The 44619-nt window shown below is 65.4% G+C and carries 52 protein-coding genes (1 of these 52 cut by a window edge); 15 read left to right on the plus strand and 37 right to left on the minus strand.

Features of this window, described 5'->3' with window-relative positions; all coding sequences use genetic code 11:
- The 3 genes from infB to truB form a co-directional block, all read left to right on the plus strand.
- Positions 1–230: the final stretch of a translation initiation factor IF-2 gene (gene infB, locus F2P46_RS23955; protein WP_166894923.1), read on the plus strand. It extends 2608 nt beyond the left edge of the window; 230 of the gene's 2838 nt are visible here — the last part of the coding sequence; its start codon lies off the left edge, out of view; its stop codon occupies positions 228–230.
- A 256-nt stretch (positions 231–486) separates the two neighbouring features.
- Positions 487–924, plus strand: a complete 438-nt coding sequence (rbfA, locus tag F2P46_RS23960; RefSeq protein WP_166894924.1) for a 30S ribosome-binding factor RbfA — start codon at positions 487–489, stop codon at positions 922–924.
- 6 nt (positions 925–930) lie between these two features.
- Positions 931–1857 (plus strand): tRNA pseudouridine(55) synthase TruB, encoded by a 927-nt coding sequence (gene truB, locus F2P46_RS23965; RefSeq protein WP_166894926.1) that lies wholly within the window; start codon positions 931–933, stop codon positions 1855–1857.
- 51 nt (positions 1858–1908) lie between these two features.
- Here truB and F2P46_RS23970 read toward each other — a convergent pair whose 3' ends face one another.
- On the minus strand, positions 1909–2649 hold the full coding sequence (locus F2P46_RS23970) for a hypothetical protein (protein ID WP_166894928.1): 741 nt from the start codon (positions 2647–2649) through the stop codon (positions 1909–1911).
- Positions 2650–2717: 68 nt separating this feature from the next.
- Here F2P46_RS23970 and F2P46_RS23975 point away from each other — a divergent pair, with 68 nt between their 5' ends.
- Complete coding sequence (locus tag F2P46_RS23975) at positions 2718–3224, plus strand: metal-dependent hydrolase (protein ID WP_166894930.1); 507 nt, start codon at positions 2718–2720, stop codon at positions 3222–3224.
- Here F2P46_RS23975 and F2P46_RS23980 read toward each other — a convergent pair.
- Genes F2P46_RS23980 through F2P46_RS23990 form a run of 3 tightly spaced genes read right to left on the minus strand, consistent with a single transcriptional unit; the run spans position 3215 to position 5947 of the window.
- The gene (locus tag F2P46_RS23980; protein ID WP_166894932.1) at positions 3215–4000 is read right to left on the minus strand and encodes a MipA/OmpV family protein; all 786 of its coding nucleotides are present in this window, start codon (positions 3998–4000) and stop codon (positions 3215–3217) included. The two genes, F2P46_RS23975 and F2P46_RS23980, sit on opposite strands and share 10 nt — an antisense overlap.
- Before the next feature lie 22 nt (positions 4001–4022).
- Positions 4023–4664 (minus strand): response regulator transcription factor, encoded by a 642-nt coding sequence (locus tag F2P46_RS23985; protein ID WP_166894934.1) that lies wholly within the window; start codon positions 4662–4664, stop codon positions 4023–4025.
- Positions 4661–5947 carry a histidine kinase gene (locus tag F2P46_RS23990; protein ID WP_166894936.1) on the minus strand — a complete coding sequence of 429 codons (1287 nt, stop codon included), beginning with the start codon at positions 5945–5947 and terminating at the stop codon, positions 4661–4663. The genes F2P46_RS23985 and F2P46_RS23990 overlap by 4 nt, the downstream gene beginning before the upstream one ends.
- A 165-nt stretch (positions 5948–6112) precedes the next feature.
- Between F2P46_RS23990 and F2P46_RS23995 the strand changes: the two genes are divergently transcribed.
- Positions 6113–6859 (plus strand): hypothetical protein, encoded by a 747-nt coding sequence (locus tag F2P46_RS23995; RefSeq protein ID WP_166894938.1) that lies wholly within the window; start codon positions 6113–6115, stop codon positions 6857–6859.
- Positions 6860–6871: 12 nt separating this feature from the next.
- On the opposite strand, the gene F2P46_RS24000 is transcribed toward F2P46_RS23995, so the two are convergent.
- On the minus strand, positions 6872–7942 hold the full coding sequence (locus F2P46_RS24000; RefSeq protein ID WP_166894940.1) for a suppressor of fused domain protein: 1071 nt from the start codon (positions 7940–7942) through the stop codon (positions 6872–6874).
- 274 nt (positions 7943–8216) lie between these two features.
- Here F2P46_RS24000 and typA point away from each other — a divergent pair, with 274 nt between their 5' ends.
- Entirely contained in the window at positions 8217–10052 is a 1836-nt protein-coding gene (gene typA, locus F2P46_RS24005; RefSeq protein ID WP_166894942.1) for a translational GTPase TypA, read from the plus strand.
- 150 nt (positions 10053–10202) lie between these two features.
- Positions 10203–11132: a prolipoprotein diacylglyceryl transferase gene (locus tag F2P46_RS24010; protein WP_166894944.1), complete on the plus strand. Its 930-nt coding sequence runs from the start codon at positions 10203–10205 to the stop codon at positions 11130–11132.
- Positions 11133–11274: 142 nt separating this feature from the next.
- Here the strand turns inward: F2P46_RS24010 and F2P46_RS24015 are convergent, their stop codons facing one another.
- The 13 genes from F2P46_RS24015 to flgB all read right to left on the minus strand — a co-directional run bounded on the left by F2P46_RS24015 (position 11275) and on the right by flgB (position 21970).
- Positions 11275–11583, minus strand: a complete 309-nt coding sequence (locus F2P46_RS24015; protein ID WP_166894946.1) for a hypothetical protein — start codon at positions 11581–11583, stop codon at positions 11275–11277.
- 466 nt (positions 11584–12049) lie between these two features.
- Positions 12050–13069, minus strand: a complete 1020-nt coding sequence (locus F2P46_RS24020) for a hypothetical protein (RefSeq protein WP_166894948.1) — start codon at positions 13067–13069, stop codon at positions 12050–12052.
- A 4-nt stretch (positions 13070–13073) separates the two neighbouring features.
- The gene (gene flgL, locus F2P46_RS24025) at positions 13074–13985 is read right to left on the minus strand and encodes a flagellar hook-associated protein FlgL (RefSeq protein ID WP_166894950.1); all 912 of its coding nucleotides are present in this window, start codon (positions 13983–13985) and stop codon (positions 13074–13076) included.
- A gap of 10 nt (positions 13986–13995) precedes the next feature.
- Complete coding sequence (gene flgK, locus F2P46_RS24030) at positions 13996–15366, minus strand: flagellar hook-associated protein FlgK (protein ID WP_166894952.1); 1371 nt, start codon at positions 15364–15366, stop codon at positions 13996–13998.
- A gap of 84 nt (positions 15367–15450) precedes the next feature.
- Complete coding sequence (locus F2P46_RS24035) at positions 15451–15852, minus strand: rod-binding protein (RefSeq protein ID WP_208296754.1); 402 nt, start codon at positions 15850–15852, stop codon at positions 15451–15453.
- A gap of 11 nt (positions 15853–15863) precedes the next feature.
- A complete protein-coding gene (locus tag F2P46_RS24040; protein WP_166894954.1) occupies positions 15864–16988 on the minus strand; it encodes a flagellar basal body P-ring protein FlgI in 1125 nt (374 codons plus the stop codon).
- A gap of 38 nt (positions 16989–17026) precedes the next feature.
- The gene (gene flgH / locus F2P46_RS24045; protein WP_166894956.1) at positions 17027–17683 is read right to left on the minus strand and encodes a flagellar basal body L-ring protein FlgH; all 657 of its coding nucleotides are present in this window, start codon (positions 17681–17683) and stop codon (positions 17027–17029) included.
- On the minus strand, positions 17683–18471 hold the full coding sequence (gene flgG, locus F2P46_RS24050; protein ID WP_187362720.1) for a flagellar basal-body rod protein FlgG: 789 nt from the start codon (positions 18469–18471) through the stop codon (positions 17683–17685). Before flgG ends, flgH begins: the two co-directional genes overlap by 1 nt.
- A gap of 42 nt (positions 18472–18513) precedes the next feature.
- Complete coding sequence (locus F2P46_RS24055; protein WP_166894958.1) at positions 18514–19239, minus strand: flagellar basal body rod protein FlgF; 726 nt, start codon at positions 19237–19239, stop codon at positions 18514–18516.
- A 40-nt stretch (positions 19240–19279) separates the two neighbouring features.
- On the minus strand, positions 19280–20470 hold the full coding sequence (locus F2P46_RS24060) for a flagellar hook-basal body complex protein (protein WP_166894960.1): 1191 nt from the start codon (positions 20468–20470) through the stop codon (positions 19280–19282).
- 12 nt (positions 20471–20482) lie between these two features.
- A complete protein-coding gene (locus tag F2P46_RS24065) occupies positions 20483–21178 on the minus strand; it encodes a flagellar hook capping FlgD N-terminal domain-containing protein (RefSeq protein ID WP_166894962.1) in 696 nt (231 codons plus the stop codon).
- Positions 21179–21182: 4 nt separating this feature from the next.
- Positions 21183–21602 (minus strand): flagellar basal body rod protein FlgC, encoded by a 420-nt coding sequence (flgC, locus tag F2P46_RS24070; RefSeq protein ID WP_166894964.1) that lies wholly within the window; start codon positions 21600–21602, stop codon positions 21183–21185.
- A gap of 2 nt (positions 21603–21604) precedes the next feature.
- Complete coding sequence (gene flgB, locus F2P46_RS24075; protein ID WP_166894966.1) at positions 21605–21970, minus strand: flagellar basal body rod protein FlgB; 366 nt, start codon at positions 21968–21970, stop codon at positions 21605–21607.
- A 194-nt stretch (positions 21971–22164) separates the two neighbouring features.
- On the opposite strand from flgB, the gene flgA reads away from it, so the two are divergent.
- Positions 22165–22809: a flagellar basal body P-ring formation chaperone FlgA gene (flgA, locus tag F2P46_RS24080; protein WP_166894968.1), complete on the plus strand. Its 645-nt coding sequence runs from the start codon at positions 22165–22167 to the stop codon at positions 22807–22809.
- A gap of 13 nt (positions 22810–22822) precedes the next feature.
- Here flgA and flgJ read toward each other — a convergent pair whose 3' ends face one another.
- The 17 genes from flgJ to F2P46_RS24165 form a co-directional block, all read right to left on the minus strand.
- Entirely contained in the window at positions 22823–23551 is a 729-nt protein-coding gene (gene flgJ, locus F2P46_RS24085) for a flagellar assembly peptidoglycan hydrolase FlgJ (protein ID WP_166894970.1), read from the minus strand.
- On the minus strand, positions 23538–23966 hold the full coding sequence (gene flgN / locus F2P46_RS24090) for a flagellar export chaperone FlgN (RefSeq protein ID WP_166894972.1): 429 nt from the start codon (positions 23964–23966) through the stop codon (positions 23538–23540). Before flgN ends, flgJ begins: the two co-directional genes overlap by 14 nt.
- Complete coding sequence (gene flgM, locus F2P46_RS24095) at positions 23963–24253, minus strand: flagellar biosynthesis anti-sigma factor FlgM (protein WP_166894974.1); 291 nt, start codon at positions 24251–24253, stop codon at positions 23963–23965. The genes flgN and flgM overlap by 4 nt, the downstream gene beginning before the upstream one ends.
- 35 nt (positions 24254–24288) lie before the next feature.
- Entirely contained in the window at positions 24289–25254 is a 966-nt protein-coding gene (locus F2P46_RS24100) for a flagellar motor protein MotB (RefSeq protein ID WP_166894976.1), read from the minus strand.
- Positions 25238–26170 carry a flagellar motor stator protein MotA gene (gene motA, locus F2P46_RS24105; RefSeq protein WP_166894978.1) on the minus strand — a complete coding sequence of 311 codons (933 nt, stop codon included), beginning with the start codon at positions 26168–26170 and terminating at the stop codon, positions 25238–25240. Before motA ends, F2P46_RS24100 begins: the two co-directional genes overlap by 17 nt.
- A 57-nt stretch (positions 26171–26227) precedes the next feature.
- The gene (locus F2P46_RS24110) at positions 26228–26926 is read right to left on the minus strand and encodes a FliA/WhiG family RNA polymerase sigma factor (protein WP_368737953.1); all 699 of its coding nucleotides are present in this window, start codon (positions 26924–26926) and stop codon (positions 26228–26230) included.
- A gap of 120 nt (positions 26927–27046) precedes the next feature.
- Entirely contained in the window at positions 27047–27508 is a 462-nt protein-coding gene (locus F2P46_RS24115) for a flagellar basal body-associated FliL family protein (RefSeq protein ID WP_166894980.1), read from the minus strand.
- Positions 27505–28908 (minus strand): flagellar hook-length control protein FliK, encoded by a 1404-nt coding sequence (locus F2P46_RS24120; RefSeq protein WP_166894982.1) that lies wholly within the window; start codon positions 28906–28908, stop codon positions 27505–27507. Before F2P46_RS24120 ends, F2P46_RS24115 begins: the two co-directional genes overlap by 4 nt.
- A gap of 2 nt (positions 28909–28910) precedes the next feature.
- Entirely contained in the window at positions 28911–29228 is a 318-nt protein-coding gene (locus tag F2P46_RS24125) for a hypothetical protein (protein WP_166894984.1), read from the minus strand.
- Positions 29221–29610: a flagellar export chaperone FliS gene (gene fliS, locus F2P46_RS24130; protein WP_166894986.1), complete on the minus strand. Its 390-nt coding sequence runs from the start codon at positions 29608–29610 to the stop codon at positions 29221–29223. Before fliS ends, F2P46_RS24125 begins: the two co-directional genes overlap by 8 nt.
- A 15-nt stretch (positions 29611–29625) precedes the next feature.
- On the minus strand, positions 29626–31005 hold the full coding sequence (gene fliD, locus F2P46_RS24135; protein ID WP_166894988.1) for a flagellar filament capping protein FliD: 1380 nt from the start codon (positions 31003–31005) through the stop codon (positions 29626–29628).
- Positions 31006–31033: 28 nt separating this feature from the next.
- Positions 31034–31468, minus strand: a complete 435-nt coding sequence (locus tag F2P46_RS24140) for a flagellar export protein FliJ (protein ID WP_166894990.1) — start codon at positions 31466–31468, stop codon at positions 31034–31036.
- Positions 31465–32781, minus strand: coding sequence for a flagellar protein export ATPase FliI (gene fliI / locus F2P46_RS24145; RefSeq protein WP_166894992.1), 1317 nt, complete (start codon positions 32779–32781; stop codon positions 31465–31467). The genes F2P46_RS24140 and fliI overlap by 4 nt, the downstream gene beginning before the upstream one ends.
- Positions 32778–33464, minus strand: a complete 687-nt coding sequence (fliH, locus tag F2P46_RS24150; protein WP_166894994.1) for a flagellar assembly protein FliH — start codon at positions 33462–33464, stop codon at positions 32778–32780. Before fliH ends, fliI begins: the two co-directional genes overlap by 4 nt.
- The gene (locus F2P46_RS24155; protein ID WP_166877218.1) at positions 33461–34489 is read right to left on the minus strand and encodes a flagellar motor switch protein FliG; all 1029 of its coding nucleotides are present in this window, start codon (positions 34487–34489) and stop codon (positions 33461–33463) included. The genes fliH and F2P46_RS24155 overlap by 4 nt, the downstream gene beginning before the upstream one ends.
- Positions 34470–36128, minus strand: a complete 1659-nt coding sequence (gene fliF / locus F2P46_RS24160; protein ID WP_166895018.1) for a flagellar basal-body MS-ring/collar protein FliF — start codon at positions 36126–36128, stop codon at positions 34470–34472. Before fliF ends, F2P46_RS24155 begins: the two co-directional genes overlap by 20 nt.
- A gap of 79 nt (positions 36129–36207) precedes the next feature.
- Entirely contained in the window at positions 36208–36564 is a 357-nt protein-coding gene (locus F2P46_RS24165; protein ID WP_229509436.1) for a flagellar hook-basal body complex protein FliE, read from the minus strand.
- 432 nt (positions 36565–36996) lie between these two features.
- On the opposite strand from F2P46_RS24165, the gene F2P46_RS24170 reads away from it, so the two are divergent.
- From F2P46_RS24170 to F2P46_RS24200, 7 genes are all read left to right on the plus strand, one after another.
- Positions 36997–37875: a hypothetical protein gene (locus F2P46_RS24170; protein WP_166894996.1), complete on the plus strand. Its 879-nt coding sequence runs from the start codon at positions 36997–36999 to the stop codon at positions 37873–37875.
- A gap of 80 nt (positions 37876–37955) precedes the next feature.
- Positions 37956–38267: a FliM/FliN family flagellar motor switch protein gene (locus tag F2P46_RS24175; RefSeq protein WP_166895022.1), complete on the plus strand. Its 312-nt coding sequence runs from the start codon at positions 37956–37958 to the stop codon at positions 38265–38267.
- Positions 38264–39040 carry a flagellar type III secretion system pore protein FliP gene (gene fliP, locus F2P46_RS24180; protein ID WP_166894998.1) on the plus strand — a complete coding sequence of 259 codons (777 nt, stop codon included), beginning with the start codon at positions 38264–38266 and terminating at the stop codon, positions 39038–39040. Before F2P46_RS24175 ends, fliP begins: the two co-directional genes overlap by 4 nt.
- Before the next feature lie 28 nt (positions 39041–39068).
- A complete protein-coding gene (locus tag F2P46_RS24185; RefSeq protein WP_166895000.1) occupies positions 39069–39338 on the plus strand; it encodes a flagellar biosynthetic protein FliQ in 270 nt (89 codons plus the stop codon).
- Positions 39339–39344: 6 nt separating this feature from the next.
- On the plus strand, positions 39345–40121 hold the full coding sequence (gene fliR, locus F2P46_RS24190; RefSeq protein ID WP_166895002.1) for a flagellar biosynthetic protein FliR: 777 nt from the start codon (positions 39345–39347) through the stop codon (positions 40119–40121).
- Positions 40114–41256, plus strand: a complete 1143-nt coding sequence (gene flhB / locus F2P46_RS24195) for a flagellar type III secretion system protein FlhB (RefSeq protein WP_166895004.1) — start codon at positions 40114–40116, stop codon at positions 41254–41256. The genes fliR and flhB overlap by 8 nt, the downstream gene beginning before the upstream one ends.
- On the plus strand, positions 41253–43340 hold the full coding sequence (locus F2P46_RS24200; protein ID WP_166895006.1) for a flagellar biosynthesis protein FlhA: 2088 nt from the start codon (positions 41253–41255) through the stop codon (positions 43338–43340). The genes flhB and F2P46_RS24200 overlap by 4 nt, the downstream gene beginning before the upstream one ends.
- Positions 43341–43439: 99 nt before the next feature.
- On the opposite strand, the gene F2P46_RS24205 is transcribed toward F2P46_RS24200, so the two are convergent.
- Positions 43440–44342, minus strand: coding sequence for a flagellar hook-length control protein FliK (locus tag F2P46_RS24205; protein WP_166895008.1), 903 nt, complete (start codon positions 44340–44342; stop codon positions 43440–43442).
- Positions 44343–44434: 92 nt separating this feature from the next.
- Positions 44435–44619: flagellin (locus F2P46_RS24210; RefSeq protein WP_267875880.1), on the minus strand; the 185-nt coding region annotated here is incomplete at its 5' end.

Raw genomic sequence — 44619 nt, forward strand, 5'->3', positions numbered from 1 at the left:
GTTGCCTGGTCACCGATGGTGTGGTCAAGCGTTCGTCCTCGGTACGCCTGCTGCGCAACAATATTGTTGTGTGGACTGGCGAGATCGACTCGCTCAAGCGCTTCAAGGACGACGCGAAAGATGTCCGCGCCGGTCTGGAGTGCGGCCTGTCGCTCAAGAACTACAACGATATCGAAGTCGGCGACGTCCTCGAAGTGTTCGAAGTTCAAGAGATCGCCCGTACGCTGTAATCGTTGGATGCAGCACAGTGGGCGCCCTGGAAACGGGGCGCCTCCGGTGGCCGTCAGCCTGACGCTATTGCGGCCACCGTCCCACAAACCGTCATTCCCGCGCAGGCGGGAATCCAAGCCTTCACGCTGAGCGAAGGTACTTGGATTCCCGCCTGCGCGGGAATGACGGTTTTTAAGTTTGTGGTATTAGCCACTGACGCCCGCTGCGGCGCTTCGCTTTTCCACCCTACAAAATCATAAAGAGTAGTATACGACCATGGCTAAACACAGCAAAACCATTCCCGCCCGCGGCTTGCGCGTGGCCGACCAGATCCAGCGCGACCTGGCCGAAATCGTCGCGTACGGTCTGAAAGACCCGCGCATCGGCATGATCACCATCACCGAAGTCCAGATCACCCCCGACTACGCCCACGCCAAGGTGTTCTTCACCATGTTCAAGGACGACAAGGATGCGATCAAGAACACGGTCGACGGCCTCGGCGCCGCCGCCGGCTTCATCCGCAACCAGCTGGGCAAGCGCCTGCACATCCACACCTTGCCGATGCTGCACTTCGTGCACGACACCTCGACCTCGCGCGGCATGGAAATGTCGCTCCTGATCGACCAGGCCAACGCCACCCGTGCCGCCGACGCCGAGCCGGACCCGGTCCCAGAGGATGCGTCGCCTAGCGCCAACAAGCCGGACGCCGACTAAGCCAGCATGAAACAAGCCCATACCAAACGCGTGCGCGACCTGGTCGACGGCGTGCTGCTGCTCGACAAACCGGTCGGCCTGTCGTCCAACGACGCGCTGATCAAGGCCAAGCGCGTGCTCAACGCCAAGAAAGCCGGCCACACCGGCACGCTCGACCCGTTCGCCACCGGTTTATTGCCGCTGTGCTTCGGCGAAGCGACCAAATTCTCGCAAGACTTGCTCGAAGCCGACAAGAGCTACGAGACCACGGTTCACCTGGGCATCACCACTACCACCGGCGACACCGAAGGCGAAGCGATCGACATGCGCGATGTCGACGTCACCCTGGCCCAGATCGAAGCGGTGCTGCCGCAGTTTCGCGGCCCCATCATGCAAGTGCCGCCGATGTACTCGGCGCTCAAGCGCGACGGCAAGGCCTATTACGAATACGCGCGCGAAGGCATCACGCTCGAACGCGAAGCGCGCCCGGTCACCATCCTCAAGCTCGAACTGATCTCGTTCGAGACGCCGCTGCTGAAGCTGGCGGTTACTTGCAGCAAGGGGACCTATATCCGCGTGCTGGGCGAAGACATCGGCCACGCGCTCGGTTGCGGCGCGCACCTGATCGAACTGCGCCGCACGCAGGTCGGCACCCTGACCATCGACGGCATGGTGACCCTGGAAGCCCTGCAGGCGCACGAGGCGCCGCTGACCCTGCTGGCCCCGGTCGATGCCTTGCTCTCGAGTTTTCCCGCGGTGCAATTGACCGAGGAACTGGCCAGGCGCTTCCTGCAAGGCCAGCGCCTGGCGCTCGGCAAGGAAGAGGGACTGGTTTTGCCGGACACCCTGGGCCGGGTGCGGGTGTATCACGACACCCGCCTGCTGGGCACGGCGAACTTGCAGGAATACGCGATCCTGGCGCCCGAACGCCTGATCGCCGCCGCGCACGCGTAATGCCGCCCACGCCTTTCCACCTGGGGTGGGGCGCGGCGCGGGCGGGCAGCATCAGTTGTTGAGGGCCATGACGTCGCCCTCTGCATTGAACCAGACATGCCCGCTGCCGAGCATGATGCCCTTGTAATTGGCGAACATATTGTGCGGCACGGCGTTCAAGATGGCCTCCCGGTAGGCTTTGCTGAACACGGCATCGTAATTGGCCAGCAGGTCCGCCGGGCTGCGCAAGGTCGTCTTGCGCCCTTTGATCCTCACCGACACCGGGTAATGCACGCTGCCGGCCACAAGCTGCCTGTTCCCATCCTTTACCGCTTGCCAGAAGCGGGTCGCGCCTTGATGGATGCGTTCGTCGTTTTCCGCCCCGGCAATGCGATAGCGGTGACTCAATTCTCCCGACGTTTCGTTTTCCAGTTCTACATAAACGCGCATGCCACCAGCCGCGCCGCGCTTGCGCCAAGTGCCGAGCAAGGTCTGGCAGCCGGCGTTCCCGCTGAGGTCGAAGCTGGCGCTCACCTCACCTTTCTGGTCGAGCTCTTCAAGTTCGATCATCAAGTGACCGTCGACCGTGCCGCGCAGCGCGATATTCTTGCGTTGACTGGCATAATAATAGTCGCCCGTGACCGACTTCCCTGCAAATTTGAGGCTGATGGCAACCTTGTATTTGTCGTCGATCTGGCCTCTATAATTAAGGATGGTATCGCTTCCCGGGGCGCAGGCGCCATGGGCGCTGGCGGGCAAGCCAACGAGCAGAGCGGCAAGTAAAACGATGGCGTTTCTATTAAAAACAGGCATGGCGATGATGGCTTTTGGCGAAAAAGTTTTGTTGGAACTGAACTATTACACGGATAACCGCGCTTAGGATGCCGTTCACCCCCTTTCATCTGGGCCCGGGTGCGGCGATGAAGGCCATCGGCGGGCGTCATTTCAGCTTCATGGTGTTCGGCGGCGCGCAAGTGCTGATGGACCTGGAGCCGCTGGTGCGCCTGATTGCCGCCAGCAGCATCGTGCATGGCCCCACGCACAGCGTACCGGGCGCGCTGCTGATCGGCGCCGTGGCCGCGCTGACCGGCAAACCGGTCAGCGAGTTCGTGCTGCGGCTGCTGCGCATTCCGCATCAACGGATCAGCTGGCTCGCCTCCTGCATGGGCGCCTTTCTCGGCACGTTTTCGCATGTCGTGCTCGACGCCATCATGCACAGCGACACCGAGCCCTGGTGGCCCTTATCGAGCGCCAACCCTTTCCTCGGGCTGGTGTCGGTGCGCGCGCTGCACCTGGCCTGCCTGCTGGGGGTGGCGCTATGGCTGGTGGTGGACACCTGGCGCCAGTTCAGGAAGCGCCGCAACGGTGGCGCCGCCGATCACCAGTGATAGGTCAGCGCCGTGAACACGGCGACGTTGTGCGGACTGTCGGTCAGCGGGCTGTCGGCCGCGCTGCCCATCAGGCGCGAGACGTTCACGCCGCTGCTCAGCGCATACTTGGTGCTCAGGTCCACATTCCAGCGTAGCGTCAGGTCGATATTCTTGATCCCGGCCCTGGCCTGGTAGGCCTGCCTGCGGCTGCGCGCCGCCTGTTCCGCTGAAATCCCGAAAGACGATTGCATGAAGCCCTTGTTGACCAGGTTCATGCCCAGGTTCGCATTGAGCGACTGGTGCGTCGAGAGCCGCATGCCGTAGCTGGCGCCCAGGTTCAGGCGCACGCCGCTGCGCTCGTCGCCGCCCCCGTACATCACGCTCGAATGCAGCCCGATGTTGTGCGCCCACTGATAATGCGCAAACGCCCCTACCTCGATGCCCAGACGCAGCTTGTCTTCGCGGTCGTCGGCGCGGCGCGAGCGCGTGCCGTAGCTGAGCACGGGGCCGAACTTGAGCATCGGATCTTCCGACAGTTGCATGCCGAGCTCGCCCGGTTCGGCGAAGATGCCGTTGCTCCACTGCGCCGATATGCTTGGCAGCACGATTGCCTTCATCGCGCTGCGGCCCTCGCTGACCGGCACCAGCGCCGCAATCAGGCTCAGGTCGACGTCGGTGGTGCCTTCCGGCATCTGGGTGGTGGGCGACTGCGCCGCCGCAGGCAGGCCGATGGCGGCCAGCAGGGTGAGGGCGGCGACACTGGCGCGGTAACGCGCCGGGCTTGGGATGGTCATGGTTTCCTGTCGGAGTGGGTGGTCAGATGTAGCCAAGTTCGAGCCCGCGCAGCACCGCGCGCACGCGGTCGCGCACAAGGAGCTTGGCGAGGATGTTCGAGACGTGGTTCTTGATGGTGCCTTCGCTCGGCCCGAGCGCGGCGCCGATTTCGGCGTTGTTCAAGCCGGCCGCCATCAGCGCCAGGATTTCGGTCTCGCGCGCGGTCAGGCGCGCGCCGCCGCAGGCCGGCAGCGCCAGGCCGCTGGCCTGTTCGTAGGCGGCGCGGGTGCGTTCGGTCAGGCCCGGGCGGAACAGGGTGGCGCCGGCGGCGACGCTGCGGATGCCGTCGGCCAGCCGTTCGAGCGAAATATCCTTGAGCAGAAAGCCGCGTGCGCCGGCGCGCATGCCGTCGAACAGCGCTTCGTCATCGTCGAAGGTAGTCAGGAGAATGGTCGGCGGCAGCAAACCCTGTTGCCTGCGCAGCAGTTCGATGCCCGAACACTGCGGCATGCGCACGTCCAGCAGCAGCACATCGGCCTGCGCCTGCGCGATCACGCCCACCGCTTCATCGCCATTGGCCGCTTCGGCCACCACCCGGATATCTTGCGTCAGGTCGAGCAGGCCGCGAATGCCGCTCCTGACCAGCATCTGGTCGTCCACCAGCACGATGCGGATCGGGATCATGCCGCCGCTCCCGCTTGCGTTCCCGCTTGCGTTCCCGCTTGCGTTCCCGCTTGCGGCAGGCGGATGTTGAGCGCAAAGCCATGCGGCGCGCCGTTGGCGGCCAGCAGCGTGCCGCCCAATTGGTCCAGCCGTTCGCGCATGCCGCGCAAGCCATTGCCTTCGGCCGCGCCACCGCTGCCACGGCCGTCGTCGGCGATGTCGAGCACCAGGACGCCTTTGGCGTCGCGCCGCAGGGCGATTGTCATGGCCGCCGCGCCCGCGTGGCGGATGGCGTTGCTGATCGCTTCCTGCACCGCGCAAAACACGGCATGGGCGACCGCTGCCGAATCGATCCCGAGCCGCTCGCCGATGTCGAGCGCGATACGCGGGGCCGGAATGCCGGCGCACAGCGTCTGCAGCGCCAGGCGCACGTCGATATCGCATCCGCCGCGTTCGCTGCTCACCAGCAGGCGCACGTCGGCCAGCAGGGTGGCGGCCAGGGTGCTGGCAGTGGCCAGCGACGGCGGGGCGGCGGCCCCGGCCTGGCGGCTGGCCAGGTCCAGGTGCAGCTTGAGCGCGGTGAGGTGGTGGCCGGCCATGTCGTGCAGGTCGCGCGCCAGGCGCATGCGCTCGCTGGCGCGCACCGCTTCGGTCAGCAGCGCCTGGGTTGCCTGCAGTTCGGCATGCGCTGCGGCTAACGCCACGCGCGCGCGCCGTTCGCGCAGGGCCACCAGCACCAGCGCCGTGACGATGCACATGATCACCGCTTCGGCGGCCGCGAGCGTGCAGGCCATGACAAAACGTCCATCGGACATGCGCAGCGCCACAATCGTCAGCAAGGCCACAGCCGATGCCAGGACGATCGCCCCCGCCAGCCAGCGCATGGCGTCGCGCAGCGGGAGTGTGCCGAGCTGGGCGGTGAAGACATAAATCAGGCCCATGTCGCCGACCACGGCCAGGCACAATTGCAGCGCCAGCGCCGCCGGCGAGCGCAGCACGGCGGGCCAGGCCGTTCCGCTGGCCCGCAGCCAGGCCAGCGCGGCAAAACCGATGGCGCAGCCGGTCCGCAGAAGGCGCAGCAACAGGGCGGTCAGTTCGATGCGGTCGGTGCCGGCGACGAGGGCCGATGGCGCGCTCGTGAAGCGGGCCGCCACGCTGCGGGCCAGGTACCCGCCCACGCTATGGAAAGAGTCGGCATCGGGCGGGTAGATCCATAGCAGAGCGCAGCCCGGTCCCGCCACCAGCAGGCAGGCCAGGGGCCATACGGCACGCGGGAAAAGCTGATCGAATCGGAATATCATCATGGCGCCTGTATGCGCCGGGAGCGCTTGCTGTCAAGGCTGCAATTTTACGTGACGGCGGGTGGCGCCGGTCAGTGCCGGAAGTCATGCGCCATCTCTACCTTCCGGCACATGGCGCCAGCGCGGCCCTGCACTAGAATGACGGTCCCGCCTTCTGTATTGCCGCTCATGAAAACGCTGACGAAATTGCTCTTGCTTGCCGCTTGCCTGCCTGCCCTCGCACCGGCCGCCGCGCCTGTTGCCGATACTGATACGATCACCACCGTGGAAGTGAACGCGCAGCGCGACCCGGAATGGATCGGCTACCGGCGCGCCTACAAGGCCGCTGCCTTCTTCGGCCCGTTCGTGCGCACGCGGCCACTGATCCAGGCGCATCTGCAAGTGCGCCCGCTGCGCCCCGACCTGCCGCTCGACGGCCTGCGCCTGTCGGTGGCCGGCGCGCGCACCCGCTTCGAGGTGCCGGTCGACGCCATGGGACGGGCGGTGCTGCCGATGGAAAAGCAGGCCTACGAGGATGACGCGGTGATCACCCTGAACCGGCAAAAGGGCAACTATTACTTCAGCGGGCGCTACAGCATCCGCGAGCGCGACGACGGCCTGTACGACGCCAGCCTGTTGCGCGAAGCCTGTGAGCAATTGCTGGCGGCGCAGCGCGCCTCGGGTTACCGCATGCGCTTGCTGGGCAAGCAGTGCGCCGGCGTGACGATCGTGTATCCGGCCGGATCAACGCCCGAGGTCGCGCTGGAAAGCGGCGCGGAAGCGCCGCGCGCGCTCGCGCCGCAGGCCGCGCATCCGTTCGAAGATGGCTCGATGGGCCTGTACCAGGTGGTCACGGTGCGCTTTGCCGACCTGCCGGCCGGGGCCAGGGTGAACGCCGTGACGCGTCCGCTGGCGATCGGCACGGTGTACGAATAGGCGGACAGGCGCTTAGCCGATGGTCTGCACCACCACCCCGTTGGCATCCCTGATCAGGGTCTTCTTGACCGACCACGCGACTTGCGCCAGGCCAGCCAGGTGGTAGTCGCCTTCGCGCGGCGCCAGGGTCGACGCGAAGGCGGCCAGCGTGGCGGGGCGCATGAAGACGGTCAGCGTCTGGTCTTCCAGCACCGCGTCGTCGATCTCGGCAAGCTCGAACACCAGTTGCCAGTCGCTGCCGGCCAGGGTCAACGCGTGCCCGAACGGCAGCCGCAGGGGGAGCAGGGCCAGCAGATCGGCAACCTGGCGCGCGCCCAGCGTGACCTGGAGCGCCGCGCCGCCGCCGCCGCGCGCCAGTTCGGCTACCTCGAGCACATCGGTGAAGATGTGGCCGGTCGAAGAACCGTCGCGCGCCATGCCGGCCGCCACTGCCGCGCCGACATCGGGCAGATCAAGAAGGCTGGCGCGCTCGAGGTCGGTGATCCACAGCGGCATGTGCGGCAGCAGGGCGTCGAGCAATTTCCTTGGCGCCCAGCGGGTTGCCGCGCGCTCTTCCTCGAGCGTCAGGCCGACGATCTGCACGAATTCGACGCGGCCATTGACGCTGTCGATGGCCGGTAGCTGCGGGTCGCTGGCAAAGGCCATCGAGCAGATCCGGGTGGGCGTATCGAGCGCGATCGGGCCGTTGGCGGTCATCCAGTGACCGTCCCGGAAGACATTGCCGGTGCGGAAAACGTAGCGTGCCAGGTTTTGCAGGAAATCGAAGGCCCACGACGGCGCTTCGGTCTCGCCCGGCAGCGCGCGCAGGCGGAAAGTCAGTTCCAGGCCATAGCCGCTGTGGTCCGGGTCCTCGGACTCCTTGCCGTACAGTTCGGACAGGCCATAGCTGACGTAGTGCCAGTGCGGCACTCCCTCTGTGCTGTGGTAGACGCTGATGCCGTCCAGCGGATCGCCGCCGCCCAACATCGCCGAGCGCACCGGCGCCGCGTGGCGTGGCTCCTGGCCGGGATACAGCTGCGCCAGGCTGGCGTTGATGGCGTCCCAGCCACTGGTGTCGCTATCGTTGTCCGCTTGATCGTTCATCATGATTTCCAATTTATCAAGACAGGCGATTATGCTGCGCCGGGGCGGGTGTGGCAATCGCGGCGCTTGTCATGCCGCGGACACGAAAAGCCGTCACAATTGCACCGGGCCGGTGCGTGTCTGTGGTGAAAAAAGCAGCAAGCCATTGAAATTGCAGGGCTTTTCAATTTGATGCTGCGCAATACGCCGGTTTAGCGTGCTATACTAGTCGGTTCCTGATTTAAGCAGCACCGTACACCTTCGTACACCACGTACATTTCCGTTCCTTACGACCATGTCAAATCCAAAACGCGCAATTCGTAACATCGCTATCATCGCCCACGTTGACCACGGCAAAACCACGCTCGTGGACAAGCTGCTGCGCCAATCCGGTACCTTCCGTGAAAACCAGGCAGTCGAAACCCGCGTAATGGATTCGAACGACCTCGAAAAAGAACGTGGCATCACGATTCTGTCGAAGAACTGCGCGGTTGAATACGAAGGCACCCACATCAACATCGTCGACACCCCAGGCCACGCCGACTTCGGTGGCGAAGTCGAGCGCGTGCTGTCGATGGTCGACTCGGTCCTGCTGCTGGTCGATGCGCAAGAAGGCCCGATGCCACAGACCCGCTTCGTGACGCGTAAAGCGCTGGCGCTGGGTTTGAAGCCGATCGTCGTCGTCAACAAGATCGACCGTCCGGGCGCACGCGCCGAATGGGCGATCAACCAGACGTTCGAACTGTTCGACAAACTGGGCGCCACCGACGAACAGCTCGACTTCCCGGTCGTGTTCGCATCGGCCCTGAACGGCTACGCCAGCCTGGACTCGGAAGTGCGCGAAGGCGACATGACCCCGCTGTTCGAAGCCATCCTCAAGCACGTTCCTGTGCGTGACGACAATCCGGACGGCCCGCTGCAGATGCAAGTGACCTCGCTCGATTACTCGTCGTACGTCGGCAAGATCGGCATTGGCCGCATCTCGCGCGGTCGCATCAAGTCCGGCCAGGACGTGATCGTCCTGAACGGTCCTGATTCGACCCCGATCAAGGGCCGCATCAACCAGGTGCTGAACTTCAAGGGCCTTGAGCGCGTGCTGGTCGACGAAGCGGTTGCCGGCGACATCGTGCTGATCAACGGTATCGACGAAATCGGCATCGGTTCGACCATCTGCCAGCCGGACACCCCGGAAGCGCTGCCGATGCTGACCGTCGACGAGCCAACCCTGACCATGAACTTCATGGTCAACAACTCGCCACTGGCCGGCCGCGAAGGCAAGTTCGTCACCAGCCGCCAGCTGCGCGACCGCCTCGACCGCGAACTGAAAGCCAACGTTGCCCTGCGCGTAGCGCCAACCGACGACGACACGATTTTCGAAGTCTCGGGCCGTGGTGAATTGCACCTGACGATTCTGATCGAAAACATGCGTCGCGAAGGCTTCGAGCTGGCCGTATCGCGTCCACGCGTGGTGTTCAAAATGGTTGATGGCGTGCGTCACGAGCCGTTCGAGCAACTGTCGGTCGACGTTGAAGAAGCCAACCAGGGCGGCGTCATGGAAGAACTGGGCCGTCGTCGTGGCGACCTGCAAAACATGGAATCGGACGGCAAGGGCCGTGTTCGCCTGGAATACAAGATTCCTGCGCGTGGCCTGATCGGCTTCCAGGGCGAATTCATGACCCTGACCCGCGGCACCGGCTTGATGAGCCACGTGTTCGACGAGTACGCACCGGTCGACAACTCGAAAGGCGAAATGGCTGGCCGTCGCAACGGCGTGCTGATCTCGCAAGACGATGGCGCCGCTGTTGCTTACGCAATCTGGAAACTGCAGGATCGCGGCCGTATGTTCGTGGTCCACAACGACCCGGTGTACGAAGGCATGATCATCGGCATTCACTCGCGTGACAACGACCTGGTCGTCAACCCGATCAAGGGCAAGCAGCTGACCAACGTGCGTTCGTCGGGAACCGACGAAGCGGTGCGCCTGGTACCGCCGATCCAGATGTCGCTCGAATACGCGGTCGAATTCATCGCCGACGACGAACTCGTTGAAATCACGCCAAAATCGATCCGCCTGCGCAAGCGCTACCTGAAAGAGCACGAGCGTAAAAAAGCTGGCCGCGATTCCGCGTAATTGACTAGCGCCAACGGAGTGCACTGCATTCCGTAGCGATAACGCCTTCCCCTGGACCTGTCCGGCGGAAGGCGTTTTGTATTCCACAAGCTATTTCTTAATGGGGGTCAGCGCGCTGACTCCTAACTTTCTGCTGACGAAGGAAAACGTATGTCTTACCCGTATCTCAGCGATGTCGTCAAGGACCTGACCGGCATCGACCTGCCCTTGCCGATCGCCACCTTCGGCCTGCTGGTCGCGTTCGCCATCCTGGCCGGGGCCGCCTGCCTCAAGCGTGAACTGGCGCGCCTGCATGCCGATGGCCGGGTCGGACCGGCGTACAAGCGCGTCAAGGGCGACGATGGCGTCGTGGCCGAGGTGGCGGTGCCACCGCAGGACATCGTCAGCGACCTGGCCTTCATCGTGGTGCTGGTCGGCATTGTCGGGGCGCGCCTGTTCCATATCCTGGAGCATACCGACCAGTTTCTTCTCAATCCGTGGAGCATGATTTTCAGCCGCTCGGGCCTGAGCGTGTTCGGCGGGCTGATCCTCGGCACGGTGGCCGGCGTGGTGTGCCTGCGGCGCTGGAAATTGCCGATCCGCCCGCTGCTCGACGCGGTGGCGCCCGCCATGATGCTCGGCTACGCGCTCGGCCGCGTCGGCTGCCAGGTATCCGGCGACGGCGACTGGGGCACGGTCGCCAACATGGCGCTGAAACCTGAGTGGCTGCCGACCTGGTTCTGGGCGCAAACCTACGACAACAATATCTTCGGCGAAGTGATCGCCGCGCCGGGCGTGTATCCGACCTCGGTGTACGAGACGGTGATAGCGCTGGCCTGCTTCGCGCTGCTGTGGGCGCTGCGCAAGCACCGCTTCCGGAGCGGCTGGCTGTTCTCTGTGTATTTGGTGCTGGCCGGTATCGAGCGCTTTGCAATTGAACAAATCCGGGTCAACCCGGTGATGAGCATCGGCGGCGTGCATGCGAGCCAGGCAGAGATCATTGCCGTGCTGCTTGCGCTGGCCGGGCTAATCGGGATGGCGCTACTAAGCCGTCGCGCCGCACCAGCATCAGGCCCGACGCCGGCGCTGCCGATGCCATAGCCGATGCCGGACTTGCCGGTTTCGTACCGCAAAAACCACACCGGGGTCTGACCCCGGTGTGATACTCCGATGTGATGCCGGCAATATTGAAAACGCCACCGCAGCCTGGGCTGCGGTGGCGTCGTGGCATACGCCCAGGATTCTATTCAACTTTCACATCGCCCCGGTACCAATCGTTTCCTACCTGCCTCAAATCCGGTGCCTGCGCCGAGCCGAGGGCGCCCGAGCCGCTGCGGCTGTCGTCGATATAGGTCACTTTGCCGATATCGACCGTATGGTCGCGATCATAGGTGGTGCTGTGAAGAACCATGGTGCCGTTCGCCCAATCGATGCTTTTGAGCTTGCCCTGCTCGATCGTCGCATTGATGGACCCGCCAAAGTGGCCGTGGGCCATGAGGTAAGTCCCGATCGGGGTGTTTTGAAGTTGCTGCTTGATGCTGTCCGTGCTCATGTTCATGCTCTCCAGTTAATTAATGTACCGGGCATATTCCTGCGCAGCGAAGCGCAGGCGCTTTCCTTACACAGGCTTCTTCTCGTCGATATAGCGCGTGTCTGCTTCAGGACGGCGCCCACAGCTACACGGCCAGCCCGCTCGGACATGGGCGGCTCTGCGAATCTGTTTGATACATTGATTTGCATTACAGGCAAGATTACCCGCAGGATAACAGCGGAATCACTATCTTTTCTGATAGTTATCTTATAGTCAATTCGATGCCCATCGGACGAGGGACGGTGGCAAGTGCGGCGGCATGCCGCCAGAGTGTCGCAAAACCGGGGTCAGAGCTTTAACTCGAAACATTTCAAGTTAAAGCTCTGACCCCGGTTGTAAAAGCTCTGACCCCGGTTGTAGGTGGAATCGCGCTTGAAGCAGGGTAGTCGCGAAAATTGCGAATCAGAGGTCAGACCCCGGTGGGGGATTAATGCAGGCCGAGCAGGGCCAGCACGCGCTCGCGGCTGATGCCGACCAGCGCCGAGGTGATCGCCAGCAAGGACTCGTAGTTCGGCGTGCTGGCGGTGTCGGCAAAATCCTGCGCCATCACTTCGATTTCGGCCGCCGGCGGCTGGTTGGCCGCAGCCCGGCCGGCCGCCGCACTGAGCGCCTGGCTGGCCGCGTCCTGCGAGCGCTGCACTTGCGAGAGCGCTTGCACGACTTCATGCAAACTCTGGCGCAAGGCGTCGCTGTCGTCGGCCCGCCATTGCTGCGGCGCGACGACGTCGGTGTCGGCTTCCACCGCTACCCGTCCCACCCCTTGGATCGAGAGCGAGTCGCGCACCATCGGCCAGGCGTTTTCGGGCGTGGAAAAGACCAGCGCGCCGCTGCCGTCGGCGCTCACGCGCATGTTGGCCGGCGCCAGCGCGCGGTCGAAGCGCACCACGATTTCATCGCGCGTGAGGGTCGGGTCGACCACCACCGTCAGCGGCTGGGTGTTGCTGCCGACCGAGAACGACAGGGTCTGGCCAGCCCCGGCGGTGAGCATGTCGAGGGTCAGGCCCTTGATCCGGAAACGCTGGCTGGCCGGTTGGGGGCTGGAAAAGCTCAGGCGCGCGTCGACGCTGCCGCCGCTGGCCTGGCGCCGCTTGTCCATGGTCGCGCCGAGCTGGCGCAGATGCGCTTCGATGGCGCCGCTGTCGCCGCGCCGCGAACTGAGCCTGGCGCTGATTTCACCTTTGAGCGCTTGCAGCTGGCCGGCCACTTGTTCGAGGAAGTCGAGCGCTTGCTGGGCGCTGGCGACGTCGCCCTGGATCTGGTGGTCGACGCTGGCCAGGCCGCGCCGCAAGGGCGGGGCCGCGCCCCGCACCGGCTGGGCCGGATTGAGTTGGGGAGGACGCGCCTGGCCGGCGCCCGGGGCGGCTTCGCTGCGCACGCCGGCGCCGTTGACGCTGTTGGCGCCGGCCGGGCCGCTGGTGGAACTGGTGGTGGGGCGGATCGCTTCCATGGCGTTATAGCGCCGCAAACAGGGACAGGTTGCCGATCTTGGCGTACGCCTTGTAGGTCGCTTCCAGCGCGCTGGTGTAGCCGCTCAGCTCGGTCGCGGCGAGGCCGTAGTCGAGCTGGCCGATGTCGGTCAGCGCCATCTGGTTCGACAGGCTCACGTTGCTGTGGTTTTCGTCGAGCGTGCTGATGATGTTCTGGGCGCCGCCGAGCACTGCGATCTTGCCGGAGATCAGTTCGAGCGCGCTGTCGAAGCCGTCGAGGTTGGCCGCCAGCACCGCGCGCACGGTCGGGTCGTTGGCCGTCGCGCCCGGGGTGCCGAGGGTGGCGATGGTCAGGTCGAGCTGGTTGAGCATGCTTTCGATGCCGTTCATGTTGCCGTTCGCAACCTGGGTGATGCCGTTGCCGACCACCACCGTCTGGTCGTTGGTGTTGCCGGCGTAGCTGTAGCGCGAGCCGGCCGGGGCCGCCGCGTTGTAGGCAATCGGCACGGTGCCGGTCTGGGTGCCGGAAAACACGTAGCGCCCTTCCTGGTCGATCGAGTTGGCGGTGTAGAGCAGGCTTTCGCGCAGCGCGGTCAGGGGCGAGACCATGGCGGCCAGGTCGGCCGGGGCGTTGCCGCCGTCGGACGACCAGACCAGCAGGTCGCGGCCGGCCATCATGTCGTTGACCATGCTGCCGAGGTAGGCTTCGTTCTTGGTCAGGCGGATCTTGAGCGCGCCGATATTGGCGCGGTACTGGGTGACGTCCGATTCTTCGCGGTGCAGGCGCGACATGCGCACCGTGTCGACCGGGTCGTCCGACGGCAGCAGGATGCGGGTGCGGCTCGACATCTGCTGGTTCACGTAGCTGATGCGCTCCTGGTTCAGCTGGAGCGAGATATTCATCGTCGATTGGTACTGGCTGGTGGCAATCCGCATACGTTTCTCCTTAACCCATCATGGCCAACGTCGCATCGAACAGCGAGTTGGCAACTGACATTACTTTCATGTTCGCCTGGTACATATTCTGGTACTCGACCAGATTGACCGCTTCTTCATCCTTGTTCACGCCGCTGGTCGAGGTCCAGTCGTCCATCGCATGGTTGCGCATGGTCTCGGCGGTGGCCAGGGCGATCCGGTTTTGCTGGCTGTCGACGGCGAGCTTGCCGACCAGCTGGGAATCGGCGTCGCTGACCATGACCGAGCCGATCCCGGACAGGGTGACCGACTGCTTCTTGATGTTGATCAGTTTTTGCAGGTTGCCGCTGTCGCCCGGGGTATTATCGCCCGAAAACGCGAGGTCGGCGGTCTGGTAGCCGGCCGTGACCTGCAGCATGTTCGACGGGCTGCCCGGGGTGAACACGAACAGCGGGCCGCCGTTGGTGCCGTTCATGGTGTAGCCGGCCGCCAGTTGCGTATTGACCTTTTGCGCCAGCTGCTGGGCCAGGTCGGAGACGTCTTGCTGCATCGGCAGCAAGATATCGCGTTCGAACAGGCCCAGGCCGCCGAGCTGGGCGCCGACGGCGGCTTTGTCGAGCTGGAACGAGGAGCCGGCGAAGTCGACCCGCATGTTTTGCGTGGCGCCGCCTTCGGCCACCAGGGTCGCCGCGATGTCGCCGATCACCAGCGCCTGGCCGGTCTTGAGCGAGATGCTGCGGGTGCCGTCGGGCTGGTCGGTCACTTCCAGGCCAACTTGCGTGGAGAGGGCGTCGATGGCCATGTCGCGCGCATCGACCAGGGTCGAGGTGCTGCTGCCGGAGGCGCTGGCCAGGCCGATCTGGCGGTTCAGGTCGGCGATGGTCTTGATCGAGGCGTTGGCCGAGGAGACAATCGCGCTGCGCTGGTCGCGCAAGGATTGCAGCTGGCCGTTGTACAGGTTGTTCATGCTGTTGAAGCGCTGCGCCATGGCGCCGGCGGCGGTCAGCACTTGCTGGCGCAGCGGGGTCGAGGTGGGATCGACGCCGGCCACCGCGTTGAGCGCCTGGAAGAATTTGTCGACGCCGCTGCTCAGGCTGGCATCGTTGTCGCCCATCACGCGCTCGAGCTGGGTCAGGTACGGCTGGGTCTGGGAATACTGGCCGACCCCGGAAGCGGCGCGCCACAGTTGCTGGTTCTTGTAGCCATCGGAAAAACGCAGTAGCGTATTGACCGCCACCCCGTTGCCGGCCGAGCGCGGGCCGGCCTGGGGACCGACTGCGGTCAGCAGGGCCGACTGGCGCGTGTAACCCTTCGTTTGCAGGTTAGCAATGTTCTGGCTGGTGGCCTGCAGGGCGAGTTGGGAAGCAAGGGCGCCGCTCAGGGCGTTGTTCATGATGCTCATGGGTCAGTTCTTTCTCGATGCTTACTCGATGGGCCGGCAAGGTTGGGTCGTCATACCTACAAGGCGACCAAATACTTGCCGCCATTAAATTTTTTGTGGCGGAGTTTGGAGCGGGATGGCGGACGAGGCCGCCGGCGCGGCGGGCGCCGCAGCGGGTGCGGCGGCGGACGGCAGCAACTGGCGCAAAATGGCGTCGGCCACGCCGAAGGCGCGCTGGTGCGCCATCTGGCCGGCCATCATGTTGTCGGCCATGTCTTGCATGTCACGGTTGACCGGGTCCTTGAAGACGCTGTCGTCGTCGGCCATGGCGCGGGTGCCGCTGCGCATTTGCTGCAGCATATTGCCGATAAAGAAACTTTCGAATTCGATGGCGGCCTTGGTGGCCTTGGCCACGAACACCGGGTCGGCGGCCGGGGCGATGGCCGCTTCATGGCCGGGGCCCATGCCGGCGCGGTTGAGCGTGGTGGTCAGGTCGAGTGGGTTCATGGCGGGACTCCTTAGATAACGACCAGTTCGCCTTCGATGGCGCCGGCCTGGTCGAGCGCTTGCAGGATCGCCATGATGTCGTCGGGCGAGGCGCCCAGACTGTTGACGATGTCGACAATGGTTTGCAGCTTGGCGCCGGCCGGCCATTTGAACATGCGCCCCGAGCCCTGGTCGACCGATAACTTCGATTGCGGGGTGACTGCGGTGCGGCCGCCCGAAAACGCGCCGGGCTGGCTCACGGCCGAGCTTTCGGCGATCACCACCTTGAGCGCGCCGTGGGTGACGGCGGCGGCCCTGACGCGCACGCCTTCGGCGATCACGACGGTCCCGGTGCGCGAATTGAACACCACTTTCGGCACGTCGGTGCCGACCTCGACCGTCAGCGCCTGCAGCTTGGCCATGAAGGCCACGCGCTCGGTCGGGTTGGCCGGGGCGATGACTTCGATGCTGGCGCCGTCGGCGGTGGTGGCGAGCGGGCCGAAGCGCCGGTTGATGGCTTCGACGACATTCGTGGCGGTCTGGAAGTGCGGCGTTTTCAGGCGCAGCATGACCTCGGCGCGGGTCGAGAAATCGCTGCCGATTTCGCGTTCGATGTTGGCGCCGTTGGGAATGCGCCCACCGGTCGGGGTGTTGACGGTGACGCTGGAACCGCTGGCGCCGCTCGCGTTCAGGCCGCCGACCACCACATTGCCTTGCGCCAGGGCGTAGACTTCATTGTCGGCCGCGCGCAATTGGGTGAGCAGCAGCACGCCGCCGCGCAGGCTTTTCGAGTCGCCCAGCGAGGAAACGGTCACGTCGATCGGCTGGCCGCGCCGGTAGCCGGGCGGGAACACCGCGCTGACCATGACTGCGGCCACGTTCTTGTTTTTCGCTTCGGCGCCGTCCGGCAGCTTGACGCCGAACTGCTTGAGCATGTTGACCACCGACTGGCTGGCGAACTTGACCTGGGTGCTGTCGCCGCTGCCGTTCAGGCCCACCACGAGGCCGTAGCCGACCAGCGGGTTCTCGCGCACGCCTTCCACGCTGACCAGGTTGCGCAGGGTTTGCGCGGCCGACGCCGGCACGGCCAGGCAGGAGAGCATCGCCAGCACGGAAAGGGGGAGGGAAAGGGTACGGAAAAGAGCGCGAGATGGCATGGTGTTTCCTTAGAACGACACGAACAGCGATGCGGCGTTTAGAACGGCATCCAGGGACCGAGGAAGAAGCGGGTCAGCCAGCCTGGCTGGTTGGCGTTGGCGAGCGCGCCCTTGCCGGAGTAGCTGATCTGCGCGTTGGCCACGCGCAGCGACGAGACCTGGTTGTCGGCGTCGATGTCGGCGGCGCGCAGGAAGCCTTTGAGGCGCACGAATTCTTCGCCCTGGTTCAGGGTCAGGCTTTTTTCGCCGGCCACGCGCAACAGGCCGTTGGGCAGCACTTCCTGCACGATCACGGTCAGCGCGCCGGACAGGGCGTTCTGCTGGGTGCTGGTGGCGTCGCCTTCGAAGCCGCGTTCGGCCGCGAGGTCGATCGCCGCTTTCGGGAACGTTTTGCCGAGCAGGCCGGGCGCGGTCACGCCCACGCTCGACTCCTTGCTGATGCTGGTGCCGGCGCGCTTGCTGGCCTGGGTGGTCTCTTGCAGGATCACGGTGACCACGTCGCCGGTGCGGAAAGCGCGGCTGTCGGACGTCAGGGGCACCGCCTCGGCATTGAACACGCCGCCCGACACGCCGCCGCGCACCGCCGCACGCGGCAGCGGGGCGGTTTCGTCGGCCATCGCGCGCGCTGGCGGCTGCACGCTGCTGGCGCAACCGCCCAGCAGGGCCAGCGCAAACAAAGCGGCGACGGCGTTCATCAGCGGGCCGCCTGGGCCAGGTACTGCAACATGTTGTCGGCGGCCGAGAGCACCTTGGTGTTCATCTCGTAGGTGCGCTGGGCGGCGATCATGTCGACCATTTCTTCGACCACCTGCACGTTCGAGCCTTCCAGCGCGCCCTGCTTGAGTTTACCGAAAGCGCCATCGCCCGGACGCCCTTCGGCGGCGGCGCCGCTGGCCGGGGTTTCCGAAAACAGGTTTTCGCCGAGCGCCAACAGGCCGGTCGGGTTGACGAAGTTCGACAAGGTCAACTGGCCGAGTTCGGACGGCGTGGTGCTGCCGGCGATCGTGGCCGAGACCATGCCGTTTTCACCGATGGTGATCGCGGTGGCGTTGTTCGGCACGGTAATCTGCGGCACCAGCGGCAAGCCCTGGGCGTTGACCAGGGTGCCGGTGGCGTCGACCTGCAACTGGCCGGCGCGCGTGTAGGCCGGGTCGCCGTTCGGACGGCGCACCTGCAAGAAGCCGTTGCCGGAAATGGCCACGTCGAGCGGCTGGCTGGTCGTTTGCAGGCTGCCGTTGGTGAACACTTTCTGGGTGCCCAGCAGGTGGGTGCCGTTACCGAGCTGCACGCCGGACGGCGACAGGGTATTGTCGGCGCGCTGCGCGCCCGGCTGCTGGTCGATCTGGTAGAACAGGTCTTCGAACACCACGCGGTCGCGCTTGAAGCCGACGGTGTTGACGTTGGCCAGGTTGTTGGCGATCGCCTGCAGTTTGGCGTCCTGGGCTTGCACCCCGGTTTTGCTGATCCACATTGCTGGATTCATGATCTTTTCCTTTAACGTTGACTGAGTGATGCGTCAGGTGTTTCAGCTGCCGAGCAGGCGGTTGCCGACTTCGTTCATGTTGTCGCTGGCCTTGAGCAGCTTCATCTGCATCTCGAAGCTGCGGTTCAGGCTCATGGTGGCGACCATTTCTTCGACCGCCGACACATTGCTGCCTTCCAGGTGGCGCCCGCGCACGACCACGGTTTCATCGGCCGCGAGCGGCTGGCCGCTGCGCGAGACGATCAGGCCGCCTTCGTTCTTGGTCACTTCGCCGGCTTCGGCGTTGACCAGGCGCAGCTTGTCGATCACCTGCATGTCGGCCGTTCCCGGCGCGAGCACCGAGATCGAACCGTCCGCACCGATCGTGACCGCGTTATGCGGCGGCAGCACCACCGGGCCGCCTTCGCCCAGCAGCGGATGGCCGTTGACCGAGAGCGCGCCGTCGGCGTCGATATTGATGGCGCCGGCGCGGGTGTAGGCTTCGCCACCCTGCCACTGCACCGTCAGGTAACCGTTGCCGGTGATGGCCACATCGAGGTCGCGCCCGGTTTCCTTGACCGGACCGGAGCGGGCCGAGACGGAATCGGACTGCATCCGCACATAGTGGCGGTCGTCGAAGCCCGAGCCGCCCAGCGCTTGCGTGGCTGACATTTCGAGGTTGGCGCGAAAGCCCGTCGTATCCATGTTCGCCAGGTTGTTGGCGTGGACCTGCTGGGCCTTCAGCGCGCGTTCGGCGCCGCTCAGTGCTGTAAAGATCAATTTATCCATGTTGCTCCCTCAATGTATTGAAGTATTTCCGTGCAGACACTTATAGTGCCTGCATTAAGGACTGGATCATCTGATTTTCTGTTGAAATCACCTTGGAATTTGCTTGATAGTTGCGCTGTGACGTCATCAGGCCCACCAATTCTGACGTAATGTCAACATTTGAGCGTTCCAGCGCGCCGGTATTGAGCTTGCCGGCCAGGCCGCTGCCCGGGTTGCCGTACAGGGGCGTGCCGGACAAGGAATTGGCGGTCCAGCTGGTGTCGCTCACCGCGGTCAGCGAGCCTTCGTCGGCGAAGGTGGCCAGCGCCACGGTGGCGACGACCTGGGCCTGCTCGTTGCTGTACTTGGCCATGACCGAGCCGTCCGCCGCCATTTCGACGCCGATGAAGGTGCCCGAGGTGTAGCCGTCGGCGCTGTTGGTGGTGGTGATGGCTTCACCGGCGTTCAGGGTGCTGCCGGCGTAGTTGATGTCGAGCACGACCGGCGCCGAGCCGTTGGTGGTGGTGATGTTCAGGGTGGTGGTCGGCGGCACCGGCGGCAGCGCGCCCAGGTTGGAAAACGCCAGGGCGGTGGTGGTGCCCAGCGGGGCGCCGCCGTCGACCGCGTAATGCACCGTCACGGCGGTGCCGGTACCCTTGACGAAGTACTGCGACAGGGTGTGCTGGCTGCCCAGCGAATCGTAGAATACCGATTGCTTGGCCATATTGTAGCTGCCGGCGACGGCCGGGTCGAACGTCGGGACCGGCGGCACCACCCAGTCGTTGGACAGGTTGCCGACGTAGTTGACCTTGGTGCTGGCGACGGCCGGGATCTGCCCGGTCGGCACGTTGACATTGCCCATCACCCCCAGCGCGGTGCTGCCCTTGATGGCGGCGTAGCCCTGCACGGCGCGGCCGTTGCTGTCGACCAGCAAGCCATCCTTGTTGGCCGAGAAAATCCCGACCCGGCTGTAGTTCATCACGCCCTGGCTGTCGCGGCTGACAAAAAAGCCGCGCCCGTCGATAGCGGCGTCCAGGCTGCGGCCGGTGGTGGTCACGCCGCCATTCAAGCCGATGCTCTGGGTCATCGAACCGACTTCCACGCCAGTGGCCTGGGAACCGGCGTACATGGCTGAAAAGTTGGCACGGGTGCTCTTGAAACCATAGGTGCCGGCGTTGGCGATATTGTTGCTGACCGCTTCGAGCTGGGTGTTGATCGACTGGATGCCCGACAGGGCGATTTCGAAACTCATGATGGTATTCCTTTAATTTGCGGTGGAGGAGTTGGCGGCCGCCAGCGATGCGCCGGACTTGCCGTTGAAGCCAGTGACGGACGACGGCGCAACATCGCCGATTCCTGCCACCTTGAGGACCACGCCGCCACCGGCCGACATGCGGACGCTGTCCAAGCGGCCGATGACTTCGATGGCGTCGAGCGCACCGGCGCTCGTTTGTACCTTGATATCGTATTTGCCCGGCGCCAAACCGAGCGCGACCGGATCGATCGAAAACGTTTGCGGACCGGCGCCGCGCGAACCGAGCTGTACGGCATGCTTGACGCCGTCCGCGCCGGTCAGGGTCACGGTGTTGGCGGCGCTGGCGCCCGGCAGGGTGATGCTGGCCTTGATCGCCTTGTCGTCCAGGCGCACGCTGGTGGTATTGACGGTGATGTCCGAGCCCACCTGGGCGCCCAGGGCCAGGGTCTGGATGCTCTCTAACACGCTGGCGCTGGTGCTGTTGAGCTTGGCCAGGCTTTGCATCGCTTCGGTCTGGCTCAACTGGGAGAGCTGGTTGACGAACTGCGACGGATCGCTCGGCTCGAGCGGGTCCTGGTTGCGGATCTGCGCCACCAGCAGCTTGGTGAACATGTCTTGCGTTTCGCTGGCGGGCGCCTGGCCGATCACGGTGTTGGCGTTGCCGGCCGGCTGGTTGGTCGCGCCGTTGATGTTATTGGTCAGCATGGGATCAGCCTTCGCCGAGTCGCAGCAGGCCCGCTTGCATCGACTTGATGCGTCCCAGGACTTCCACATTGGTTTCAAAGGCGCGCGACGCCGACATCATGTCGGTCATCTCGGCCACCTGGTTGACGTTCGGGTAGAACACCATGCCGTCGGCGTTGGCCACCGGATTGCCCGGCTCGTAGGCCTTGCGCAGCGGTTCGGACGATTGGACCACGTCGAGCACCTGCACCCGGCTGCCGGCGCCGAGCTTGCCCGAGCCATTGTCGAGCATGGCCGCGAACACCGGTTTGCGGGCGCGGTAAGTTTCGCCTTCCGAGCCGGAGACCGAATCGGCGTTGGCCAGGTTGCTGGCGATGGTATTCAAGCGCACCGACTGCGCCGCCATGGCCGAACCCGCAATTTGGGAAATGTCTTTAAAGCTCATGATTATTGTCCTGCGATAGCTTTGGCCAAACCCTTGAGTCGCATGTTCACGAACGTCAGGCTGGTCTGGAAATCGGATGCGTTTTGCGAGAACGCGGCTTGTTCGACGCCGATTTCGACGGTATTGCCGTCGGCGCTAGGGTGGTACGGGACGCGGTACAGCGCGTCCTGATCGTCGGCGCCGAGGCCCGGCATCTCCGACTCGGTCTCGATTCGCTGCTGCAGCATGGCGCCGAAGTCGACGTCACGTGCCGTGAATCCCGGCGTGTTTTCGTTGGCGATATTGGCCGCCAGTACGCGCGTGCGGTCGGCGCGCAGGTGCAGCGCGTCGGCGTGCACGCCAAGTGCCTTTTGGAAATCAATCGACATGAAGCTTCCTCCGTGAATGAACTGCAGTGTGAATCTGGTTAAAATGACGCTGTGCGGCGTTCCTTGCGTCGTGCGCAACGATTGCCAAGGTGCTATTTATGCTTGATGTCCGCCGCGCCAACAAGGCGTTGTTACTGCCATTAACGGCCGCCGCGCTGATTTCATTAGCCGGGGGCAACACAAATGCTGCTGAAATGTCGATCACGACCAGGTTGGAGCAGGCCGCGCGCGAGCAGTTGATGCGCCAGGCCGAAACCGCCGGGCTGGCCGAACCGCAATTGACTGTCAATGTTGCAACGCCGCGCGCGGCGCCGCCGTGCGCCAAAGCGGTCCAGATCGAAGCGGTCGACACGCGCACGCCGGCGCGCATGCGCTTTGCCGTGCTGTGTCCCGACGCCGGCGGCTGGCGATACGAATACGTCTTGCGCGGATCGATCAGCGCGCTGGTGGCGGTCACCGCCGCGCCGGTCGCGGCCGGGCAAATGCTCACGGCGCAGGATGTCACTTTGGAACGGCGCGATGTCACCACCTTAAACGATGCGCTCGGCTCGGCCGAGGCGGCCACCGGGCAAGCCTCGCGCCGTTCGCTGCGGGCCGGCGAAGTGCTGCGCCAGGCGCAGTTGAGCGCGCCGGTGCTGGTCAAGCGCGGCGAAGCGGTGGTCATGCTGGCGCGTTTCGAGGCGCTCGAAATCAGCACCGCCGGCGAAGCGCTCGACGCGGGCGCCATGAATGCGCTGGTGCGGGTGCGCAACCTGGCCAACGGCCGGGTGGTGCGCATGCGCGTGATCGCGCCCGGCACGGTCGAGCCGGCCGAGATTGCGCGTTCGGCGCAACCCTGACGCAGCGTCAATATCATTCAGACGCTCCCTGCAGGCGCGCGGCCAGTTTGGTCAGCTTGGCGGCGTAGGCCGGATCGGTGGCGTAGCCGCCCTTGGCCAAGCCCTGGGCAAAGGCGCCGGCATCGCTGCCGGTGCCGATGGCGGCGGCGTAGCGTGGATTGTCCAGCAACATCTGGGCGTAGTCGCGGAAAGCGGCGGCCTGGTCCGGATAGCTGCGGAAACGTTCGGTTTTCTTCACTGCCGCGCCGTGTTCGAATTCGGTGGTGGCGTTGTCCGAGACCTCGCCCTGCCAGCTGGAACCAGCCTTGATACCGAACAGGTTGTGGGTGCTGGCGCCTTCGGCCTGGCGCAGCGGACGCTGGCCCCAGCCCGATTCCAGCGCGGCGTGGGCCGACACCAGTTGCGGCGCCACGCCGAGGCGTTCGCCGGCTTCGCGCGCCCACGGCGCGATCTGGTCGAGGAAGGCTTTTTGCCCGGAACCGTCGGCAAAGGCGGCGCCGGCCGTGCTCGTCGGCGCCACTTCCGCGTCCTGCAAGCGGGCCTGCAGCATGCGGCCCTGCGGGCTCAGGCTGGACATGCCGGACTCGGCGCTGCCCTGGCTGATGAAATCGGCGATGTCGTTTTGCATCGACTTGTAGACGCCGCCGAAACCGGCGCCGCCGCCGACGGCCGCCATCGGACGGGTTGACTGGGTCGGTGCGGTCGGGCTGATCGCGGCCGTATGGAATTCAGCGTGCTTCATACAAGGTCTCCTCGCCGTGCAGCACACGCTGCATGATGGAAAATTGTTCGGTCAGCAAGGCGCTGTTGCGAACATTCAAACGTTTGCATTCAAGTACCAACTGTCCCAGCGCTTGCCAGTCGGCGTTCATGGCCTCGCGTTGCGGCGCGGCCACGGTGGCGATGAAGGTCGCCATGTCGGCGCTCTTGCCGCACAGGGCGCGCACCAGGGTGACGCGCTGCACGCGCCGCTGTTCCATGGCCTCGAGCAGGGGCGCCAGTTGTTCGGCCAGCTCGGACAATTCGGCGCTGCGGTGGCGCAGGGCGGCCTCGAACTGGCGGCCCAGCAGCGCCAGGATGGCCTGGCAGGCATCCAGGTCGGCGGCGAGGCCGGCGGTGAGCGTGCCGATGGCTTGCTCGCGCGTCATGCGGCTCATCCCTGGCCTGCGTGAAAGCGCTGAATCAGGCCGGCCAGGCGGGCCGCATCGAACGGCAGCTCGCCCTTGGCCAGCGCGTCGCGCAGTTGCGCCACGCGCTCGTGGTCGATCTCGGGCATGGCGCCCAGCGCGGCCATGGCCGGTTGCAGCACTTCCGATTGCAGGGCGCCCGAGGCGGCGGCCACGCCGGCGCCGCCGCTCGTGCTTTTCAGCTCGGAAACCTCGGCGGCGCCGCTGCGCTGCACCGCCGAGGCGTCGGCGGACGCACCGCCCGAAGAGATTTTCATGCGTGGACCTCGGCTTTTGGATTGGATCGTCATGATTAATTGGCCCGGGCGTCGGCGCCCTTGATGTGCTTGACGTTGCCCAGCTTTTCGCGCAGTTGTTCGACCGAGCCTTTGGCGCCGACGTCCGTTTCGGCGCCGATCTCGTTCTTGCCCGGCACGCCGAACATGGCGGCCACGGTGTCGGCCTGGGTGCGGGTCAGGATCAGCATTTCGATGCGGCGGTTCACGGCCGCGCCCGAATCTTCCGGGTCGTACGGCGCGCGGTCGGCCATCCCGACCACTTGCAGCACGCTGTCCGGATTCATCGACCCTTGCAGTAACTGGGAACGGGCCGCCATGGCGCGCGCGTTCGACAGGCTCCAGTTCGAGTTGCCATCCTGGTCGCCGGCATATTTGCGGGCGTCGGTGTGGCCGATGATGAGCATCTGGTTTGCCATTTTCGCGAATAGCGGACCCATCTGGCGCATCAGGCGCGCGAAGCGGTCGGTCGGCATCGCGCTGCCCAGCAAAAACATGCCCTGGCGGTCGGTGTCGTGCAGGGTGACGCGCAAGCCGTACGGGGTGACCACCGCTTCGAGGTTGTTGGCCAGGCCCGCTTCCACGCTCATGGTGCCCAGCTTGCGCGAGAGCACCGCCAGTTCGGCCGGCGAGTCGTAGCGCACTTTCGGGCCTTCGCCGCCGTTTTCCTTGTGCGGCGAGGTGCCGCTGTGGGGCATCGAGAAGCGCTCGATCAGGCTGCCGCGCGGGCCGCCGCCGATTTCCGGCTTGTTGCCCTGGCCATCGGCGTAGCTGCCGTTCTGCTCGCGCACCATCGCTTTCATGGTTTGCTGGTCGCGCGCCGCCATCAGCCACAGCACCAGGAACAGGGCCAGCAGCGCCAGGCAAAAGTCGGCGAAGGCGACTTTCCAGGCGCCGCCGTGGTCGTCCTCGTGCGCCTTGCCACGACCGCGGACGATGATCGCCGCGTCGTGCTTGTCATGTTTATCATGCTGCTTTTGCACGCTGCTCTCCTGCCTTGTCGGTGGCGCGCCGTTTCGGCGATCCGGACTCTTCGCCTTCGCCGCCCATGGCGTTGATCCAGCTTTCCAGTTGCGCGAAGGTCGGCTTGATGTTCAGCTGCACCAGGCGGCGGCCGGCATCGATCGCCAGCAGGGCCGGTTTGCCGGCCACGTGGGTGACCAGCACGACTTTGACGCATTCCATGTTCGACGCTTCCTGGTTGACAAGCTGTTTCATCATGTTGCTGATCGGGTCGAGTACGCCGTAGCAAAAGAAAATCCCGAGGAAGGTGCCGACCATCGCGGCGCCCACCTTGGCCGAAATCGCCCCCGCGTCGGCGCCCTCGGCCACCGAGTTCATCGCCAGCACGATCCCGAGCACCGCCGCCAGGATGCCGAATCCGGGCATCGCTTCGGCAATCTTGTGCAGCGACTTGGACGGCTGCACCAGCTCTTCGTGAATGGCTTCCAGTTCCTGCTCCAGTACGCCTTCAAGCTCGTGGGCGTTGATTTTGCCCATGGCCATCAAACGGAAATTATCGACAATAAACGCCAAAAGTTTAGGCTCTTCCAGCACCAGCGGATAACGCTGGAACAGGACCGACGATGCCGGGTCTTCCACGTGGGCATCGAGCGCTTTCAGGCCGCCGGCGGCGGTTTGCAGCAATTCGTACATCAACAACAACAACTGGCGCTGGAACTCGGAACCCTGCTTCTTGCGCGTGATGATCTTGCGCATCTGGGTACTCAGTTCCTTGAGCACGTGGTTGGGATTACCCAACACCAGCGCCCCGGCGCCGCCGCCGGCAATGATCAAAATTTCGACCGGGTGCCAGATGGCATCGAAGGTGCCGCCCATCAGCACAAAGCCGCCGAAGATACAGCCGAGAACGATGGCAATGCCGACTAGAGGCTGCATAGTAAATTCCTTTGGTGAGTCGTGATACGCTTAAGTGGTGGGGAAAACATCCTCAGTTCAGCCTTTGAGGGCTGCTTTCATCTTGGCCAAGGCCGCTTTATTGAGCTGGCAGACGCGTGCATCCGACAAATCGAGCACGGCGGCCACTTCCTTGTAGCTCAGTTCGAATTCGTAAATCATCTGGATCACGCGCTGTTCGCGCTCGTCCAGGGCCATCAAGGCTTGTTCCAGGCTGCGCTTGACGATGAACTGCTCTTCCGGGCCGGGGGCGCTGTGGGCGCGCTCGGCGGCCTCTTGCAACACTTCGTCGAAGCTGAGCAACAGTTCGGCGCCATCGTCGAGCTGGTACTGGGCGTACGCTTCGGGCGACAAGCCAAGGGCGGCGCCGGCTTCCTGGTCGCTCGGTTCCCGTCCCAGCGAACGGGTCAGGGCGCGCACCTGGTCGCGCATCTTGTGGCTGTCCTGGCGCACCGCGCGCGGACGCCAGTCCTGGCGCCGCAGTTCGTCCAGGATCGCGCCGCGGATGCGCAAGGAGGCGAAGCTGCCGAAGCCGGCGTCGGGCATGCCGTAACGGCGCAGCGCTTCGAGCAAACCCATCAGGCCGATCTGCTCCATGTCTTCGCGCCCCATCACGGAAGATACCTGGGCGTTCAACTGGCGCACGATGCGCTTGACCAGGGGCGCGTAGGCCACCAGCTGGCGCTGCTCTTCGCGGGCGTCGAGCACGGGGGCGTACTCGGCGACCTGAGCGGCCACATGCGCGCCGGCATGGTCGCCGCCGTAGTCGGCTTGCCCGGCGGCGCCATGCCCGCCCAGGTAGCTGGCGGCGCTGCCGCTGTCGGTGTAATCGGCGTGATAGGCCACGAGATCCTCAGGCTATTCGATGATCAGTTTGCCGATCATGACTTCGGAGAACGGCTTTTCGAGCTTGTCCTTGTCATAAGTGGCGGCGAAAGTGCTGTTGAGCTGCTCGGCGTACTGCTCGACCGTCAGGTCCTGCGCCGCGCTCATGGTGTGCGCCGAGAGGGCGCGCACGGCCACGCTGCGCAGCATCGGCAGGTCATCCTTGGCTTTCTTTTCCTGCTCGACCGTGGTCGAGAGCACCAGGTCGGTCGAGATGTAGTGCGCCTGGGTTTCGCCGGGACTGCGGCGCAGCATGACGATGACCTTGTCGAGCGAGACATACCTGGCCGGTTTTTTCTTCGGCGCTTCCGGCTCGGCGTGCTTGCCTTCCTTGCCCGGCATCGCTTGCTTGAAGTACAAGGCGGCGCCGGCGCCGGCCGCGCCCAGCACGCCCAGCACCACAAACACAATGATCAGTTTGGTCGATTTTTTCATGCCACGACCTCACGCCCGGACAGGGAGAAGGTGCCGGACGGCTGGCCCGCTTCGGACAGGGCACGGCCGGGATCGTTCTCGTTCGTTTCACGCTCCGGCTGGCGGCCACGGCCCTGCTGTTCGCCGAAGGCGGCGCCGCTGCGCGGGGTTGCCGTAATGGTCACGGCGACATCGCTGAACTGGCGCGAGGCCAGGTCGGAGCGCATGGCGTCGCTGACGTTGTTGAGCTGGCGCCGCACTTCGCTGTTGGTGGCGCTGATGTTCACTTCCAGCACGCCGCCGGCGGCGTGGCGGATCGCAATCTCGATGCGGCCCAGCTGCGGCGGATCGAGGCGGATCACGGCCTGGTCCAGGTTGCGGCCCAGTTGCAGTTGCAGGCGGTCGCCCAGCGCTTCGCGCAGCGGCTGCTGCCAGTCGGCCGGGTTGGCCGGCAGTTTCACGTCGACCGGGGCGGCCACGGTGGTGTTCTGGGCCGCCAGGGCATTCGCGCCGGCCATGATGTTGGCCGCGCCGGTCACCGGGACGTCGCTGCGCAGCATGCTGTCGGCCGGGGCGGCGAACGGCTGGGCGGCGCTGGCGAGCGTTGTTTTCTGGGCGGTCGGCGCGCCGGCCGGGGCGCTCTCGCTGGCGCGCAGCGGCGCGCGCGGCGCCGGGGCGGCGGCGGCCAGGGCGGGCGCGGGCACGGCCACCGGGGCCGCGGCGGGCGCGCGCACCTCGGCCGCGCCGCTGTCGGCGCTGGCCTCGGTGGTGGCGGCGTCGCCGCTGTTGGCGGTCGCGACGGGCGGCGGCGGCGCCTTGAAGGTGAACGAGACGGTGCTGGCCGGAAGCGCCGCCTGGACCGGGGCGAATGGCGCGGCTGGCAGCGCTGGCGCGGCCGGCGCCGCAAGGCTGAGCGCCGCGGTGGCGCCGGCGGTGGCCGTGGTGCCGGCGGTGCTGATCGGCGCGGCGCCCTCCAGCGCGGCGCCGTCCAGCGGCGCCGGCGTGCCAGCCATGGATGCCGGCATCGAGGCCGGCAGCGAAGCCGGCATCGCTGCCGGCAGGACGATGCCGAGCGGCAGGTTCATGCCGAACAGCGAGCTCATCGTCATGGCCGGCGTGCTGGCGCTATCGAGATCGGGCGAAGGCAGGGCGGGCGCGTCGGCCAGGGCCGGCAGCTCGGCCAGGCCGTCGACGGGGGCGTCTTCGCCGCTGGTTTCGCCGTCGGCATTGAACTGGCCGGCCGGGGCGTCGAACGCGAGCCAGCTGGCAAACAGGGGCGCGGCCTGGGCGGGCGCGGCAGCGGCGCCTGGCGCGACTGGCACGGCTGGCGCGGCCACAGCCGGCGCGGTCGCTGGCGCTGGCGCGGCGGCGCCGCTGGCGGCCGGCGCGGCCGGGGAAGGGTTCAGGTTAGCGAGCATCATGGTTATGCCTGGTTACGTTCTGTGTCGGTTTCATTGTCGAGGGCGTAGGCGATAAACCCGGCTTTGTTCGTGTGCATGTGGTTCATCTGCGCTTCCAGCGCGTCCAGCTCGGCGGCGCACAGTTCGGCCGCCTTGTCGTGCTGCGCGCGCAGCGCTTCGAGCGCGCGCGTTTCAGGCGCGCTCCACGGGCCGCCGGCCGCCAGCACCCGCAATTCGCTGCCGAGGGCGCCGACGGCGCGGTCCAGCGCGACCCAGTCGCGCGCATTGCCGGCGGCGGCCAGGGCCGCCGTCAGGGCGTTCAGGGCGGCGCGCCTAGGCATTGCGCGCCTGCACGCCAAGCCAGCCCTGGCGGATCGTGCCGAGAATCTCGACCACTTCGTCCAGCATGGCCGGGTCCATCTTGATGCCGGCGCCATGCAGGCGCGCGGCGCAAAAGTCGTACAGTCGTGCCAGGTTTTCCACCACGTCGCCACCTTGCTCGAAGTCCAGCGAGCTGGACAGTCCATTGATGATTTCGACACATTTGTCGATGCTGATCGCCTTTTGCTCGTAGCGCTTGCCGAGGATGTGGCCGCGCGCGCGGGCCAGCTCGTCGAGCAAGCCATCGGTCAGCAGCAGTACCAGCTCGACCGGTGATGCACGCGCCGTCTGAGCATCAAGGTTAACCGAGTGGTAGTCGCTGTAAGCGTCGGAATAGGACATCTTTTCCTCTCCTTATTAGGATTTATCGCCGAACAGTGCGTCGAACATGGAGGTGTTGGACGCCATCCGGCTTTGCAGTGTCTGCAATTGTGTAAATTGCGTCAGATAGCGCTTGTAGGCGCTGTCGTACTGCTTGTCGAGCTGGTCCTGGCGCTTGGTCAGGCTGGTCTGCAGTTTGGTGTTCTGTTCCAGGCGCTGCTTGAGCTGGCCGTCGGTGCTGCTGCTCCATTCCTTCAGGTAGCTGTCGAGGCTGCCTGCGATGCCGCTGCTGCTGCCGTTGACGCTGCTGCCGATCAGGGTGTCGAGCCCTTTCGGCGAGACCGCCAGCTGGCTGGTCAGGCGCGTCGCGTTCAGCGACAGGCTGCCTTCGCGGGTGGCCACGATGCCGTAGGCGGCCAGGCTGTCGGCGCCGTTCACGCCGCGCAGCATGCTCACCATGCGCCCTTGCAGCACGCGCACGCCGCCATCGTTGGCGAACGCGCCGGGGGTGGCGCCCTTGGACGGGTCGCCCGGCGCGACCATGGCGTCGATCACGGCCTTGAGCTTGTTGTAATCGTCGACGAATTTCTGCACCTTGGCCACGGTGCCGGCGTTGTCGCTGGCCACCGTCAGGGTCACCGGCGCATCGCCCGGGGCCTGGGCCTTGGTAAAGGTCATGGTCACGCCGTCGACGTTGGTAAACACGTTCGAGGCCTGGGCGATCGGGGTGCCGGTGCCTTGCGCGCCGAGCCAGACCAGGGCGTCCTGGCCGGTAGTGACCTGGGTGGGCGGCGCGGACAGGGCGGCTTTCAGCCCGGCATTGCCCACCGCCGCCGTGTTGATCGAAATGTTGCCGGCCGCGCCGGTCGTCTTCGAGGTCAGCATCAGCTGGGTGACACCGTTGACGGTGACGATCGAGGCCGATACGCGCCCGTTGTTGGTCGGCTCGGCATTGATCGCGGCCGCCATTTCGCGCGGGGTCAGGGTGGCGTTGCCGTCGCTGTTGGCCGTGGCCAGGTTGACCGTGAAGCCGGGCGCGCCGCCGAATTCGATGCCGAGATTGCCGCCGTCGGCGGCGCTGTCGGCCAGCCCGGCGTAGGAGACCTGGTTGGCGGTGGCGATGCGTTCGACGAAAAAGCTGTAGCTGCCGGCGGTCGCGTTCACGCCCGCGCTGGCGCTGCCGACCGCGGTGTTGCTGAAGGTCGCGGCCTGGCTCAGCATGGTCTTGCCGGAGGTCAGCGACAGCAGCGAGCTCTGGTAGCCCGAAATGGCCGAGCGCAAGGAGGTCAGGGCGGCGGCGGCGCTGCTGGCCTGCTTGGTCTGGGCCGTCAGGATGCTCTGGCGCGCCGAGGTGTAGTTGGTCGCCAGGCCCGCTGCCGTGGTGGCCGGATCGTAGTTATTGCCAATGGTCGCCATCAGGTTTCTCCAGAGATTAAGATTGAAATTACTTGCGGCCGGCCAGCCACGATTGCGTGGCCAGGTCGTCTTCGCGCTTGCGTTCGGTGCGGTTGCGGGCCAGCTCGGCCACGCCTTTTTTCTGTTCCAGTACCTGGCCCAGCAGTTCGCGCTCGCTCCAGGCGTCGTTCAGGGCGCGCTGCGAGACCGCCATGGTCGCTTCGTGCAGGGAGAGGTCGGTGCGATGGTTGTCGGCCAGCGCGATCACGGCCAGCTTGTACTGGCCGCAGTTCAGGGCCAGCGCCAGCGGCAGCGCGCCACTGGCGCCGCTGCCGGCGGCCAGGCTGTCCAGGCGCGCCAGGTTGGCCTGGTAACGCGCCTTGGTCGCGTGCTGGGCGGCCATGTCGGCCTGCAGTTGTTCCACCTTGGTGCTGCGCAGGCGTACCAAAGTACCCAGGCTGTCGATCGTGTTCTTGGTGCTCATGACATCATCGCTTCAAGTTGGGAAATGCATTCAGGCAAAGGCGCCGCTTCACGCGTTCCCTGGCACAGGTAGGCGTCGATATGGGGCTCCAGGCGCACCGCGTGGTCGGTCACCGGATCGGCGCCCGGCACGTAGGCGCCCAGGGGAATCAGGTCGCGCACCCTGGCGTGGCGGGCCAGCGCGGCTTTCAGCTTGCGCGCGGCCAGCGCGTGCGCGGCGGGCACCACCTGCGCCATGCAGCGGCTGATCGAGGCGGCCACGTCGATGGCCGGGTAGTGGCCGCGTTCGGCCAGTTCGCGCGTGAGCACGATGTGGCCGTCGAGAATCGCGCGGGCGGTGTCGACCACCGGATCTTGCTGGTCGTCGCCTTCGGCCAGCACGGTGTAGATGGCGCTCATGCTGCCGTGTTCATGCTCGCCGTTGCCGGCGCTTTCGACCAGTTGCGGCAGGGCCGAGAACACCGACGGCGGATAGCCCTTGGTGGCCGGCGGCTCGCCCAGCGCCAGCGCCACTTCGCGCAGCGCCATGGCGTAGCGGGTGAGCGAGTCGACCAGCAGCAGCACGTTTTGGCCCTGGTCGCGGTAATGGGCGGCGATCGCGTGGCACAGTTCGGTCGCGCGGATGCGCATCAGCGGCGATTCGTCGGCCGGGGCGATCACCAGCACGGCTTTTTTCAAGCCCTCGGGGCCGAGCGACATGTCGACGAATTCGCGCACCTCGCGCGAGCGTTCGCCGATCAGGCCGACCACGACCACGTCGGCCACGGTCTGGCGCGTGATCAGGCCGAGCAGCACGGACTTGCCGACCCCGCTGCCGGCCATCAGGCCGACGCGCTGGCCCTTGCCGATGGTCAGCATGGAATTGATGGCGCGCACGCCGACGTCGAGCGGCTCGACCACCGGTTGTTTTTTCAGTGGATTGATTTTCGGCGGCGTCATGTCGAGGCGATGCTCGCCGCCCAGCCGCCCCAGGCCGTCGATCGGCTCGCCCAGGCCGTTGACCATGCGCCCCAGCCACGAGGGGCCGATTTGCAGGGTCGCGGCGGTCGGGCTCGGCAATACGCGGGCGCCGGTGGTCAGGCCGATCGCTTGCTTGAACGGCATCAGGAACGACAGGCGTTCGCGAAAACCGACCACCTGGGCGTCGAGCCACTCGCCGCCCACCGTTTCGATGCGGCAGCGCTGGCCCGTGTGCAGGCGGCAGCCGGCCGACTCCAGCAGCAAGCCGGAGGCGCCGACCAGGCGTCCGGTCGGAATTGCGACCGGGACGTCGTCGAGCTCGACGGTGCGCAGGGAATCGGCCAGGTTGCTCATGCGTCGACCTCGTCGAGCACGCGTTCGGCGCTCGGCATCAGTTGCGTGCTGACCTGCGACATGCAGTTGGCCAGGCGGCCCTGGCAACCGGCGTCGACTTCATTGTCGCCGGCGCGCACGCGGCATTCGCCCGCTTCCAGCGACGGATCGGGCAGCAGGGACCATTTGGCGGCGCGTACCGGATCGAGTTCGGTGATGCGCTTGAGTTCTTCCGGATTGAGGCACACTTCGATGCGCTCGCGCGTGGGCGGCATGGCGGCCAGCGCTTCGTCCACCAGCGCGAGCAACTGCACCGGCTGCAAGGCCAGTTCGGCGCGGATCACCTGGCGCGCCACCTTGCCGACCAGGTCGACGACTTCCTTGCGCTGGGCCGAACGGAATTCTTCCACCATCTGGCCGAGCTGGGCGAACATGCCGTCCAGGGGACCGGCCAGCTGGTCGAAGCGCTCCTGCACCTGGCGCATGGCTTGCTGGCGGCCGGCCGCCAGCCCCTCGGCCAGGCCGGTCGCGTAGCCGTCGTCGCGGCCGTTCGACAAGCCGGTCTCGTAGCCCTCGCGCTGCCCCTGCTGATAGCCTTCTTCGACCGCGTTCTGCCACTCTCCGGCGGCCTCGGAGGAACGGGCGGCGCCGAGCGCGTCGAGCTGCGACAGCGGCGGGAAATGGTAGGGGCGGAATTGTTTCATTCTACGACTGCCTCGGCGAACAGTTGGACTTCGATCTCGCCGTTGTCGGCCAGTTGTTTGACGGTTGCCATGATGTCCTTGCGGGTCTGTTCGATGCGCGACATCGGCACTGGACCGGCGCGCCGCAGCAGGTCGTCGAAGTTCTGGGCCTGGCGGCGCGGCATGGTGGTCAGGATCGCATCGCGGATCGCCGGTTCGGCGCCCTTGAGCGCGATCGCCCATTGCTCGAGCGGCACGTCGTCGAGGATGCGGGTGATCGTGGCCTCGGTCTGGCGCGACAGGATCAGGAAGTCGTACATGCTCATTTCGATCTCGGTCACCACGTCCGGATCGTGGGCGCGCAGCAGTTCGACCATGCCGGCGCGGTTGCCCGGCAGGCGGTTGAGGATCTCGGCCACCTGGCGGATCCCTTCCACGCTGGCGCTCTGGGTGTCGAGCGCGCCCAGGCAGCGGGTCACCAGCTCTTCCAGTTCGGTCAAGAGGTCGCGGTCGATTTCATCCAGGCGCGCCAGGTTCAGCAGGACCAGGTCGCGGCCTTCGAGCGGCAGGGCGTCGAGGATCTGGCCGGCCAGCGCGGGCGGCACGAAGGCCAGGAACACCGCTTGCATCTGCACGTGCTCGTTGGCGATGTAGTCGGCCAGCCATTTCGGCGAGGCCCACTGCAGGCGCGCCATCATCGGGCGGATGGCGTCGCCGTAGATGTTGTTCAGGACGCTGTTGGCGATATCGCTGCCGAGCGCCAGGTCGAGCGAGCGTTTCAGGTAGCTGCGCGAGGCGCCATGCACGCCCGACTGCTGGCGGTAATCGTCGAAGAAGGTTTGCATCGCGATGCGCACCGAATCGACCTTGATGCCGCTCATGCGCGACATGACTTGCGTCACTTCGAGCAATTCCTCGCGGTCGAGGCAGCGCAGCACGGCGGCGGCCGGCTCTTCGCCAATGCTGAGCAGGACGATGGCCGCCTGTTCGACAGGGGTCAGTCCAGGCGCCTCTTCGGCTTCCACGTTATTGTCCAGTTCGGCCATTTTTCTGCATCCATTGTTTGACGACTTCGGCGACCCGCTCCGGTTCCTTGGCAGCGAGAACTTTCAGGTGATCGACCATCACATCGACTGCCGATCCGGCAGGGGGAAGATCATAATTTTCCAGCAAAGGCACCATCTGCAGCGGGGCGCCGAGGGCCGGGACCGCGCCGGCGCCGTCGCCCACCCGCATGGCCGGACCGACGACGGCGGTGGCCGGACCGGCCGGGCCGCCCAGCAACTGGGCGTCGCCGGCCACGGCGGCCGCTGGCGCCAGGCGCACTGTCAAGAGGCGCAGCAGCGGACGGATGATCAGCAGGAAGCCGAGCAGGATGCCCACCGCCCACGCCGCCCAGCCGCTCATGTCGACCACGTTGTCGCGTTCCTGCCACCATGGCTGGGCGGCGGGCTGGACGGGGAAGGTCATGCTTGATACCGCCAGCACATCGCCGCGTTCGGCGTTGATGCCCAGGCCGCTGCTCAGGGTTTTTTCGATATTCGCCAGTTCGGCCGGGGTCCAGCCGGTTTTGGCGGCCGCCACCCGATTGTTGAGCACCACGGCCACGCTGAGCTTGCGCAAACGGCCGCGGCTGCGTTTGATCTGGGTGATGTTGCGGTCGTACGCAAACTGGCGCGTGCTGGCGTTCTTGCGCGCGCTGCCATCGTCCGCGCCGGCTGCCGGGCCGGCGGCGCCGGCCTGGGCATCGGGCAGGGCCGGCGGACGGTTCGACAGGGTGCCCGGCACGCCCATCGCCATGCGGTTCTTTTCCTGCTCTTCGCGGGTCGCTTCGCTGGTCACTTTCGGGGCGTCGCCGTATTTTTCGCTGGTTTCTTCGATCTTGTCGTTGTCGATGTCGGCGGTCACGCTGAGCTTGAAGTTGTCGGCGCCCAGTACCGGGCCGAGCAGTTCATTCACATTGCCGCGCACCTGGTCCTGGTATTTCTTGGCGTTGCCATCCATCCCCTGGGCGGCGCCGTCGAAGCCTTCCGACAGGTCGACCCGCGAGGAGAGGTAATTGCCGGCCTGGTCGACCAGGCTGACCCGCGCCGGGGCCAGGCTGGCAACGCTGCCGGAGACCATGTTGATGATCGCGGCGATCTGTTCCGGGGCCAGGGTACGGCCCGGTTTCACGGCCACCACCACCGAGGCCGACGATTTTTCGCCGTCGTTGGCCACGAACGAGGTCGAGCGGGCGATCGACAGGTGCACCCGGGCCGAGGCGATGGCGTCGAGCGAGAGGATGCTTTGCGCCAGTTCGCCTTCCAGGCCACGCCGGAAGCGCACGTCCTGCACGAACTGGGACACGCCCAGCGGATCGTTCTTGTCCATCAGTTCCAGGCCGGCCGGCAACTGGGCGGTGACGCCCTTGGCGGCCAGCAGCATGCGCACCTTGCCCAGTTGCGAGGATGGCACCAAGAGCTGGCCGGTGTCCGGATGCAGGCGGTACGGCACCTTGTCGGCGTCCAGCACGGCCATCATGTCGCCCGAGGCCACCCGTTCGTTGGCGCCGAAGACCGGCTTGTAGCCGGCCTGGTCGTTCCACATGTACATCATTACGGCTGCCGTGATGGCGATCGCCAGCACCAGCATCGGGGTCAGGTTGTTGCGCAACGCTGGCGGCAGCGAAGGCATGGCGCCCATGCGCCCGGCGAAGGTGGATTTAAGAGAGGCAATCACGCTGGTGGGTTCCCGTGGTGAGGGTGGAGTCGCAAACGGCTGCTTAGACAGGGAGCTTGATCAGCTCGTCCATCGCGCCCATGACCTTGTTACGCACTTGCATGAGCATCGAAAAGGACAGGCTCGCTTCCTGGCTGGCCAGCATCGCGCCGACCAGGTCGTCGCTCTTGCCGCTGTCGACATCGTTCATTTTCTGGCCGGCTGCGGCGTCTTGCTGGTTCACGCTCTCGAGCGCATCCTTCATGCTCTGGGTGAAGGAAAACCCGGCCGGCAACTGTTGGCCGCCGGCGTTGCCGATGTTGGCGTGCGCGCTCAGTTGGCCGGCGTCGTTGGCCAGTATTTTCATCTCCGACTGGAGCTGGGTAGCGAGCGAATTGCCTGTTGTATTTCCGACTTCCATGTTGTCATCCCTGCATAATTTTTTGTTCATAATCAAACAGTTACGACTGATTTTCTGTCGTGACCGGCCTGAACGGTGAAGCGCCCAGTGTGCGCGTTCCGTGCTGCGATTCCAAACGAAAACATGCTCGACGGCAAAATAACTTATTGCTGAGTCGGGTAAAACCAACAAATTTCCCTAAACCTCTTGGAGCAGAAGCAAAGGTGTCGAAATGTCTAACGATATCGCTTACTGTTGGTAACGGGTCGAAGTGTGGGAACTTGAGCCGTTTTCCTGAATTAATTGCTTTTGAGAATCAAATAACCACTTACCGCAAGGCAATTATAGTGCCACTCGGAAATTAAATCCATCAAATAAACATGCTCTGATATACTGTTTTCCTCAAACAAAACAAAGAGTTGCCCTCTTTGCCACGCACTTGCCGAGTTACTTATGACCATGATAAATAAGACAAACTTGCAGGCCTCATCGCAAGTGCTCGACCCCCGCCTGCTGGGCCGGCCGGTGCACCTGTTGCCCCAGTTCGCCGCCCAGATTGCCGAGGATGTGGCGGCCGCCTTGCGCCAGCCAGCCGTGCGGCGCTACTGGGACGGTTTCCAGCTCGAAGCGGCCGGCTTTGTCGGCGCCCCCGACAGTGCCCAGAGCGGGCGCTGGCTGGCCTTCGAAGGCAGCGCCGGCAGCGTCGCCTTCGCGCTCGAACGCTCGCTGCTGCTGGCGGTGCTCAACCAGCGCTACGGCCGCCGCGGCGCACTGCCGGGACCTGCCGTCGATCCGTCCACAGTACGCGTGACTGCCACGGAAGAACGCCTCGCAGTTGTGTTAGGTCAACAAATAGCCTCGGTGCTTGCGAGACGGGTGGATGCAAACCTTGCGCGGGCGCATAATGAAGCCGGTATGCCTTGCGGCGAGCTGGTGCCGGGCAAGGTGCCGCCGCCGCCGCCCGCGCCCGGCGGCTGGACCCTGGGGATCACCTTGCGGCGCGGCCAGGGCGGCGAATGCGGGCAGATGTGGCTGGCGCTGGACCAGGAACTGGTGGCGCGCGTGTTGCTGGGGCTGATGCCCGAGCGCGCGCGCGAACGCACGCCGCACGCCAGCGTGGCGCTCGGCACGGCGCTGCAAGTGACCCTGGACGGGCGCCTGGTGAGCAAGGAAATTACGCTCGAAGCGCTGTTTGCCCTCAAGCTGGGCGACATCATCCCGGTGACGGTGGGCCGGGCCGATGTCTTGCTGGCCGAGTCGCGTTTGTTTACTGCCGCGGTGACCGAGCATAACGGTTCGCTCTGTTTAACCTCTTTTGAAGATAGCGACTAATGAAAATCAACGAGAACGAACTCCAGGCTCCGGATCTGGCTGCCGGAATCGACGAAGAATTGATCATCGACGAACCTGTCATGGGCGTGCCGTCCGGTGTGGACAGCGCGCGAGCGCTTGAAAAACGGCCCCAGCGCGACTTGCCGCAGATGATGCGCAAGATTCCGGTGACCCTGACCCTGGAAGTGGGCTCGGCCCGCATTTCGCTGCAAGAACTGATGGCGATCGGGCCGGCGAGCGTGATCGCGCTCGACGTGCTGGCGGGCGAGCCGCTCGTCATCAAGGTCAACGGCACCCCGATCGGGCGCGCCGAAGTGGTGGTGGCCGGCGAACAGTACGGCCTGAAGGTCATCGATCTCGATGGCCTCGACCTGGACCTGTTGACCGCATGAGAAGCGGTGCGCGCGGCCGGGCCGCGCCAGGCGGCACGCTGGCTGTGCTCGCTTGCGGCCTGCTGCTGCTGCTGCTGGCCGCGCCTGCGCCGGCCGAGGCCCAGGACTTGCTGGCCGGGGTCATTCCCGGCGCCAAGACCGACCTGACTGTCAAGTCGCAGGTGCTGGTCCTGATGACCCTGCTTGGGCTGCTGCCCATCATGGTCATGATGATGACCTGCTTCACCCGCTTCGTGATCGTGCTGTCGCTGCTGCGCCAAGCGCTCGGCCTGCAGCAGGGCTTGCCCAACCGGATCATCACCGGCGTGGCCCTGATCCTCACCCTGCTGGTGATGCGCCCGATCGGCGACCAGATCTGGCGCGAGGCCTTCGTGCCCTACGACCAGGACAAGATCGGCATGCAGGATGCGCTGAAGGTGGCCGAAGCGCCGCTGTCGCGCTTCATGCTGGCCCAGACCAGCAAGGCCGCGCTGGCCCAGGTGGCGCGGCTGGCGGGCGAACCGTCCGAGATGGCGCCGCAGCAACGCGCCTTCACGGTCAAGCTGGCCGCGTTCGTGCTGAGCGAACTGAAAACCGCGTTCCAGATCGGCGCCATGCTGTTCATTCCATTCCTGATCATCGACCTGGTGGTGTCCTCGGTGCTGATGGCCATGGGCATGATGATGCTCTCGCCGCTGGTGATCTCCTTGCCCTTCAAGCTGCTGCTGTTCGTGCTGGTCGATGGCTGGACCCTGACCGTCAACACCCTGGTCGGCAGCATACGACCGTTTTGACGATGGGAGAAGGTATGGGAGAGAGGCGATGACCCCCGACGTGGCCGTGGACCTGATGGTCGGCGCCTTGCAAATCGTCATGCTGATGGTGCTGGTGCTGGTGGTGCCGGGCTTGGTCATGGGCTTGCTGGTGGCGCTGGTGCAGGCCGCCACCCAGATCAACGAGCAGACCCTGAGCTTCTTGCCGCGCCTGCTGGTGACCTTGCTGGCGGTGATCATGGCCGGGCACTGGATGACGGCTTACCTGATGGATTACTGCGTCTCCGTGTTCCAGCGCGCCGCCGCCCTGGTCGGATAACAAAGTATGGAGCTGGCCGGCTACCTGCTGCCGTTCCTGAACGCCCTGTGGTGGCCGTTCGTGCGCAACCTGGCGCTGCTCTCGGCCGCGCCGGTGGTGGGCGACATCCTGGTGCCGCTGCCGGTGCGCGTGCTGCTGGCGCTGGTGCTCGCTTTCCTGATGCTGCCGTTTAGTCCCGGCAACGCGGTGGTCGACCCGTTTTCGGTGATGGGCGTCGCCACCACCCTGGAACAAGCCGTGATCGGCGGCGTGCTGGGGCTGGCCATGCACTTTTCCATGTCGGTGATCAATGTGCTGGGCTACCTGGTGTCGAGCCAGATCGGTTTTTCGATGGCGCAGATGAACGATCCGGTCAACGGCACCGCCTCGGACGTGGTTTCGGGCATGCTCTCGCTGCTGGCCATCATCGTGTTTTTCGCCATCGACGGGCACCTGGTGCTGACCGGGGTGCTGGCCACCAGTTTCAAGGCCTGGCCGGTGGGCGCGGGCTACGCCCCGCTGCTGCTGGGCACGGTGGCGCTGAAGGCGGCCTGGATCTTCGCCGCCGCCATGCTGCTGGCGCTGCCGATCGTGTTTTCGACCCTGGTGGTGCAGCTCGGCTTCGGCCTGTTGAACCGGGTGGCGCCCTCGCTCAATCTGTTTTCGCTGGGTTTTTCGCTGACCACCTTGTTCGGCCTGATGATGTTGATCCAGATCGTGCGCTTCATTCCCGAACACTACATTGCGATGAGCAACCAGATCCTTGAACTGATCGACCAACAGATGAAGGCGGCCCATGGCTGACGACGCGAGCGGTGGCGACAAGACCGAAAAGGCTTCGCAGCAAAAGCTGCGCAAGGCCCGCGAGGAGGGGCAGGTGGTGCGTTCGCGCGACCTGGCCACCGCGATCGGCATCCTGGTCAGCCTGAAAGTGTTTTCCATGATGCTGCCGAGCTACCTGGAGTCCTTCCGCGGCCTGTTCGCGCTGGTCTTCATCCCGCTCGGCGCGGACGGCGCCATGGAAAACCTGAGCTCGACCATCTTCACCAGTTCCATGTGGCTGTTGATCACGATGGTGCTGCCGCTCCTGGGCGTGCCGTTCGCGGTGGTGCTGTCGTCCCTCATTCCGGGCGGCTGGGTGGTCAGCACCAAGAACATGGAACCGAAAATGAGCCGCCTGTCGCCCATGAAAAACCTCGGCAACCTGTTTACCGCCAAGCATGGCATCGGCGTGGCCACCTCGGTCGGCAAGGCCGTCGTGCTCGGTTGGGTGCTGGTGCATGTGAGCCGCTCGAGCATGAACGCCTTTGTCGAATTGCAAAAGATGCCGCTGTCGGCGGCGCTGCCGGCCGGCGCCGCGCTGATGCTCGACGCGCTGATGGCGATGTGCATGGTGTTCGTCATGTTCGCCGTGCTCGACGTGCCGGTGCAGGCGTTCTTGTTCGCGCGCAACCAGCGCATGAGCAAGCACGACCAGAAAGAAGAACACAAGAGCAGCGAAGGCAAGCCCGAAGTGCGCCAGCGCATCCGCCAGTTGCAGCAGCAGATGGCGCGCCGCAGCGTGAGCAAGACCGTGCCCACGGCCGATGTCGTGATCGTCAATCCGGAACACTACGCGGTGGCGCTCAAGTACGAGGCCAGCCGCGCCGAAGCGCCCTTCGTGGTGGCCAAGGGGGTCGACGAGATGGCCCTGTTCATCCGCCAGATCGCCAAGCAGCACAATATCGAAACACTGGAACTGCCACCGCTGGCGCGGGCGATCTACAATACCAGCCAGGTCCAGCAGCAAATTCCGGCCCAGCTGTACCAGGCCGTGTCGCAGGTGCTCAACTATGTGCTGCAACTGAACGCTTTTCGTGCCGGCCGGCGCACTGCGCCGCCACGTTTCCCCAACGAGGTGGTCGTGCCATCTCATCTGAGTGAGGTTCCCGCCACATGAGTTTTTTGAACAGCCTGCTGACCGAGTTGAAGCGGCATAAATTCGCCACCCCGGTGTTCTTGCTGGTCATCTTGTCGATGATCATCCTGCCGCTGCCGCCGGTGCTGCTCGATGTGCTGTTTACCTTCAACATCGTGCTGGCGCTGATCGTCATCCTGGTGTCGGTCTCGGCCAAGCGGCCGCTCGACTTCTCGGTCTTCCCGAGCGTCATTCTCGGCACCACCATGCTCAGGCTGACCTTGAACGTGGCCTCGACCCGGGTGGTGCTGCTGCACGGCCACACGGGCAGCGACGCGGCCGGTAAAGTGATTGAAGCGTTCGCCAACGTGGTTATCGGCGGCAATTTCGTGGTCGGCTTCGTCGTGTTCATCATTTTGATGATCATTAACTTCGCGGTGGTGACCAAGGGCGCGGAGCGCATTTCCGAAGTGTCGGCGCGGTTTACGCTGGACGCGCTGCCCGGCAAGCAGATGGCGATCGACGCCGACCTCAATGCCGGCCTGATCAACCAGGAAAAAGCCCAGGTGCGGCGGCGCGACGTGGCCGCCGAAGCCGACTTCTACGGCGCCATGGACGGTGCCTCGAAGTTCGTGCGCGGCGACGCGGTCGCCAGTATTCTGATTTTGATCATCAACATGGTGGGCGGCGTGGCGATTGGCGCGCTGATGCACGACCTGTCCTTCGGCGACGCCTTCCGCCTGTACGCGCTGCTGACCATCGGTGACGGCCTGGTGGCGCAGATCCCGGCGCTGCTGCTGTCGGCCGCAGCCGCCATCCTGGTGACCCGGATCAGCGATGCGGGCGACTTCGAACAACAGGTCGGCGGCCAGCTGCTGGCCTCGCCGGCGGTGCTCTACAGCGCTTCCGGCATGATGCTGGTGCTGGCCATGGTGCCGGGCATGCCATGGCTGATGTTCGGCGCTTTCGCGGTGGTGCTCGGCTACGTCGGCTGGCGCCTGGCGCGCATGGTCAAGGCGCCCGACCAGGCCGGGGTGGCGGCGATCGAAGCGGCCCTGCGCGACGAGCGCGCTCCCGACCTCGAGTGGCAGCACTTGCCGGCGGTGCAAGCCTTGACGGTGGCGGTCGGCTACAAGCTGGTCGGGCTGGTCGACGCCGCCCAGGGCGAGCCGCTGACCAAGCGCATCAAGGGCGTGCGCCAGAGCCTGTCGGAAGCGATGGGTTTGCTGCTGCCGCCGATCACTGTGCGCGACGACTTGTCGCTGCGCCCGACCCAGTACTCGATCATGCTCAGCGGCACCGTGGTGGCCGAGGCCGAAGTGGTGCCGGAATGCCTGATGGCGATTGCCTCGCCCTCGGTGTACGGCCAGCTCGACGGGATTCCCGGGATCGAACCGGCCTACGGCATGGCCATTACCTGGATCGCGCCGGCCGACAAGGCCCATGCGCTCGGGCTCGGTTACCAGGTGGTCGAGGTGCCAAGCGCGATCGCCACCCATTGTTCCAAGGTGGTGCGCGATTACCTGCCGGACCTGTTCCGCCATGAAGACGTGGCGGCCATCCTGGAACGGATGACGGCGCTCTCGCCCAAGCTGGCCTCGGCGCTGGACAAGGCGATGACGCACACCCAGTTGCTGCGCGTGTTCCGCGTGCTGCTGACAGAAAATGTCTCGCTCAAGGATATCGTGGTGATCGGCACCACCTTGCTCGACAGTTCGGAAACCACCAAGGATCCGATCTTGCTGGCGGCCGAAGTGCGCTGCGCGCTGCGCCGGCAGATTGTAACGGCCTTGTTCGGCAAGAAGAAGGAGATGCCGGCGTTCAATTTGTCGGCCGAGCTCGAGAATATGTTGCTGGGGTCCTTGAACCAGGCGCGCCAGGGCGGCAAGGTGGCGCTGGATAATTTCCCGATCGATCCGCAGTTGCTCTCGCAACTGCAACTGAACATGCCGGTGGCGCGCGAGCAGATGAAGCAACAGCAGAGCGCGCCGCTGCTGCTGGTGCTGCCGCAGATCAGGCCGCTGCTGGCACGCTATGCGCGCTTGTTCGCACCGGGCCTGCACGTGCTGTCGTACAACGAGATTCCTGAAAACCGCGATGTGAGCATCGTCGGCACCGTGGGATAAGCCGCGCTAGTCGTCGTCCCCGCGCAGGGGGGACCCAAGTTTTCCGCTTGGTCGATAGCCACGACGAACTTGGATCCCCGCCTGCGCGGGGATGACGCGCTAGGGCTCTCCATACGGCATCATCCCCGGCAACGGCCTCTCGGTAAACCGCACCGTGGTGGCCGCCTCGGTCCTGGTGGTGCGCGCCAGCAGCAGCGCCACCTCGGCCATGGCCCGGAACAGGGGCGGCGGCAGGGCGGCGCTGACCTGCGGCGAATACTGCTGCAAGGGCTTACCGGGCCAGATGCCCTGCCTGACGCTGGCGCGCGCCAGGCGCAAACCGGCCGTTTCGATGGCTTCCTTGAGCGCCGGCAGCGAATGGCGCAACAGCGCCACCGCGCGCGGATGCTCGGCCGCCAGTTCCATCATCACCCCATCGAGCAGTTCCAGTTGCACCGTGGCATGGCTGCCGTCGGACAGCACCACGTCCAGCCGCAGCGCCGCCTTGGCGCGCTGGCGCCGGCTGGGCGGCGGGTCGGGCAGCCCGGTCAGCAGGCGCAGCGCCAGTTGCTGCCCGCCCGCGCCCGGCAGCACGAAACGCCACGCTTCCGGATGCCACAGCAAGGTGGCCTGCTGCTGCACGGTACTGGCCTGCATGGCTTGCTGCACGCCCGACATCAACAGCTTGCCCGGCATGAACTGGGCGCGTCCCTGCTGCTGCAAGGTGGCCAGCTGGGCCGCGTAGGTGCGCACCATGGTGCGCCAGGCGCTGGCCAGGGCGGCGCCGTCGAGCACCGGCCAGGCCATCTGGCGCGCCATGAACACCTGGTCGGCCCGCATCGACGCGCTCTCGTTCAGGTTGGCCGGCAGGCCGGCGGCGGGCGCCGGCGCCGCCACCGTTTCCGCAGCCGGCAGCGGCAGGCCGGGGGCGGCGCCGCCCGCCAGCGGCGCCGGCAACAGCGCCAGCGGCGCCAGCGGGCCAATCGTCGATGCACCGAGCTGCTGCGAAGGGATAGTAGACATGGCGTTCACGCAAGGTCAGGATAAAAAAAGCCAGCCGGGGGCCGGCTGGCTCGGTCAATGCCCGGCGCCAGCGCCGGCGGCCCAGCCGTTGATTATTGCAGCAGCGACATGACCATCGAGGACATGCTGTTGCTCTGCTTGAGCATGGCGGTGCCGGCTTGCAGCAGCATCTGGCTGGTGGTCATTTTCGAGCTTTCGCTGGCGAAGTCGACGTCCATGATGCGCCCGGTGGCGGCCTTGCTGTTGGTGCTGATGTTCGACAGGTTGTTGTAGACGT

Origin of the sequence: Massilia sp. CCM 8734 (genome assembly GCF_011682155.1) — a bacterium.
Lineage (GTDB): Bacteria > Pseudomonadota > Gammaproteobacteria > Burkholderiales > Burkholderiaceae_D > Telluria_A > Telluria_A rubra.

Bases quoted from the DNA above. Each gene is read 5' to 3' on its own strand.
- fliI (WP_166894992.1), bottom strand. From the start codon at position 32,781: ATGAGCAACCTGGCCGATTCCCTGCGCACCGTCGAGCTCGACGACGTC.
- rbfA (WP_166894924.1), top strand. From the start codon at position 487: ATGGCTAAACACAGCAAAACCATTCCCGCCCGCGGCTTGCGCGTGGCC.
- truB (WP_166894926.1), top strand. From the start codon at position 931: ATGAAACAAGCCCATACCAAACGCGTGCGCGACCTGGTCGACGGCGTG.
- flhB (WP_166895004.1), top strand. From the start codon at position 40,114: ATGGCTGACGACGCGAGCGGTGGCGACAAGACCGAAAAGGCTTCGCAG.
- F2P46_RS24125 (WP_166894984.1), bottom strand. From the start codon at position 29,228: ATGCCTAGGCGCGCCGCCCTGAACGCCCTGACGGCGGCCCTGGCCGCC.
- F2P46_RS24175 (WP_166895022.1), top strand. From the start codon at position 37,956: ATGGGCGTGCCGTCCGGTGTGGACAGCGCGCGAGCGCTTGAAAAACGG.
- flgN (WP_166894972.1), bottom strand. From the start codon at position 23,966: ATGAGCCGCATGACGCGCGAGCAAGCCATCGGCACGCTCACCGCCGGC.
- F2P46_RS24120 (WP_166894982.1), bottom strand. From the start codon at position 28,908: ATGATGCTCGCTAACCTGAACCCTTCCCCGGCCGCGCCGGCCGCCAGC.
- F2P46_RS24205 (WP_166895008.1), bottom strand. From the start codon at position 44,342: ATGTCTACTATCCCTTCGCAGCAGCTCGGTGCATCGACGATTGGCCCG.
- F2P46_RS24055 (WP_166894958.1), bottom strand. From the start codon at position 19,239: ATGGATAAATTGATCTTTACAGCACTGAGCGGCGCCGAACGCGCGCTG.
- F2P46_RS24065 (WP_166894962.1), bottom strand. From the start codon at position 21,178: ATGCTGACCAATAACATCAACGGCGCGACCAACCAGCCGGCCGGCAAC.
- fliF (WP_166895018.1), bottom strand. From the start codon at position 36,128: ATGGGCGCCATGCCTTCGCTGCCGCCAGCGTTGCGCAACAACCTGACC.
- F2P46_RS24000 (WP_166894940.1), bottom strand. From the start codon at position 7,942: ATGAACGATCAAGCGGACAACGATAGCGACACCAGTGGCTGGGACGCC.
- F2P46_RS24185 (WP_166895000.1), top strand. From the start codon at position 39,069: ATGACCCCCGACGTGGCCGTGGACCTGATGGTCGGCGCCTTGCAAATC.
- F2P46_RS24140 (WP_166894990.1), bottom strand. From the start codon at position 31,468: ATGAGCACCAAGAACACGATCGACAGCCTGGGTACTTTGGTACGCCTG.
- motA (WP_166894978.1), bottom strand. From the start codon at position 26,170: ATGCAGCCTCTAGTCGGCATTGCCATCGTTCTCGGCTGTATCTTCGGC.
- F2P46_RS23995 (WP_166894938.1), top strand. From the start codon at position 6,113: ATGAAAACGCTGACGAAATTGCTCTTGCTTGCCGCTTGCCTGCCTGCC.
- F2P46_RS23975 (WP_166894930.1), top strand. From the start codon at position 2,718: ATGCCGTTCACCCCCTTTCATCTGGGCCCGGGTGCGGCGATGAAGGCC.
- F2P46_RS24040 (WP_166894954.1), bottom strand. From the start codon at position 16,988: ATGCCATCTCGCGCTCTTTTCCGTACCCTTTCCCTCCCCCTTTCCGTG.
- flgL (WP_166894950.1), bottom strand. From the start codon at position 13,985: ATGCGGATTGCCACCAGCCAGTACCAATCGACGATGAATATCTCGCTC.
- flgC (WP_166894964.1), bottom strand. From the start codon at position 21,602: ATGAGCTTTAAAGACATTTCCCAAATTGCGGGTTCGGCCATGGCGGCG.
- fliH (WP_166894994.1), bottom strand. From the start codon at position 33,464: ATGAAACAATTCCGCCCCTACCATTTCCCGCCGCTGTCGCAGCTCGAC.
- F2P46_RS24015 (WP_166894946.1), bottom strand. From the start codon at position 11,583: ATGAGCACGGACAGCATCAAGCAGCAACTTCAAAACACCCCGATCGGG.
- F2P46_RS24155 (WP_166877218.1), bottom strand. From the start codon at position 34,489: ATGGCCGAACTGGACAATAACGTGGAAGCCGAAGAGGCGCCTGGACTG.
- F2P46_RS23990 (WP_166894936.1), bottom strand. From the start codon at position 5,947: ATGATGATATTCCGATTCGATCAGCTTTTCCCGCGTGCCGTATGGCCC.
- F2P46_RS24020 (WP_166894948.1), bottom strand. From the start codon at position 13,069: ATGGAAGCGATCCGCCCCACCACCAGTTCCACCAGCGGCCCGGCCGGC.
- F2P46_RS24035 (WP_208296754.1), bottom strand. From the start codon at position 15,852: ATGAACCCACTCGACCTGACCACCACGCTCAACCGCGCCGGCATGGGC.
- typA (WP_166894942.1), top strand. From the start codon at position 8,217: ATGTCAAATCCAAAACGCGCAATTCGTAACATCGCTATCATCGCCCAC.
- flgK (WP_166894952.1), bottom strand. From the start codon at position 15,366: ATGAGCATCATGAACAACGCCCTGAGCGGCGCCCTTGCTTCCCAACTC.
- fliD (WP_166894988.1), bottom strand. From the start codon at position 31,005: ATGGCGACCATTGGCAATAACTACGATCCGGCCACCACGGCAGCGGGC.
- flgM (WP_166894974.1), bottom strand. From the start codon at position 24,253: ATGAAAATCTCTTCGGGCGGTGCGTCCGCCGACGCCTCGGCGGTGCAG.
- F2P46_RS24010 (WP_166894944.1), top strand. From the start codon at position 10,203: ATGTCTTACCCGTATCTCAGCGATGTCGTCAAGGACCTGACCGGCATC.
- flgJ (WP_166894970.1), bottom strand. From the start codon at position 23,551: ATGAAGCACGCTGAATTCCATACGGCCGCGATCAGCCCGACCGCACCG.
- fliS (WP_166894986.1), bottom strand. From the start codon at position 29,610: ATGTCCTATTCCGACGCTTACAGCGACTACCACTCGGTTAACCTTGAT.
- F2P46_RS24060 (WP_166894960.1), bottom strand. From the start codon at position 20,470: ATGAGTTTCGAAATCGCCCTGTCGGGCATCCAGTCGATCAACACCCAG.
- flgG (WP_187362720.1), bottom strand. From the start codon at position 18,471: ATGAATCCAGCAATGTGGATCAGCAAAACCGGGGTGCAAGCCCAGGAC.
- F2P46_RS23985 (WP_166894934.1), bottom strand. From the start codon at position 4,664: ATGATCCCGATCCGCATCGTGCTGGTGGACGACCAGATGCTGGTCAGG.
- flgB (WP_166894966.1), bottom strand. From the start codon at position 21,970: ATGTCGATTGATTTCCAAAAGGCACTTGGCGTGCACGCCGACGCGCTG.
- F2P46_RS24115 (WP_166894980.1), bottom strand. From the start codon at position 27,508: ATGAAAAAATCGACCAAACTGATCATTGTGTTTGTGGTGCTGGGCGTG.
- F2P46_RS24165 (WP_229509436.1), bottom strand. From the start codon at position 36,564: ATGGAAGTCGGAAATACAACAGGCAATTCGCTCGCTACCCAGCTCCAG.
- flgH (WP_166894956.1), bottom strand. From the start codon at position 17,683: ATGAACGCCGTCGCCGCTTTGTTTGCGCTGGCCCTGCTGGGCGGTTGC.
- F2P46_RS24200 (WP_166895006.1), top strand. From the start codon at position 41,253: ATGAGTTTTTTGAACAGCCTGCTGACCGAGTTGAAGCGGCATAAATTC.
- F2P46_RS23970 (WP_166894928.1), bottom strand. From the start codon at position 2,649: ATGCCTGTTTTTAATAGAAACGCCATCGTTTTACTTGCCGCTCTGCTC.
- fliP (WP_166894998.1), top strand. From the start codon at position 38,264: ATGAGAAGCGGTGCGCGCGGCCGGGCCGCGCCAGGCGGCACGCTGGCT.
- F2P46_RS23980 (WP_166894932.1), bottom strand. From the start codon at position 4,000: ATGACCATCCCAAGCCCGGCGCGTTACCGCGCCAGTGTCGCCGCCCTC.
- flgA (WP_166894968.1), top strand. From the start codon at position 22,165: ATGTCGATCACGACCAGGTTGGAGCAGGCCGCGCGCGAGCAGTTGATG.
- F2P46_RS24170 (WP_166894996.1), top strand. From the start codon at position 36,997: ATGACCATGATAAATAAGACAAACTTGCAGGCCTCATCGCAAGTGCTC.
- fliR (WP_166895002.1), top strand. From the start codon at position 39,345: ATGGAGCTGGCCGGCTACCTGCTGCCGTTCCTGAACGCCCTGTGGTGG.